Origin of the sequence: Dechloromonas sp. ARDL1 (genome assembly GCF_051122455.1) — a bacterium.
GTDB lineage: Bacteria > Pseudomonadota > Gammaproteobacteria > Burkholderiales > Rhodocyclaceae > Azonexus.
In genome coordinates this window covers 3039330-3093859 of the sequence record NZ_CP168939.1, presented here as the reverse complement: position 1 = coordinate 3093859, position 54530 = coordinate 3039330, and the positions used below count along the sequence as shown (strand labels likewise).

The window sequence follows — 54530 nt, the reverse complement described above, 5'->3', positions numbered from 1 at the left end:
CTCCCATTGCTTTTCCGACAACTCCACCTCGGTTACGCTGGTAACGCGCCGTTCCTCGTACAGGCGGCGCTCGCTCAAGCCCTTGGGCGGGCCGGCGTTGCGCATGCGTCGATCCCGGCGTTTGCGGCGCTCGGTGATGGCTGCCTTGGGTTGCGGCGCTATCTCCGGCATCTCGGCGCCGTGCGCCAGCAGCAGATTGACGACGGCGCGGTGTTCGCCGCGCAGCGCCATGCGGATCGGGCCGCCCCTGCCCTGGGCATTGGGGGCGTGGATGTCGGCACCGCGCCGGATCAGTTCGCGGACGACATCGATATGGCCTTTGAAGCAGGCGATGCGCAGCGGCAAACCGGGGTCGCCGTGGATGTCGGCTTCCTCGATGTCGGCACCATGATCGAGGGCGATCATGGTTGCTTTCAGATTTCCTTTTTCGACGGCTCGTCGAAGTGCGCTGTACATGGTTCCTGTTCCTGCAAACGATGGCTCGGCGATCAAGTTCTATTCGAATCTGGCTTTTCTTACCGAGTACGAGCCAAGGGTAGCGTTTGTCTCCAAAGGCCGCCGTTAAATGCTTCACGAAGGGGCGCACGATGGTTTTGACGCTGCCGCGCGGGGCGAGCGCGTATAATCCGCAGCGGAAAGTCGGCCAGGCAATCGCTGGATACTTCGGTATCGGGAGGAAAGTCCGGGCTCCAGTGGGCAGGATGCCAGCTAACGGCTGGGTGCTATAAGTCGCAAGACCCAAGGCAACGGAAAGTGCAACAGAGAACAGACCGCCGATGGCCTCGCAAGAGGATCAGGTAAGGGTGAAACGGCGAGGTAAGAGCTCACCGCGTCCACGGTAACGGCGGACGGCACGGTAAACCCCATCCGGAGCAAGACCAAATAGGGAAGCTGAGGCGTGGCCCGCGCTGCTTCCGGGTAGGTTGCTTGAGCCTGTCGGTGACGGCAGGCCTAGAGGAATGATTGCCGAACCTCGCAAGGGGGGAACAGAACCCGGCTTATCGGCCGGCTTTCCACTTCTTTTCAGATGCTGCGGCGCTCAGCGGCCAACGCCGGCAAGTTCCAGGCGCACAGCGTCGAGATGCCCTGTCTTGACGTAGATGACGCAGCCTTCGACACTGAATGGTGTGTGTTCCGAGAGGTGCGGGCTACGCAGCCAACTGCCGGCTAGGTATCTGCCGTGTTCGTCCTGGAAGGTGCCTTCGAGCACAAAGATTTCTTCGCCGCCCCAATGGCGGTGGCGGTTGAATCGCGTCCCGGCGGCCCAGCGGACGAGCGCCGTGTGCTCCGTTCCAAATGTATGTAACGGCAGCACTGAGAGTCCGGGAACGAGGCCGGGCAACCACGTTGCCTGGCGCGTGTCGAGGCGGGTTGTGCCCAGATCGTCGGGGGCAAATTGATGCAGTTTGACCAGCATGACGCAGCCTTCATCGCTGTACGGGGCGTGACGGCTACCCGGCGGATTGCGCAGGTAGCTGCCGGCAGGGTGGTCGCCGCTGGCGTCGGAAAAGGTCCCCGACAATACCAGCGCCTCTTCGCCGCCCGGGTGCGCATGTTCAGGAAAGGCTGCGCCCGGCGCATAGCGCACAAGTGAGGTGGCGCGGCCGTGTTCGGCGGCGACGCGGTCGAGCATCCTCCGCTCGACACCACCGCTCGGCGAAGCGACCCAGGGCATGTCTACCGTGTTGAGAACGACCCTCTGGGTGAAATCGCTATTAATCTGCATGAGGCTCTCTGGAGGCGTGTTGAAAAGTGTACGTTTGGCAACAGGCCGAACATAGTGCTTGGCCCGTTGCCAGATGCCCGAATTGCTTAGTTGCGGCCCGCCATGACGCCACCATCGACATCCCAGACGGCGCCGGTTACCCAGCCTGCTTCGGCAGAAAGCAGGAAGGCGACGGCGTTGGCGACATCTTCCGGCGTGCCGATGCGTCCGATCGGATGGAAAGCGTTGAAGCCTTGCAGCGCCTCATGAACCTGCTCCTTCGGAATGAAGCCTTCGTAGATTGGCGTTTCGACGACAGCCGGAGCGACGGCATTCACGCGGATGCCATGATCGGCGAGTTCCATGGCCAGATGCTGGGTCAGCGCATGCAAACCGGCCTTGGCCATCGAGTAGGCCGAGGACGGGGTGGCCTTGATGGCCTGCTTGGCCCACATCGAGCCGACATTGACGATGGCGCCGGGACGCTTGCCGGCGACCAGCTTGCGGGCGAAGGCCTGGGTGAGGAAGAAGAAGGCGCGGTTCAGCGTCATGTACTGCTCGTAGTCGGCTGCTTCATGGTCAAGAAACGATTTGGGCAGGAAGAGGCCGGCTGCGTTGACCAGCAGGTTGGCGTTGAGGTCATCGCCGATGCGGCTGACCAAGCTGTCGACATCGGCCGGCTTGGCGATGTCGGCGACAATGCTGCGCACCTCACCGAGCGTCGACAGTTCGGCGACGGCGGCATCGAGGCGGCTAGCCTGGCGGCCGACGATGATGGCTTTGCCGCCACCTTGCAGCACTTTGCGAGCGGAAGCCTTGCCCATGCCGGTGCTGCCGCCGATGACGAGAACGGTTGAGTCTTTGAAGCAGTGGTTCATGGTGTATTCCTTCTAGTAGGTAGATTTGCGGCTGAAAAAAAACGGAAACAAAAACAAGCTGCTCGTTTCCCGGAGGGGTGATCGAGCGCGCCGAGGGGGTCAGGCAAACAAGTGCGTGCCGTGGGTTATCGCTGCTCCGGCCCGGAGTGCGGCGGCGATGTGCACGGTTTCAGCCAGTTCGGCGTCGCTGGCGCCGGCTTCACGGGCGGCCTTGCCGTGAATTTCGATGCAGTAGCTGCATTGCGTGGTCAGCGCAACGGCAACGGCCATCAATTCCTTGTATTTTTTCGGGATGCTGCCTTCGGCAAAGACCGCCTTGTCGTAGGACCAAAAAGCGTCGGTAGCCGGCTGGGCGGCCTTGCCGATGCGTGGCAGGCGCTTGAGGTTATCCATGTGATGCATGCTGATGACTCCTTGGTTAAGTTGCTGATCGGGATCAGGCCTTGGGGTAAAAACAATCCTTCCAGTAGGTAGGTTTGTTGGCTAAAAAAATCAGGGCAATTCGAATGTCTGCAAGATGTTGGCGACTGCCTGGTCGAAACTATCCGGCGACTGCATTGAGCGGGCTACCAGAAGAGCGCCCTGGCAAATCGATAGGAAGCTTGCGGCACGGTCAGCGGGATTGCCGCCGCCGGCCAATTCGCCGCGTGCCAGACCGGCTGAAATCAGTTTGCTCAGCCAGTCCAAGTTCATCGTCATGAAGCGACGTACGCCAACGGCGACGCTGGGTGGCACGACTTCGACTTCCGAAGCGAGCATGCCGCACAGGCAGCCCCAGCCTTTTTCGACGCTGTTGCGATACAGTTGAGCATAGGCTCGTAGTGCTTCGCCGGCCGTGATTTTCTGGCGTCCGATGTCAGCCAGTGCCTGCTCGAATAAGCTGATGTATTGGTCGACCAGTGCCAGGCCGAGATCTTCCTTTGCCGGAAAGTGATGGTGAATGCTGGCTTTGCGGATGCCGACCCGTTCGGCTAGGTCTGCATAGCTGAAGCCGCTGTAGCCGCGGGTCCGGATCAGTTCGGCAGCATGGTCGAGGAGGGCTTGGCGAGTGTCCATGGATGTAATCTGCCTACTGATAGGTATTCTGTCAATGCTGTTGCTGTCTTCCTAAGAAAAATTGTGGCGAACGTGGGTGAGTCACCGACCTTCCGTTGCGCAATGTGGAGAACTCCTATTGAAGTTGTGCCGCGATTCGCACTGCTTACGGGCGGCTTATTTGGGCTTGGCGGTTATGCAAGACCTGGTGGAGCGATCGCCGCAACTAGTATAGTAGGGGAGGCCGGTCTGCGGCTCAGCGGGTCTGCTGCTCGCGAACAATCTTCCACTCGTCGCCTTCGCGGGCGACATGCAGGGTTTTGCCGCGACCGACCTCGCGATAGCTGCCCGAGGCATAGTCCTGCTCGAAGCTGACCTTGAAGCGATCCTGTTCCAAGCGTTCGATGACGACGTTGTGCAACTGCACCTCGATGGCGGCGGTGCCGGCGAGTTTCTTGCTGCGGGCGGCAACCCAAGCATCGCGGCTGCCGCCATCGGCCGGGGTGAAGCCAGAACCGTAGGCGGCCAGATAGGCGGGCAGATCATGGCCTTGCCAGGCCTGGCGCCAGGTTTCGAGCAGATCACCAATCTGCTTCTCGTCCGGGATGCTGTTGGCTGCAGACGGTACGGATTCCGGCTGTGCTTGTTCGACGGGCGAAACAATGGCGGTGGCTGCGACGGGAAGTGTGATCGGCTGTCGTTGGGTAGCCGAGGTTGCGGTCTGGTCTTGCATGGCCAGCCACATGGCGCTGGCACCCAGCGCTGCGGAAAGCAGGCAGGCGATCAGCGTGCGGCTTATGCCGTGGCCGCGTTTTGCTGACGGGGCCTTGCCGGCGGGGAGCGCAATGACCGTTGCCGGTGTGTTGTCGGTGTGTTCCCCCAGCGCGGTCTCCAGTTGTTGCAGACGCTGGGCCATGGCTTTTTCCTGGGCGGCGGCGAAGCGGTTCGCTGGACGTGGCATTGCTTGGTGCGGAGCCAAAAAGGCGGCATCGATCAGGCTGCCGGTCAACAGGGTGTTATGAGTGGCCACAATATTTCCTCACAGGGAGCATGGGGATGACCCGATGGAGGGAATTCTGGATGCAGTGACTCCCGGAAGGAATCGACTATTTCACGATTTTGTCCACTTTGTGAAAACGATGCACAGGGCCGATTACTTCGACAGGCTGCGCATGGCCCGCTCCAATCCATCGAGCGTCAGCGGGAACATTCGGTCCTTGCCCATGATCTGGCGGATCATGCCGATTGATGAGGTGTGATCCCAGTATTTCTCGGTCACGGGGTTGAGCCAGGCGGCGTGCGACCAGATGTCGACCATCCGTTGCAGCCAGACGGCGCCGGCTTCCTCGTTCCAGTGCTCGACGCTGCCGCCGGGACGGCCGACCTCGTAGGGGCTCATGCTGGCGTCGCCGACGAAGATCAGCTTGTAGTCCGGGCCGTAGGTGTGGATGACGTCCCAGGTGGACATTTTCTCGCCATGCCGCCGGCGGTTGTCCTTCCACACGCCTTCGTAGACGCAGTTGTGGAAGTAGAAATGCTCAAGGTGCTTGAATTCGGCGCGGGCGGCGGAGAAAAGCTCCTCGCAGGCCTGGATGTGGTCGTCCATCGAGCCGCCGACGTCGAGAAAGAGCAGCACCTTGATGGCATTGTGCCTTTCCGGGCGTAGGTGCAGGTCCAGCCAGCCGCCGTTGCGAGCGGTGCCGGCGATGGTGCCGTCGAGGTCGAGTTCGGTTGCTGCTCCCTTGCGGGCAAAGCGACGCAGCCGGCGCAGCGCGACCTTGATGTTGCGCACGCCGAGCTCGACCGTGTCGTCGAGGTTGCGGAATTCGCGCTGATCCCACACCTTGATCGCCGTCCGGTTGCCCACCGATTCGCCGCCGATGCGCACGCCTTCCGGGTTGTAGCCGCCATGGCCGAACGGCGAGGTGCCGGCGGTGCCGATCCACTTGCTGCCGCCGGCGTGGCGTTCCTTCTGCTCGGCCAGCCGTTCCTTCAGCTGCTCCAGCACCTTCTCGTAGCCGAGCTTCTGCAGGCGGGCGCGGTCGGCTTCCGACAGATGGCGGCGGGCGGCCAGTTCCAGCCATTCCTCGGGCACCATGGCATCGAAGCCGGGCAGCGCCTCGATGCCCTTGAAGTATTCACCGAAGGCGCGGTCGAAGCGGTCATAGAGGGCTTCGTCCTTGACCAGCAGGGTGCGCGACAGCAGGTAGAAATCGTCCAGGCTGCCGCTGACCAGCCGCGCTTCCAGTGCTTCGAGCAGGGCCAGCAATTCCTTGGTCGATACCGGCAACTGGCGCGACTTCAGGTGCAGGAAGAAATCGACGAGCATTGACTAGCTCTTGCGGCGGCTCATGAAGGCCAGGCGCTCGAACAAGTGAACGTCCTGCTCGTTCTTCAGCAAGGCGCCGTGTAGCGGCGGAATGGCGTCCTTCGCTTCCTTGGCGCGCAGGGCTTCGGGCGGGATGTCTTCGGCGAGCAGCAGTTTCAGCCAGTCGATCAGCTCGCTGGTCGACGGCTTCTTCTTCAGGCCGGGTACTTCGCGCAGGTCGAAGAAAACTTCCAGCGCTTCCTTCAGCAGTTCATGCTTGAGCACCGGGAAGTGCACCTCGACGATGCGCTGCATGGTCTCCTTGTCCGGGAACTTGATGTAGTGGAAGAAGCAGCGGCGCAGGAAGGCGTCGGGCAGCTCCTTCTCGTTGTTCGAGGTGATGATGATCAGTGGCCGGTGCTTGGCCTTGATGGTCCGATGCAACTCGTAGCAATGGAATTCCATGCGGTCGAGTTCGCGCAGCAGGTCGTTGGGGAACTCGATATCGGCCTTGTCGATTTCGTCGATCAGCACCACCGACGGCTGGTCGCACTAGAAGGCCTGCCACAGCACGCCATGCACGATGTAGTGCGAGATGTCCTCGACGCGCGGGTCGCCGAGCTGCGAGTCGCGCAGGCGGGAAACCGCATCGTATTCGTAGAGGCCTTGCTGCGCCTTGGTCGTCGATTTGACGTGCCACTGGAACAGCGGCATGTTCAGCGCACGGGCCACCTCCTCGGCGAGCAGCGTCTTGCCGGTGCCCGGTTCGCCCTTGATGAGCAGCGGGCGTTGCAGGGCGACGGCGGCATTGACCGCCAGGGTCAGGTCGCGCGTGGCGACGTAGCTATCGGTACCTTCGAATTTCATGGTTTTGTCTGTGGTGCTAGGGATGCGAGGATTGTATGACTAAAGACCCCGCCGGAAGTGCCCTACAATGCGGCATGGAATCGATTCAACTCCCTGAAATCCACTGGCAGGAAGGCGGCCACGAACACCTCGCACGCTGGCGTTCGGAGGCCGGCATCGCGCCGCATGCCGAGATCGGCATCGCTGATGACCGCACATCGGCTGACGACGCCTACCGCCTGCTCGAATCCGGCACCGCGCTGCTCTGGCGTGGCGACTGGGTCAATGCCCGGCATCTGATGCAGGCCCTCACCAAGCGGGCCGACCGCCGTTTCGGCGCGCAACGCGGCAAGGCGCCCAAGACGCCAGCCGAGGCCTTCGCCCGACACCGCGAAACGCAAGGCAAACGGGCCGCCTTGCTCAATCGCCTGATGGTGCCGCTGAATGGCGACTACAGCGTGCCGCTACGCCGGGCGCAGGACGTCGCCGAGGCCTGCCGGGCGGCCTACGGGGAAGCGTCGGGGGAACCCAGCCTTGTCGCCCTGCGCGAACTGCTTGCCGTTATCAGCGCCCATGAGTGGCGCAAGAAGGGCGTCCCGGTGCCCGCCGTTCAGGGGCGCATCTATCCGCATTACGGCGTGTTTTCACCGGTACGCGGCGAGTACGTCGATTTGCTCGCCACGGCGCCGATCCCTGTAGGCTGCGAGTTGGCTTTCGACATCGGCACCGGCTCCGGGATCATCGCCGCCGTGCTGGCGCGGCGCGGCGTGCCGCAGATTGTTGCTACCGACCAGGAGGAGCGGGCGCTGGCCTGCTCCTCCGAGAACATCGAGCGTCTGGGGCTGGCGAGTCAGGTGAAAATTATCAAGGCGGACCTTTTTCCGGAGGGCAAGGCATCGCTCGTCGTCTGCAATCCCCCGTGGTTGCCGGCGCAGCCGACATCGCCAGTCGAATATGCCGTGTATGACCCGGAGTCGCGCATGCTGCGCGGCTTCCTCAACGGGCTGGCGGCGCATTTGGCGGACGGCGGCGAGGGCTGGCTGATCATCTCCGATATTGCCGAATTGCTCGGCCTGCGTTCGCGCGAACAATTGCTGGCCTGGATCGCCGAAGCCGGTTTGCAGGTAATCGACCGCCTCGATACCCGGCCGAAGCATCCCAAGGCAAACGATGCAGGCGATCCTCTGCATGCCGCGCGCTCGGCCGAAGTCACCTCTTTGTGGCGCCTCGGGAAACCTTAGGGAATAAAACGATGGTCCACTCCGTTTACTCAGGTGTAGCACCCCAAAACCAACGGAGACGATCATGAAAAAAACAAACCTGATGTGTGCGCTGCTGGCGTCGGTGACGCTGGCGGCCTGTGCCGGCGGCGGCATGAAGTCCGCCCCGGCCATGATGGCAGATGGCGTGCTGACCGGCGCCAACGGCATGACCCTATACACTTTCGACAAGGACATGGCCGGCAGCGGCAAGAGCATGTGCAACGGCCCGTGCGCCACCAACTGGCCGCCCCTGTTCGCGATGGATGGCGACATGGCGAGCGGCGAGTACAGCATCGTCAATCGCGATGATGGCAAGAAACAGTGGGCCTTCAAGGGCAAGCCGCTGTACTACTGGGTCAAGGACCAGAAGCCGGGCGACAAGACGGGCGAGGGTTTCAACAACGTCTGGCACACCGCCAAGCCGTAACCCGGAAACGTGGATAGCCGCGCCATCCTCGCCGAATTGCCCCGTCTGCGCCGTTATGCGCGGGCGATGCTCGGCGACCGCGCGGCAGCGGACGACCTCGTGCAAGACACCCTGGAGCGCGCCTGGAGCCGGATTGCCCAATGGCGGCCGGGCAGCGACCTGCGCGCCTGGCTGTTCGGCATCATGCACAACCTGCGGATCGACCAGCTGCGACGCAATGGCTTGCCGATGGCGTCGCTCGACGAGGAGGAAGTGGCCGAGGTGTCTGTACGCCCGACACAAAGCGATCTGCTGGAAGTGATGGATCTTGAATCCGCCCTGCGCCAGTTGCCTGACGAGCAGCGCGAAGTCCTGTTGCTGGTCGCCCTGGAGGAAATGCGCTACGCCGATATTGCCGCCTTGCTCGGCATTCCCGTCGGCACCGTGATGTCCCGCCTGTCGCGCGGGAGGGAGCGGCTGCGTGTGGTCATGGATGGCCGCCAGCCGTCGGCCAATCTGAGAGTCGTACGATGAATACGCACCCGATAAGCGAGTTCGATCTGCACGCCTACGTCGATAACGCCTTGACGCCGGAACTGCAGGCGGAGGTCGAGGATCACCTGGCCAGGCATCCCGCCGATGCCGAGCGCGTCGCTGCCTATCGTGCCCAGAAGCAGGCGCTCAAGGCCCTGTTCCGGCCGGTGCTCGACGAACCGATTCCCGAATCCTTGCAGGCCCTGAGCGTGCAGCCGATCAAGGCACCGGCTGCGCGCGGCGGCTGGTCTGGCGGAGGCCTGTGGCAGCGTCTGGCAGCCGGGGTCGTGATCGCCGCGCTGGGCGGCGTCGGTGGCTGGCTGGCGCACGGACAACTGCAGCCGGCCGATCATATGGTGCGTGCCCTCCCCCTGTCGCACCAGGCCGCCGTGGCGCATGTCGTCTATAGCCCGGATGTGCGCCGCCCGGTGGAGATCGCCGCCGATCAGGAAGAGGCGCTGGTCAAATGGCTGAGCAAGCGCCTCGGCACCCCGATCAAGCCGCCCAAACTGGGTGCGCTGGGGTATGAACTGGTCGGTGGTCGCCTGCTGCCCGGCAACAGCGCTCCGGTGGCCCAGTTCATGTATCACGACGGGAGCGGGCAGCGCATGACGCTGTATGTGACCACCGAAGGCACCGAGAAGCGCGATACCGGTTTCCGCTTTGCCCGCGAAGGCCCGGTCAATGTGTTCTATTGGGTCGACGGCAAGTTCGGTTACGCCCTGTCGGCCGGCATCGACAAGGGTGAGCTGGCCAAGGTGGCCACTGCCGTGTACGACCAGTTCGACCAAAAATAAACGCAGCACCCCAACTCCGAGGAGATTTCCATGCAGAAGAGACGTTTTGCGCTGTCCGCGCTGGCGCTTGTCTTACCGTTTGCCAATGCAGTGCAGGCGGCCGATGCCGGGCCGGATGCCGGCCAGGTTGTCGCTGCCATCGAAGGCGTGTTCGGCGTGGTGCCGGGTGAGCGGCGCAATCACATCAAGGGTACCTGTGCGGCCGGCGACTTCGTCGGCACCAAGGAAGCCGCCAAGCTCAGCATGTCGCCCCTCTTTTCCGGAAAACCGGTGCCGGTGGTTGCCCGCTTCTCCTTGTCGGGCGGCAATCCGAAGGCGCCGGATGTGGCCAAGAGCGGACGTGGCATGGCTCTCGAATTCCAGTTGCCGAAGGGGCAATTGCATCACATCACCATGCTAAACACGCCGATGTTCGGCGCCGCCAATCCGCAGACCTTCCTCGACCTGATGCAGGCCTTGCAGCCGGACCCGGCGACCGGCAAGCCCGACCCCGAGAAGATGAAGGCCTTCAAGGCCAGCCACCCGGACAACAAGGCGCAGGCCGATTACCTGGCGAGCAACAATCCACCGGCCAGCTACGCCAGCAGCAGCTACTGGGGCATCCACACCTTCAAGTTCGTCGACAAGAGGGGCAAGGCCACGCTGGTGCGCTGGCAGTTCGTGCCGCAGGATGGCGAGAGGCGCCTGAGCGATGACGAGTTGAAGACGGTCGGCGCCAATTTCCTTGAGGCGGCCCTGATCGAAAGGGCAGGGCAGGGGCCGGTGCGCTGGGACATGATGGTCAGCATCGGCCAGCCGGGCGATGCGGAAACCGACCCGACCGTGCTCTGGCCGGCCGAGCGTCCGCAAATCAAGGCCGGTACGTTGACCATCCGCAGCGCAGTCGCCCAGAAGGGGGCGCCGTGCGAAGCGATCAACTACGATCCGCTGGTCATGGCGCCGGGCATCCAGCCGACGGCCGACCCGGTCCTGCAGTTTCGTTCGCCGGCCTACGCCGTCTCGTTCGGCAAGCGCTTGAGCGAGCGCTGAGCGCTCGGCTGCACCAATAAAGAGGCCTGCATCGTGATGCAGGCCTTTGCGTATTCGAGAAAAGGGAGGCGCCCCGGGAAAGTGGAGGCGCCTCCAAAGGCTCACGTCAGAAGTTCTTGTTCCACAGCAGGCCGAGGCGGGTAACGTTGTTGCTGGCGATGTTCAGCGCATCCTTCAGATAGGCGGCCTGCACGCTGAGAATGTCGGTCTTGGTAGTCGGAACGCGATAGGTCAGGGTCATGTCGATTTCCCGGGCATCCGGTACAAGGCTGCTCCAGCTCTTGTCGTATACCGCGTAGCCCAGTTCGTCGACGCTGGCGGTGACGATGGCGGCGCTGCCTGAGCTCAGGCGCAGCGGCTGCTTGATCGAGGCGGCGAAATGGTCGTTGGCTTTCCAGACATTCTGCTGCAGATAGGTGATGCCCCAGGAGCGGGACTGCAGGCTGCTGGTCGCGGCAAAGAGGCTGCCCTGGTCGCCCTGGCCGGCCTTGGTATGGGCGAACTCGCTGTTGAACAACAGGTTGCGGTCGCGATCCAGGCGATAGCCGAGCGAGAAGCCGACGACTTCGGTGTTGTTCTGGCCGAGCGACAGGATGCTGCCGCTGCTGTAGGCCGCACCGAGCAGGGAACTGCGCTCGGCCACGTTGCCGTAGGTGATGCCGCCGGTCAATTCTTCGTTGAAGCGGTAGGCTATGCCGAACTTCACCTGGCTGTTTTGCGGCGCGGCGGGCGCCATGATGCTCGTTTCCGGCGTCGCGCTATAGGAGGCAGCGACGCGCAAGGCCGGGGTGACGCTGACGCCGTAGGTCATCTGGTAGCCGCCCTGTGCCAGCGCACCGACGTTGCTGGCGTCGAAGTCGCTCATCTGGCGGGCGATCGTGTCGTCGTTGTACAGCGCCTTGGCGAAGGGATAGGACGACGAGCTGCCATAGCCGAACCCGGAGACGCTGCCGCCCTGGCTGGTGAAGAGGGTGTAGCCGACCATCCTGGGCGTGACCGACTCGGCGTTGTAACCGAATTGCCCCAGGTGTTGAATCGGGCTGCTCGTGTTTTCCAGCAAAAAGGCTAGTTCGCCGCCGGCGTATTTCATGACTTTCGGGCCGGCGTAGGTATTGGTCGGCAGCGGATTGGTTGTTGCCGGGCTGCTCGGTGTCTTGATCAGGCCGGACAGATTGACACTGAAATTACGGGCATAGCCGTCGAAGGCCGTGTAGTTGGCCAGTTTTGTCTGGATGGTGCTCAGGGAGCCGAGGGCGCCGCTGGATAGCAGGCTGCCGGTCAGCGAGCTGACGGCAATGGTCTGTCCGTTGGCCTTGGTCACGGTCAGTGCGCCGTAGGGGTTGAAAGCGGCCTGCATGTTGACCAGGCCGGTACCGTAAGTGCTGTCCGTTCCCTTGGTTCCCAGGTCGGTGGCCGTCGCCAGCAGCAGGTTGGCGGTCGTGCCGTTGGTCTTCAGGATAGGCCAGGCGTTTTGCAGCAGCATCAGCGCTCCACTGACAACGGGGGCCGCCATCGAGGTGCCGGACCACAACGAATAGGCGCTGTTGCCGGCAAGGGTATAGGGGGCGATGATGGATTCGCCCGGTGCCATGATCCAGCGTGCGGCGTAGTTGGTGGTAGCTCCTGTCGTGCTGACCAGGTTGCCGCTGCCCGGCTTGTTGGTAAAACTGGAGGCGACATTGGCACTATTGACCGAACCGGCAAAAATCAGGCGCTGGATTGCTGCGGCGCTGAGCCCGCTGGTGCTCAGGTTGCTCAACAGGTTCTGGGCGCTGTTGCCGCCGGCCCAGACGATGAACGCGCCTTTGGACGCCGCGTAGTTGATGGCGGCGACGGTGTTGGCATCGTTGCCGTAAGTGATCGAGACGTTGATCACCCAGGCGCCTGCGTCGGCAGCCTTCTTGATGCCGTTGGCGACATCGGTCGAATAGCCGGAGCCGGCTGCATTCAGAACTTTTTCCGAGAAGATGTTGGCTGCCGGTGCAACGCCGATGAAGTTGCCGGCGACCGTGGTGTAGCCGCCCGCCGTGACCGTGCTGAATTGTGATGTCCGATTGCCGGCGGCGATGCTGGCAACCGCCGTGCCGTGGCCGTTATCGTCGGCAAAGCCGTTGGAGCAGCGGAAGGAGACTGAGGCACAGGAGCTCAGCGCCTGCGACACTTGACCTGCGGCGAACTGCGGGTGAGTGGCATTGATGCCGGTGTCTACGACGCCCAGCAACTGCCCCTGTCCCCATTTTGCGGCCGATTCGATGGTGTTGGTGATGCCGATCTGGCGTAGCCAGGGAGCATAGGTTTGTGCGTGGGCCTGCTTGGCGTAAGTGAAGCAGGTCATCGCAAGCAGTACGGCGTACGAACACTGCTTGAGGGGTAGCGGGTGATGCGGGCGTTGGGCGATCATCGCGAGTCTCCGGGTGCAGATGTGCGCCAATCAGGAGACGGTCAGGTGGCAGGAATCGCTACCCGGCAACCCCGCTAGCTTGGATTTGCGTCAGTGCCGCATCCGTCAGCCCGGTGGCTTTGCGTCCCCGGCTTTCGCACGGGTTTGCCAAAATTGTTGTTTATTGTAATTTTGTAATGCTAGGAATGCAAGAAAAAAATGACCGGCGATGATGGCCGGTCATTGATTCCCTTGCTGAAATTCCGGTATCCCTTGCTGGGCAAGTGGTTTCACTCCTTGAGCAGAACCCAGCGTCCATCCTTCACCATCATCATGACGCGGGCACGTTGATCCATCCCATTGTGGTTCTGTGCATTCATGTTGAACACACCTTGCGCGCCGACCACTTCCTTGGACTGTTCCAGCGCATCGCGCAAGGCTTCACGGAACTCGAGGTTGCCCGGCTTGGCTTTTTTCAGCGCAGCCGGGATGGCCTTCTGCAGCAACAGGCCGGCATCGTAGGTGTTGGCGCCAAAGGTGGACATCGTGCCGGCGCCGTACTTGCCTTCATAGGCCTTGATATAGCCCTGGGCAACCGACTTGATCGGGTTGGTGGCAGCCAGGTCTGCCGCCACCAGCATCGGGCCGCCGGCCATCAGCGTGCCTTCGACCGCCTTGCCGCCAATGCGGATGAAGTCGTTGGTCGCCACGCCGTGGGTCTGATAGATACGGCCCTTGTAACCCTTCTCCTGCAGGCTGGTCTGCGGCAGCACGGCCGGTCCGCCGGTAGCGGCTACCAGCACGGCATCCGGCCGGGCGGTGATGATCTTGAGCGCCTGCCCGGTGACCGATTGGTCGGTCCGGTTGTAGCGTTCGCTGACCAGCAGCTTCAGGCCTGCCTTCTCGGCCATGGTGCTGAATACCTTGAACCAGTTCTCGCCGTAAGGATCGTTGAAGCCGATGAACCCGAGCGTCTTCACGCCGGAAGCCGTCATATGCTCGATCAGCGCCGAGGCGATCAGGTCGTCGTTCTGCGTCGTCTTGAACACCCAGCGTTTTTTGTCGTCGAGCGGCAGAATGATCGCCGACGAGCCAACCGTAGTCACCAGCGGCACCTTCGACTCGGCGACGAAGTCGAGAATTGCCAGCGCGGCCGGCGTCGTCGTCGGGCCGATCAATGCATCCACCTTCGATTCCGAGATGAGCTTTTTGACGCCGGTTACCGCGTTGGTCGGGTCGGAAGCATCGTCAAGTACCACGTACTCGACCTTTTGCCCGCCGATCTCGGTCGGCAGCAGGGCGACGGTGTTCTTTTGCGGAATGCCGACAGCAGCCGTCGGCCCGGTCGAGGAGGCAATGACGCCGATCTTGATATCGGCTGTGGCGAAACTGCTGGCCAGCATCAGGGCAAGAAGGGAGGAAACTCGGCGCAGATTCAAGGCAATCTCCGGAACGGTGGCAAAACGGAGATTATAGATAGGGTGGGTTGAATCCGGCTGAGGCAACGCAAAAGGCCTGCGATTTTTCGCAGGCCCCTGGGCAGCTTGGATGCCGCTTCAGATGCCGGAGCCAGCTGTCTCCCTGTGTGCTACCGGCAAATTATCAGTCGATAGTCGTAATCTACCTTTGCGACGACTGCAAATCATGTCTGGCAGGAGCACTGTGGTGGCGACTGTCGATGCCATCTCGCTACCCCGATCGCTACCAATGATCTTGCTGGTGCGTGGTGCCTTGTACACAAAATGGAAGCGCATGATCCGTCAGGAGGGTTCTCCTGGAGGCGCTGGCGAAGTGCCTTGGAATCGGGAGGTGCTTGATCCTAGCGTCCGTAATGGACGGTTAGGCTCGCTTTGCCGATCGTGTTGGCATTGATCATGAATCCGGCCAAGGCTGCCGTCGCATTGTCTGGAAGGTCTAGGCTCTCTACTTTCAAGGCGTGGACGGTAAAAATATAGCGATGCGGCTTGTCACCAGCAGGGGGGCATGCGCCGCCATAGCCAGGTTCGCCAAAATCCGTACGGACTTGCCGTGCGCCGGTTGGCAGCAGCTTTGCCTGTGGCTTGCCTGCCCCTTGAGCCAGAGCCTGTGTAGTTCCGGGGATATTGACGACAACCCAATGCCACCATCCCGAGCCGGTCGGCGCATCTGGATCGTACATGGTGACTGCGATGCTTCTGGTGCCTGCGGGAATATTCTTCCAGGCAAGGGCCGGGGACAGGTTTTGGCCTGTGCAGCCAAAGCCATTCAGAACGTGTGCGGCCGGTAGCGTGCCCTGAGGGGGCAGGCTGTTGCTGCTGAGCGTGAACTCCTCTGCGAATGCCGCGGCAGACAAGGATAGGATGAGCGCAGGGAGAATCGTTTTGGAAATGGGCATGACAGAGAACTCCTCGACAAGATGGTGTGAGAGATTGTCGATGCTCCGGTGTTTTCGTCGTTAGCCTTGACGTATCAAATTTTGTGCGCCGGAATTCAAGCGCTATCGCAGATGGGAGGGCGTGTAGCCGTAACGTGTTTTAAAAGCCGCAGAGAACCGGCTGTGCGACGTGTAGCCACAGCGCTGCGCAATGTCGCCGATTGGAAGGTTGGTCGTTTGTAGCAGGAGCATGGCGATTTCTAGCCTGATGCTTCGTACAAGGCCGCTGACAGTTAAATCCTGCTCAGCCAGGCGACGACGCAAGGTACTGCTGCTGGTGTTGCACGCGCTGGCGAGGCTCTCGACTGTCCAGGGGGCGTGCGGCCGGTGGGTGATGAGGCGCCGCAAGCGTTCTGGCCACAGCAATTCGATGCGAGGTTGAAAAATACAACCTCGCTCAGCGAGCATCAGCAGCACCTCCATGACTTTATGGTGGCGCAGTTGCGTGGAGATGTCAGTCCTCTTCATGGCGTCTGCGGCTCGCAAAACCGCATGCTCAAATTCCTCGCTGGAATTCACGAGAAAACAGTCCTTGGTCTTGTCCTGCACGAACTCGCCACCAAACATTCTCTGGAAATCCTGAATGACCCGATTGCCGAATTGCAAGACCAACGCCTCGTAGCGGCCATTCCTTGATGGCGTGTTGATTACGTCGCATTGCAGGCCCCTGGCCATGACAACGGCCGCTCCGGCCTTCACTTCTGTCGATGCGGCATGACTCAGTACGGTTTTGGTTCCGCGCCGAACCAGAATCAAGACATCGTCGTGGATCGAAATCGTCGCGACGCGATGCCGAGTTCGCGTGGAAATAAAGGAGCTTGAGGGGGAGTCGAAGTCGTCCATTGGCTCTTCGTCTTCTGGCAATCAATGCACTGTTGTGCCATGCCTACATGTTGGCATGAAAAAAATGGCTTGCGTAAATGAATACGCAAGCCATTGTTTTTTGGTGGGCCCGCACGGACTTGAACCGTGGACCAAAGGATTATGAGTCATCTGGTCTAATGCCGTGCTGCCCTTGTTGTGTCTGGTAAGTCATTGATTTCGCTTGCGATCTTAACTTCTCTGTTTCCCATATTTTCCCATTGTTTCCTATGGGGTATCATCGATTCCGTTTCCTAGTTGTTTCCTAGACTCGATGTTTCCTGGGGCCGCGATGATAGCCGGTTGCTAGGAAACATGAAAGGCTTTCGATGGCATCCAGACTGACCGACAACTTCATAGAATCCTTGCCCTTGGCAACCACTCCCGAAGCCATAAAGCAGGGTTTCGGGACGGGTTCGTCCTACACCGTGGGCGATACCGAAGTGAAGGGTCTCGCCATCAAGGTTGGACTCAAAATGAAGGTCTGGCAAGTTGCCGTTCGCCCCGTGGGCGGCTCCGTCATCAAGGAGAAACTCGGCAACTATGGCGAAACATTCTTGGGTCTGGACCAGAAGACGATGACTGAAAAGGTCTTCGTCCTCAATGTTTCCAGTGCACGGGCGAACGCCCGCATCAGGCTTGCAGCCTTGCGTGAGGGTCGGCGTCCAGCAGCCGAAAAGAGGGCAGCCGTCAGACAAGGCGAAGTCGAGAGCAAGGAAACCTTGAAGTGGCTTGTTTCCCAGCACCGCGACAAATGGTTGGCGAAAGGTCCTGACGGGCTGCCCAAGAAGAACACCCTCAAGAGTCTGGGCAACCTCGAACTGCACCTGTCTGACTGGCTCGACAAGCCGTTCAGAGACATCACGCGGGAGACGGTGCTCGAACGCTTCAACAAGATTTCAATGGAGCGGAACAAGCAGGGCAAACCCAAGAAGACGACGGCTAACAACGTCATGCGCGACTTGCGGACCATCTTCAACAACTGGCTCGCTCTGCATCCTGATGCACCGTTCAGGAATCCCACGGACGTTCTCGCCAAGAAGCGGCACAAGAGCACGCCGCGTCGGAACTGGATCAACACCCGTGGCGAGGGGACGCAGTTCGCCAAATGGTGGAAGGCAGTGAACGAACTGCGAAACAAGACTGCCCGCGATTACATCATGGTGACCGCCCTGCAAGGCGCTCGTGAGAGCGAGACGGCAAAGCTGGAGTGGCATCATCTCGATTTCGACAAGAAGCTGATTGCCTACCTCGAAACCAAGAACGGCGAAGACTACTACTTCCCCATGACCGAACGGGTTTATGAAATTCTCGTCGCCCGCAGGGATGCCGAAGACCGTCACCCGCGTTGGGTCTTCCCCGCCAAGCGACCCCGCAGGAACGGGATGGAGTTGATGCACATATCCGTTCCCCCTGCCGATGCCGTCAAAATGGTTGTCGAGGCGTCGGGCGTGGTCTGGGCGATGCACGACTTGCGCCGCACCTACACGAACACGCTGATGATGCTGGGCGTCGAGGAACGCGAACGTGACTACATGCTGAAACACAAAATCAATGACGTTTCCGTCCACTACGAGGATTTGTCTCTGATGCTGGAGGAGAACCTGCAAATGTACGAGAATCGCGTACTTTCGCTGGTCAAAACAGAAGCGGTTGAGGAATAGAGATGGCAGGTAGAGGACCGAACAAGCAGTCTCCCCACGATTTGAGCGTGGAGGAATTCCTCGACCGTCTGGACTCGTTGTCCAACGACAGGCTGTTCTCCGAACACCATGCCGCCGCAATGGTTGGCAAGTCGGTCAAGACCTTGCAGGAAGAACGTCGCATCTTCAACCGCACCCGTGAACGCAATCCCGCCGATGCCGAAGCCCTCAAACAACGCTTCGTGCCTTGGACGCTGGTAGGGGCGGGCAGCATCCGCTACCGTCTCGGCGATTTGAGGGCTTGGGTCAAACGTCAGCAGTTCGGCGGCGATATTGCCGTGAGCGAGTTCGAGACGCCGATTATTGAGGACGGTGTCGGAATCATGCTCTCCCGTCTGGCTGACGGCAGGATTCCGTTTGCAGTTCAGAACGGCAAGCTGGTCGACTTCATCGACACGTCGGACGAAGAAATCGACGCTGTAGAAACGATGCTCGTGGAAGAAGCGGGCTTCATCGCAGACGCGGACATGAGACTCGCTCCAGCCGATTAAGGCTTCCGTTTCTCCAACTCCCGACCAAACGAACCTACAGCATTCAGAGCCATGTCCGAGGTTCTCGATGCCGATTCCGCCATACCCGCTGCTCGGCTTGCCTTGATTTCCAATCCGTCGAGTGTCGGACGCATGGACTTGATTACGCCGTCGGAGGATTCCTGACGCTCCGCTTGTCTCGTCAGGCTGGATTCAAACCTGTCCATCCGCTTCGAGTTCGTGAACAAAACGACGGACAGACCGATGGTGGCGGTGATTGAAAGCGTCAGCATCGTCAGCAGGTTTTGGAATTGATAGTCTTGTTTCATGGTCTTCTCGGCGAGTTGTCTTACTTCCAAACTCTCTCCAGCAGACCTGTATATCAACGCCGTTTGTCGGACATTCGGCTCAGATTAGGTTCGTGCAGTAAGTGGCAACATCATTCACAGACTGCTCTCTGTCATAATCTCGAATCCCGCACTGCAAGACCAAATCCATGACTATCCCCTTCGAGGCTTCCCGCTCCTACGTCTACAACGCAGCACGATACGAACTGCTGCCTCGTGTCGCGGAAATCGCCAAGGGCTTCGGCGACGAGCCGTTCCTGCTGCGTGAAATCTCGAAGAAACTGCTTGCCGAGACCTACTCGCCCGAACAGTTGGAAATCAAGGTCAAGAAGGCGAAGAGTGATGCGACGGAGAAGATGAGCACCATCTTCATGTTCTACATCCCGTTCCTTGCCGAGAACCTGAAAGTCTTCGAGAACTTGGGCGGTGGTATGTTCAAGAACATATCGCTCGAAGAGGAAATGGCGGAAGCTGATGCTGCCGCTATCGATATTGAATCGGACGATGCGGGAATCATCTACGCCTATTCGTTCCCCACCATCGTCAGGAAAGACGGCAACCGCTTTCCTATCAAAGTCGGCTTGACCACGACAGGCGATGCTGATGCCCGTGTGATGCAGCAATGCAAGACGACCTGCTGTTTTGAATACCCCGTCATCCTCGGTGTTTGGGAAGTCCAGCGGGTTGCGGCGATGGAAGATGCCATCCACTCCACTTTGGAAGCCCGTGGCTCGAAGCGTCAATCACCAGGCACGGAATGGTTCGACACGACGCTTCAAGAGGTTGAAAGCGTCATCAAGTTCGTGCAGCCATCAGCACAGACAATTCCACGCACTCAGTAGGCAAAAACCCAGCGTGTCAGGTTGGGTTTTTGTCAGACCGCGTAGGTCACTTCCTTTCGGAACCTTGATTCTCCTGTGGTGGAGGCTCTTCCTGCATCACTGGCTCTGCCATCGTTGAGCCATGCGATTCGTTCGAACTTGCAGGCATGGATGACCCGCTCGCCGAACTTGAATCACGCTGCACGGAAGCGTTTTCGCTTGGGGCTTGCTGGCTTGACTGCTCGAATCCGCCGCCATTGCTGTTGGAAGTCGCTTCCCTTGATGTCGACTGCGATTGAGAACCTGTGCTGTCGCCACCAGATGACGATTCGGAAGCTTTGCCGCCCGAACCTTCACCAGAACTTCCGCCATGGGCATGGGTGTAGCTCTTCTCGACCGACCCGAGTAATGGCGCTTTGTCAGGCATTGCGCTGTCGCCACCCGTGCGGGGCACGATATCGACTACGCCATTACCCTTGGGTTTGTCGTCGTCTTTGCCTCCTGGCTTTTTGCCATCACCTTCACCGCCACCACCGCCGCTGCCACCACGCCCCATCTGAGACGCGGCTCCCGCAAGAGCACCCGCAGCGGCAGCAGCACCGCTATGACCGACTCGATGCATGGTCTCGCTGGTCGAGGAACCGAAACCGTCATGTCCGCCGTCAATCCATTTCGTGATGGCTTCGGGAATGTGCGTAATCATCTTCAAAACCTGATAGATGATTCCGATCATCGTCACGGTGTAGACGATGAACTCGGCACACAGGATAAAGAACGGTTTCAGTGAGGTAGCCGACAAATCGAAGTTTGCGGCAACTGCCGATGCAAAGACCTGATTCCAGCCTGACACCAGGAACTCCATCGACCCCATGGCGATACAGTAGGCAATCGTAATGAGCGATGGACGCAGGAACATGTTGAGGATGATTTTGTAACCGCTCGAAGCGCTTCCAACCATGCCCTCGCCGTCAAACCGAATGTGCATCAAAGCCCAGATCGGAGCGGCAATCAGACATTCGACAAAAAGCACATACCAGCCGATGACCGCCGAGTAGTAATACAGGGCAGGCATTATGGGCAGGAAGAAATAGTTGATGGCACCGAACGAGAACAATATTCCAGCAAGTCCGAGAAGTGCGAGTCCGCCTGTCGTCGTGAAGACCCCGAGGGCGATGGCGGCAACGGAGAGCAGGGCAGCAACTTCGATTGCTGCACCGCCTAGAACCTGGACGTTGCCGATGGGGTCGCCCGTTCCGTTCATGATGCCCTTCAAAGCCCCAACCAGCGGCATGAACGGCTCTTTGGCATAGTTCACAATCATGTTGGGGTCGGTGACCATATCCATTGCTTCACTGACGCTTGCGACAGCTTTCTTTCCAGAGTTCCACATCGACGAAACCTTGTCGCTCATGGAGTCAATCCAGCTTGAGTTTTCCTTCGACGGTGAAGCAATCGCACCTGAAAGTTGCGGTGGGGCAGCCGTAGCAGCCGCTTTCGGGATGTTCGAAGACATTTCGGTTGCCGTCGCCGTCGCCTTACCCTTCGAGGCGGAATAGGCACCCGCCATGATCCAGCCCTGGATCGACGCCTGTTTGGCTTCAATCTTGGTCTGCATCTGCGATGTCGTTATATATGACTGAGCGGCATAGCTGACGATTGCCGTGTACTCCTTGATCGCCTTGTTGATTTCGTCGGCGTTTTCCTTGGGGTCGTTTTTGGCTTCTGGGTCAGTTGCCGTCGTGTAAATCTTCGTCGCCAGATCGAGCATCCGTTTGTTCAATTTCAAGAACGCGGTTTGCTGGGCTGCTCCAATGCCTGTCGCGTCCTGTGCGTAGTCGGGGACGATGTAAGACCCGCATTTTTCCTTGTCTTCTGTCGTACCGAAGGCAAATTGCCCTTCGCCGAAATCGATTACCTTGACGTTTTTTTCCATGTTCAGGGCGTTGTCGGTATCGGACGCCGCCATCGTCTGGTAATTCAGCGTGCAGAAATGCGATTTCAACAGGCTCAACGCCAGTTGCCTGACGCCTGAAATTTCTGTCAGGGCAGCGGTCTTCGCCAATTCGGATTGGTCAGCTTCCACATACTGCCCCCAGATGCCAGACGCGGCAGCCACGCCGCTTTGAGCGACGTAAATGATGACCTGCTGCGCAACGCAATATCCCGAACCAACAGGGACTATTGCGGCAATACCCAATGAAACTCTGATGGGTACCCAGAGCGAAGAAAATCTACGCCCCAGCATCTCGCCGTCGTGTGCCGTCTGGGCGATACCCGTCAACAATCCGTAAGCGGTCAGAATGCCGCCCAAAAACAGGACGGCAGCGTTGAAATTACCGAACAGCCCTGCAATTTTCCCTAACCCTGACAACGGGTCGATGAGTTGAGCGGAGCTTGTGTCCCCTGATGCTGGCTGAAATACGCCCGCAGCTATCGCGGGGTCTGCGATGAACAACGAGAGCAGCATCAGCAGAGCGCATGACGCCATCCTTGCGAAGCATCACCCCAACGCCTTGCCAGCGCCAAGGTGAACCGCACGTCGGAATCAGGGTCGGAACGTCCAAGATGAACCATTTTGATTCGTTTCCAACCTTGCGGATTCCGCACGGTTTGAGAAGCTGAAGAGGTCATAACACACAAGGGAGGATGACATGTTTGAAGGAGACAAAGAGACATTCGCGCAGGCGGTTCGCAACGAGTGCATGAGCACGAATGACGGTGATTTGAGCAATTGGGACAGGAATTGGAACGAGATGTGGCTGTCGATTTCCCAGCAGGAAACCTGTCCTGACAAGGAAAGCGTCGAGGCTTTGCTGGAGGTCATGCTCGATACTCAACTTGAATGTGGCGAAGAGCAGGACGAGGAGCGAAGCGAATATCTGTCAGGACTTGTCGACCGCTGGCGGTCGGACAAGGAAGCAAAGCAGGAAGCTGTCGATACCATCTCTGCCGAGGTCTTCGACGATGTTGCACGAGATATGGGTTTGGAAAATGTGAAAGACGGGCAGTGTCCCGTCGAGGAAATCCTTGATTGCCCTAGCGAACACGAAGTGGCGCGTATCGAGATTGCCTTGTCGCATGGAATGGACATCCACGCGAAGGACGAGGAGGGTAAAACCATGCTCCATTACTGCACTACGAAAAAGGCGGTAGAACTTCTCATGGAAAACGGACTTGACCCCCGAATCAAGGATAACGACGGGAAAACGGCGAGCGAGTATGCAAGGGATGATAGAAGATTCAAAAGCGCGGACCTGATGGACTCCAAGGCTCAGTCCCTTCAAGCCAAAGAACAGGAACAGTCTTTACGCGACCGTGCAGGCATCGGACGCGGTCGGCAACGCGAGCACGAAATGTCCCTCTGAGCCTGGAAATTCATAAGGGAGCCGTGAGGCTCCATTTTTTTTGATCTTGCTCATCGGAAATCGTGAATCAAATGCATAAGCGTTATTGACTAACGCTTATGCTAGAGCGATAAATGCGTTATCAGATAACGCTTTCGGGAGACAAAAATGACTAGAAGACAAAAACCAATCCTCAACATTGAACAGGACGGTGACTGGTATACGGTTGTCGGCGCGCGTTTAAATTTGACCACCTGTGCGCGTTGAATTTTGACCAGGTGTGATAGCCACCTGACATAGGTGGGCTTGTGGATAAGTGTAGCTCAGAACAACTGATTTCCGAGCCACGACGAATGCGTTGGGAAAGCCGTGGAGGACGGAGTCCGGAACGGATTTCCCAACGCGGCCTCGATCAGAACGGATCTGCTTCGGGTGGATTTCCCCGCTTGCTCTGCTCCCGCGCCTTGATCCTCGACTTGGCCGTTGCCGTGCTGTGCCGGAAGCGAAACGACTCATTCCCGGTCTCGACGATATGGCAGTGATGCGTCAGCCGGTCGAGCAAGGCAGTGGTCATCTTGGCATCGCCAAAGACGCTCGGCCATTCGGCGAAGGTCAGATTGGTCGTGATCATCACACTGGTGTGCTCGTAGAGTTTCGACAGCAAGTGGAACAGCAAGGCGCCACCGGCCTGACTGAACGGCAAATAGCCCAACTCATCGAGGATGACCAGATCCATGCGCAGCAGCCCCAAGGCAATCCGCCCGGCTTTGCCAGCAGCCTTCTCCTGTTCCAGCGCATTGACCAGATCAACCGTCGAGAAGAAACGCACCCGCTTGCTGTGATGGGTAATGCCCGAGACACCCAGCGCCGTCGCGAGGTGGGTCTTGCCAGTGCCCGTGCCACCAATGAACACGACGTTCTGGGCTTCCTCGGCAAAGGAGAGGTCGGCCAGTTGCCGGATCAGCTTCTGATCCACCTTCGATTGTTCGAAGTCGAATCCGGCCAGATCACGATGTACCGGGAAGCGGGCCGCATGCATCTGATAGCCAATCGAACGCATCACTCGATCAGTATGCTCGGCTTGCAGTAGATGTTCGATCAGCCAACGTGAGGCTTCGACACGGCTGCTACCGTTGGCTGTCAGCTCCTCCCAGGCACCGGCCATGCCGTGCAAACGCAGTTCCTTGAACTCGCTCATCAGCTCACGCATGATCAGTCACCTCGGTACGCAAGCGGTCATAGCGGCCGGTATCGGCAATCGGTACTTCGCTGAGGGTGAGTGGCGTTTCCACCGGTGGCGGCATGGGACCCGACTTCAGGCGGTTGAGCATGTTCTCGATGTGCTCGGCACTGGGTAGGCCGGACTCCAGCACCAGATCGACGGCAACCAGCACCGCTTCCAGATCAAACTGCGAAATTGCCGATAGCACTTTGGCCATCACCCGATCACCACCTTCCCGGCGCAGGAGCAAGCTGCGTAATCGTTGCAATGGCTCCGGCATGTCGGCAAACGGCGCGCCATTTCTCAAGGCCCCTGGCTTGCGTTCGATCAGCGGGATGTAGTGCTGCCAGTCGTAGAGGGTTTGCTGCCGACTGAAGTTGCGGGGATGACTGGCCACCCGAGTATCGTGCGCCACAATGTCGATCCGTTCCGGATAAAGACGCAGGCTGACGGCTTGGCCCACCAGTTCGCACGGTACCGAGTAGCGGTTGCGATCCAGCGTCACCAGGCAGGTGCTCGATACCTTGCCCAAGGTTTCGACGTAGCCATCGAAGGATGCGACCATCGGCATCAGGCTCGGTTGTTCGTGTTCGAGCATCTCGGCCACTGTCAGGTCAGCGTACTCGGGATGACGCAATTCCTGCCACAGCCCCCGGCAGCGCTCGAGCAGCCAGACGTTCAGTTCGGTGAATGAACTGAATCGCTCCTTGCCGGCATCCTGCCAGAGACGGAGCCGACTATCCTGGACGTTCTTCTCGACGACGCCTTTCTCCCAGCCGCTGGCGACATTGCAGAAATCCGGATCAAACAGGTAGTGGGAGGCCATCGCCGAGAAGCGCGAATTGACGATGCGGGATTTGCCTTTCTGCACCTTATCCACGGCCGTCTTCATATTGTCGTAGATGCCGCGCCGGGGAATGCCACCCAGCGCCGCAAACGAGCGGGTATGGGCATCGAACAGCATCTCGTGACCTTGCGTCGGATAGGCTTGAACGACAAAGGCCCGACTGGCGCAGAGTTTCAGATGTGAGGCGAGAATCTTGCGCCAGACCCCGCCAATGACCAGATGCTCTTCGCTCCAGTCGAACTGGAAGGCTTCGCCCAACTCGAAGTGGAGCGGAACGAAGGCTTTACTGACGGCTGCACCGCCATCGGCCCGCCAGCGCCGGATGAATTCGGTGACCCGGCAGTAGGTACCGGTGAATCCGGCGGCCTGCAATTCGCCAAACAGTTTCAGTGCTGTGCGCCGATCCCGTTTCGGACGGCGGGCATCCGCCTCCAGTGCCTTGATCAGGCGCGCCGCATACGGGGCAATCTTGATGTTCGGGTTCTGCCGTTCGTACTTCGGCTCCGCCCCTTCCGGTGTCCGTAACCAACGTTTGACGGTGTTCCGGCTATACCCCGTCTTCCGCGAAATCTCGGACAGCGATAGGCCATCCCGATAAAACAACCGCCGAATCCTTCCCAGATCCTTCATGGTGATCATCTCCTAAAATCCTGCTCAAAAAATGAGCGGACGAGTTAATCACCCTGGTCAATTTTCAGCGCGCACACCCCCACTTTTCTGGTCAGTTTTCAACGAGCGTCAACAGCAATGATGAAGCTGGGGGCAAAGGCTGCTCAGAAATACTATCTGGCTCCCAATATTTCGGACCTGAACGACAATCCATTCACGAAGGACATGCTGTTCTTGCGGCTGGATTTCAATACGGTATTCCTTGAAAAGCATGAGCTCTACAAGGACATCAACAAGGATGCCCAGAAGAAGAACGATGCGCTGTTGCAGATTCTTGGAAAGCAAGAGACCAAGTCGTTGATATACGCCGGCACTTATTCCAATGTCGATAGTGTGGCTACCCTGCTCATCGAAAACACAGAAAAAGAACACAGTGAGTTGCTATCGGCTTTCTCTGCGTGGCTCGCAACGAACTACCATCCGAACTGGAAATTGACCGCTCTGGTGAAACGAGGCGTTGGCTTTCACACTGGTCAGCTTCACCGTTCCCTAAGTCAGATACAGGTTCGACTTTTCGAGGAGGAGAAAGGTGGGTTGCAAACCCTCGTGTCCACATCCTCCATCATCGAAGGGGTAAATACATCTGCGGAAAACGTCATCGTCTGGAGCAATAAGAACGGGAAGCTAAAACTGAACGATTTCACGTACCGAAACATCATCGGTCGTGGAGGTCGGATGTTCAGACATTTCGTTGGCAACATATACATTCTTGAAGAGCCGCCATCTCCTGCCGATACTCAGTTGGAATTGACCTTCCCTGATGAATTGCTTGCGGATGTGGACGATGAGCAATACAAGAAGGAACTCACCAAAGAGCAGTTGGCGAAACTCCTGCAGTACAAGGAGGACATGGCGCAGTTATTGGGGCAGGAGTCGTTTGATCGCCTGCGAGGCGAAGGAGTGTTGATTTCAGGCGACACAGAGTTGATAGCAGCGATCGCTTTGGCAATCAACAGCGACAAAAAGACGTGGAGAGGGCTTGCCACTCTCAACGCATCCTCGAACGAGTATTGGGCTTGGATACTCCGCAAAGTCATCAAATTGGTCCCCGCCGGCTGGGATGCCACCTACACAAAATTTGCTGAGTTCGTCAGAGTCATGTCGTCGAATTGGGCTCTTTCGATTCCCGAACTCTTGGACCAACTTTCCGAACAGGATGTAACCATCGAAGAGTTCTTCAAGATGGAACGCAATGCAACTTACAAACTGACTGCGTTGTTGAACGACGTTAACGTCATTCAGATGGAAATCGTTCCCGAGCACAAGATAGACATCTCCCCGTTCATCGCGAGGCTCTCCAAGGCTTTTCTGCCGTCTTGCGTAATGGAGCTTGAAGAGTATGGATTGCCACGCATGTTGGCAAAGAAAATTCACGCCTCTGGTCTCGTTGATTTTGAGGACGAAAAACTAGACCTTCATTCGGCAATAGAGTTGCTGCGGGCGATGCAGCCCGAGATACTTGGAAAAGTGGAAGGACTTGATTCGTTCGACAGGTATGTCCTGGACTACTTCTTCGATGGGATTGCTCTGCAACAGCCGAGAACTGTTGAAGCTATCGCGCAATGATGATTCATCAGTGCTGAAAATGATGTCGTCTCGTCCGTAGGACGGCTTGCTCAGGCATTTGTTTCAGGGCTTCTCTTTTGAGCGGTCCAATCATTGTGTTTTGAATACCAAGTTTGGGCGAGGCGACTAGACGAAAGCGGTGGCTTATGGGGGCATGTTTTCCCAAAATTTCCCATCGTTTCCCAATAAACGTGTTTCCTATTTGTTTCCTGGCACGGTTCTGTTTCCCATGAATTGGGTGTGTTTACTGAGTAAAGAGGAATGCTAATTCAATAGTTTGGGAGGGGCAAAAAAAGAGCGGAACCTTTCGGAGTCCGCTCTGTTACTGCTTCTTGGTGGGACGGGTCGGACTTGAACCGACGCTCAACGGATTATGAGTCCGCTGCTTTGACCAACTAAGCTACCGTCCCAAAAACTGTCATACAAAACGCTTATGAGTCCTCTGCTCTAACCAACTGAGCTACAGGCCCGGAAAGCTTAGTTGTTGTTGGTGTCGATGAAGCTGCGCAGTTTGTCGGAGCGGGTCGGGTGACGCAGCTTGCGTAGGGCCTTGGCTTCGATCTGGCGGATACGCTCGCGGGTGACGTCGAATTGCTTGCCGACTTCTTCCAGCGTGTGGTCGGTGTTCATTTCGATGCCGAAGCGCATGCGCAGGACCTTGGCTTCCCTTGTCGTCAGGGTGTCCAGGATTTCCTTGGTTACGCCGCGCAAGCTGGAGTACATCGCCGCATCGGCTGGGGCCAGCGTTGCGGAGTCTTCGATGAAGTCGCCCAGGTGGGAGTCGTCATCATCGCCGATCGGGGTTTCCATGGAGATCGGCTCCTTGGAAATCTTCATGATCTTGCGGATCTTGTCTTCCGGCATGTCCATCTTCTTGGCCAGCGTCGCGGGATCCGGCTCGACGCCGGTTTCCTGCAGGATCTGGCGGGAGATGCGGTTCATCTTGTTGATCGTCTCGATCATGTGAACCGGGATGCGGATGGTGCGTGCCTGGTCGGCGATGGAGCGGGTGATGGCCTGGCGAATCCACCACGTGGCGTAGGTGGAGAACTTGTAGCCGCGGCGGTATTCGAACTTGTCCACCGCCTTCATCAGGCCGATGTTGCCCTCCTGGATCAGGTCGAGGAACTGCAGGCCGCGGTTGGTGTACTTCTTGGCGATCGAGATGACCAGACGCAGGTTGGCCTCGGTCATTTCGCGCTTGGCTCGGCGGGCCTTGGCTTCACCGGTGGACATCTGCTTGTTGATGTCCTTCAGTTCCTTCAGCGAGATGCCGATACGATCCTGCAGGGCGAGTAGCTTCTTTTGCTCTTCCTTGATGTCCGGGGCGTTGCGGGTGAGGACGGCGACGTAGGTCTTGGGGGCGGCGGCCACTTCGGCGTCGGCCCAGTCGAGGTTGATTTCGTTGCCCGGGAAGGACTGGATGAAGTGCGGGCGCGGCATCTTGACGCGGTCCACGCAGATTTGCTGAATCTTGCGCTCGCAGCCGCGCACCTGCTCGACCATGCCGCGCACGCTGTCGCACAGGCGCTCGATGGAGCGGGAGGTGAAGCGGATGTTCATCAGCTCGTCGGAGAGTTGCTGCAGCAGCTTGAGATAGGCCTTGTCCTGCGAACCCTTGCTGGAGAGCGCCTTCTGCATCTTGGCATGGATGCCCTTGATGGTCTTGAAGCGCTCCAGAGCGTCGGCCTTCAGCTGCAGCAGGGAGGCTGATGCAGCACCGCCGCCGCCTTCGCCGTCCTCGTCGCCTTCATCGTCCTCGTCCTCGTCGGCTTCCGGCATTTCGGCGGCCGGGGCTTCCTCGACGGCGTTCGGGTCGATCAGGCCATCGACCAGTTCGTCGATGCGCATTTCGTCGGATTCGACCTTGGCGGCCATGTCGAGGATGTCGACGATAGTGGTCGGGCAGGCGGAAATCGCCTGGATCATGTGCTTGAGGCCTTCCTCGATGCGCTTGGCGATCTCGATTTCGCCTTCGCGGGTGAGGAGTTCGACCGAGCCCATTTCACGCATGTACATGCGGACCGGGTCGGTGGTGCGGCCGAATTCGGAATCGACGGTGGACAGCGCCTGCTCGGCCTGCGCTTCGACTTCTTCGTCGTCGGCGGCGGCAACGGCATTGTCGGACATCAACAACTCTTCGGCGGCCGGGGCTTCGTCGAAGACCTGGATGCTCATTTCGCTGAAGGTCGAGATGATCGCTTCGATGGATTCGGCATCGACAACGTCGTCCGGCAGGTGGTCGTTGATTTCGGCGTAGGTCAGGTAACCGCGCTCCTTGCCCAGCTTGATGAGGGCCTTGAGGCGCATTTTGCGCGCTTCGGCATCGAGCGGTTCCGGAGTTTCAGCCATCTGGCCCTGCAGCAGCGCCTTTTCGGCGGCCTTTTCCTTGGCCTTGCTGGCGCGAGCCTTCGGGGCTTCCTTAGCGGTGTCTTTTGCCTTAGCCATGAACACGATCCATAGAATTCGAGAAAACCGTAGATTTTACCACAACTTAGCTACGATTCGCCTTGGTGGTGAGGAACTGAATGTAGGCCTGTTTTTCCGCCGCACTCAGGCCAGCGACGCCGAATTGCTGGGCTTTGCGTTGCAACTCGTCGAAGGCGCGTTTTTCGCCGCCTTCCTGAAGTTTGTCCAGCGTGTCCCGGAATTCGGTGTCCGCGCCTTCTTCGTCAAACGGCAGGCCAAGAAGTTCCGACGCTGCGTGCTCGATGACGCTTTCTTCCGGCAGGCCGCGCAGTTGTTCGCGCAGGACGGCGTAACTGGCGACCTCCTGGCTGGCCGAAACCAGCTGGTGCAGGCGGGTCAGGGCGGCGCGTTCCGGTGTGTCGGGCAGCAGGTCGACGGGAAGTTGGCGGGCCAGTTGCGGCTTGTGCAGCACGATACGCAACAGGTTGCGGGTCAGTGACGGTGCGGTGCGCTTGGCTCTGGCCGGAGGTGCTGGCGTGTAGGACTTGAGTTCGCACAGGCGTTCGACTTCGGGCTGGGCGAAGCCGCTCGCTTCGGCCAGGCGCTTGACCAGTTGCAGGCGGAGCAGCGGGGTTGGCAGCTTGAGCAGCAGCGGCTTGGCTTCGTAGATCAGCCGGGCCTTGCCTTCGGAGCTGGTCAGGTCGCAGCGCTGCGCCAGTTCGCGCAGCAGGAAGTCGGACAGCGGCATGGCCTGGGCGACCAGGCGGTCGAACTCGGGCTTGCCGAATTCGCGGATAAAACTGTCCGGATCGTGCTCGGCGGGCAGGAAGACGAAGCCGATCTGCTTGTTGTCGGCCAGTGCTTCGAGGGCGTTTTCCAGCGCGCGCCAGGCGGCCTTGCGGCCGGCGTTGTCACCGTCGAAGGAGAAAACGATGCGGTCGACCTGGCGCAACAGCTTCTGCACATGGGTCGGTGTGGTCGCCGTGCCCAGCGTGGCGACGGCGTTGCCGACCCCGTTTTGGGCCAGGGCGATAACGTCCATGTAGCCCTCGGTGACGATGGCCGTATTGGTTTCGCGCAGCGCTTGGCGGGCCTGCGGCAGGCCGAACAGCTCGCGGCCCTTTTCGAAGAGCGGCGTTTCAGGCGAGTTCAGGTATTTCGGCTCGCCCTGGTCAATGATGCGGCCGCCGAAGGCGATGATTTCGCCTTTCGGGTTGATGATGGGAATCATCAGTCGGTCACGGAAACGGTCGTAGCGGCGGCCGGCTTCGTTCTCGATGACCAGGCCGGCGAGCTTCAGTTCATCGGCGTTGTAATCGGGGAATACGGCTTCCAGTTTCTGCCAGCCATCCGGCGCGTAGCCGATGCCGAAGCGAGCGGCCACTTCGCCGGAAAGTCCCCGTTTCTTGCAATACTCGATGGCGCGCGGAGAAGCCTTGAGCTGCGCCTTGTAGTAGGCTGCTGCGCGCGCCATGACCTCGATCAGCGTGCGGGTTTGGCCGGGCTTCTCGTCGTTGAAGCTGCGCCCCTCGCTTTCGGGAACCGTCATGCCGGCGCGGCCGGCCAGTTCCTTGACGGCATCGACGAAGCCCATGCCCTGGTATTCCATGACGAAGCCGATGGCCGTGCCGTGGGCGCCGCAGCCGAAGCAGTGGTAGAACTGCTTGGTCGGGCTTACCGTGAAGGACGGCGACTTCTCGTTGTGGAAAGGGCAGCAGGCAGCGTAGTTGGCGCCGGCTTTCTTGAGCGGCACGTAGCTATCTACCAGGTCGACGATGTCGACCCGGGCCAGCAAATCCTGGATGAACGACTCCGGGATCATGGTGTGGTTTTAGCCGGCGAGCGCGGCCTTGACCAGCTTGGAGACCTCGGCCATGTCGGCCTTGCCGGCCAGTTGAGGCTTGAGCACGCCCATCAGCTTGCCCATGTCGGCCGGGCCTTTGGCGCCGGTTTGTGCTACGGCGGCGGCGACGGCGGCGGCGACTTCCTCGCTGCTCATCTTTTCCGGCAAGTAGGCGGAGAGGATAACGATCTCGGCCTTTTCAACGTCGGCCAGGTCCTGGCGATTGGCGGCTTCATACTGGGTGACGCTGTCCTTGCGCTGCTTGACCAGTTTTTCGATGACGGCGGCGACGGCGGTGTCGTCGAGTTCGACGCGCTCGTCGACTTCCTTCTGCTTGATGGCGGCGGTGAGCAGGCGGATGGCTGACAGCTTGGCCGCTTCCTTGGCCTTCATGGCGGCCTTCATGTCTTCGGTAATGCGTGCTTTGAGGCTCATGGGTGTTTTCGCGAATTCAGGCGGGGCAATAAAACGAAAAAAGCCGCCGGCTTTTGGGGGCTGGCGGCTCTTCGGTGCGACGAAACGTACTCGATTAGTACAGCTTCGGCGGCAGGGTCAGGCTACGGAGGCGCTTGTGCTGGCGTTTGACGGCAGCGGCAGCCTTACGCTTGCGTTCGGTCGTGGGCTTTTCGTAAAACTCACGGGCGCGCAGCTCGGTCAGGAGACCAGTCTTTTCAACCGTGCGCTTGAAGCGGCGGATAGCAACTTCGAACGGCTCATTTTCCTTGACGCGAATGTTCGGCATATATTTCACCCCCTTCCGTTAGGCGCCTGTCAGGTCAAGTAAACGACAGTGCGCGCAAAATTTGTGTCTGCATGTTTGCAGAGAGCCCAGCAGTATATGCGAAAAAACCTTTTCGATCCAAGTGTTAAAATGCGCGCCATGCTGATCCTCGGTGTCGAATCCTCCTGCGACGAAACCGGCATTGCGCTGTACGACAGCGAAGCCGGCCTTCTTTCCCATGCCTTGCATTCCCAGGTGGCGATGCATGCGGAGTACGGCGGCGTCGTGCCCGAATTGGCTTCGCGTGACCACATCCGGCGCGTCGTGCCGCTGCTGCGCGAGGCCTTGGGGCAGGCTGGCAAATCGCTGGCCGATATCGATGCCGTGGCCTATACGCGCGGGCCGGGGCTGGCCGGAGCCTTGCTGGTCGGCTGCGCCTTCGCCGAAGCGCTGGCGCTAGCCATCGACAAGCCGACCATCCCGGTGCATCACCTCGAAGGCCATCTGCTATCGCCCCTGCTGTCCAGCGATCCGCCGACCTTTCCTTTCGTCGCCCTGCTCGTTTCCGGTGGCCATACGCAATTGATGAAGGTGACCGGCGTCGGCGAATACGAACTGCTTGGCGAGACCTTGGACGATGCTGCTGGCGAGGCCTTCGACAAGAGCGCCAAATTGCTCGGCCTGCCTTATCCCGGTGGTGCATTGCTGTCGAAGCTGGCCGAAAAGGGAACGCCGGGCGTACACGAATTGCCGCGTCCAATGCTGCATTCCGGCGATCTCAGCTTCAGCTTTTCCGGCCTGAAGACGGCTGTGCTGACGCTGGTCCGGGAACAGGGCGAGGATTTGAGCGACAGTTTCAAGGCCGATGCGGCACGCGCTTTCCAGGAAGCCATCGTCGAGGTTCTGGTCAAGAAGTCGCTGAAGGCGATGAAGCAGACCGGCCTCAAGCAACTGGTCGTGGCCGGCGGCGTCGGCGCCAACAAGCAGTTGCGGGCTACGCTCAACGACGAGGCGCAGCGCAAGCGCTTTCGCGTCTATTACCCGGAGCTGGAATTCTGCACCGACAACGGCGCCATGATCGCCCTGGCCGGCTGCCTGCGTCTGCAGTCCGGAGCCCCGGCCAAGCCGGCCGGCGATTTTTCGGTCCAGCCGCGCTGGCCGCTGATGGAGATGTCGGCCAAGGCACCGTGACAATTGGCCGCGCTTCGCGATGCCATGCGTCGGCCGGTCATACAGGGTGGCTTTTCGGTGTTTCTGCCGGCAGGGACTGGGCTTCGAATTCGCCGCTGTAGCGAAACAGTTCGCCGAATAGCGGGTGCTTCAGGCGGAAATCCATGGCGAAGCGTGTCTCGTCCAGCGCTTGTTCGACAATGGTCGTATGGCCGAGGGCCAGCCATTCGGGAATCGGCAGGCGCCAGCGGCCCAGTCGTGCGACGAAGCGTACGCCGCGATAGTGCAGACGGTCGGCCACGACGTAGGGTTGCATCTGCAGGCCGAGTACCGGATTGACGTATTCGATCAGCGTATTGTTTTCGGCTGTTTCCCAGATGCTGTCGAAGTGCAGCGTTTCGCCGTCTGGGAAACGGATTTGCCGTTGCCAGTATTGCCGCGTGCCGGAAACGCGCTTGTCCACCACGGTGGCTACTCCCTGGCCGGCGCGCGGCACGAGGGCGCCGCAGCGGTGCAGCAGGCGCAGCCAGGGGCGCATCCAGCCGGGAAAGGCGATGTCCAGATGGCCGGTGTCGCGTGTCGTGCCATGCCGATAGTGGGTGCGCAGGGCGGGCGGCAGCTTGTTCCAGTCGTTGCCGAGGGCGATTTGCATCGGGCTGTTCATCAGAATTCTCCGGGCAGGTGTTTGAAAACCATCAGGGCGACGACCAGTACCATGGCGCAGAAGGCGGGGATGCCCAGCCAGAACCAGGCGCGTGCCATGCGCCAATAGCGGGGCGGCAATTCGTGGCCGCCAGCCAGGGCCTGGCCGGCGAGGTCGCGCATGCGGATTTGTAGCCAGACTACGGGCAGCCAGCAGGCGCCAGCCAAGACGTAAAGGCCGAGGCTGACGGCGACCCAGGGTGTGCTCAGCGGCAGGCCCAGCTGCCCGACCAGCCACAGCCCGCTGAGTGGTTGGAAGATGACGGTGGGCGTCGTGAACCACCAGTCGGCGAGCACGACATGGCGGTTGGTGACGGCGATATGGGCAAGCTGGCCGTTGCGGTCTGCCATCCATTTGTAGAAAGCGCTGCCCAGGCCGGTGCCGAACAGCAGCACCATGCTGAGAATGTGCAGGGTCTTGATCAGGGTGTAGCTCATGACAGGGCCTCCGAGGCGTTGGCAAAGAAGAGGTCGGGGGAGAAGGCCAGCGGCGAGCGGCCGAGAAAGGCAGAAATGGGCGCCGGGTCCGCGTGGTAGCCGGTGAGCAGCATGCGCAGGTTGTCCGGTTGGAACAGCGGGTGGATCTGCCCGAACAGGCGGAAGAAAGCGCCCGCCACCGAGGGCGGGATTTGCAGCAGCCGGGCGGGTCCCTGTCCTTGCGCGGCGCGCATCCGGGCCAGCCAGTCGGCGAAGCTGACGGTTTCGTTGCCGACGATATCGAGTGTCTGGCCTGTGACGGGGTTCTCCAGGCAGCGCAGCACGCTGGCGGCAACGTCGGCAATGTGGATCGGCTGCAACATCTGCTTGCCGTCGCCGATAACCGGGATGAGCGGTAGGGTGGCAAGGCGGAGGAACAAGGTGCTGCTCGTCCCGCCCCGGCCGTAGACCAGCGAGGGGCGGAGCACGAAACCATTGAGGTCGAGTTCCCGCAGGACATCGTCGGCCGCCCGCTTGCTCAGGTGGTAGGCGGAGAATGCGCTGCGATCGGCGCCCAGTGCCGAAATCTGGATCACCAGCCGGATGCCGGTTTCGGCACAGGCACGGAACAGCGCGGTCGGGGCGTCGCGGTGCAGCGTGGCGAAACGCTGGTGCCTCGTCTCTCCGATGATGCCGACACTGTTGATCACGGCGTCGATACCGCGCAGGTAGGGGAGCCAGTCGGCGGGGGCGGTCATGCGCTGGAAATCGCAGCCGGTACGGCGCGAGGCGGGAACGATGCGATGGCCGGCCTGCGTCAGCACGGCGGCGAGATTGCGCCCGATGAAGCCGCTGGCACCGGTGAGCAGGATGTTCATCGCTTTGCGTTCCGGGGGGCGGCTTCGATGAAACGCCTGAGCAGGCATTCGATCGGCAGGGGAACGTGGTCGGGCACGGCGGTCTCCGTGGTTGGGGATAACCGCAGTGTCAGCCGGCAAAGGCGGCAAAGGCCTCCGTTTTGATCGAAACGGAGCGAAATTTTGTTACGGAATGATCGTTTCGGAACCGCTTGTATGGGGCGCTAAACAAAAAACGCGGGTGCTGACTCAGACTGCTTTTCGGGATTGCCAGTGTTTTGCTGCCTGATCAAGTATTAGCTTGCGGGAGCATCCAAAACCACGTCACGCTTGCAGCATCCATTCCGTAGGCGACCGACCGACGCGCTTTGTGAATACCCGCGTCAATGCTGTTTGACTTTGATAACCCACGGCCGATGCGATGTTCTTGATCGGCACCCCTTGCCTGATGAGGCCCTGAGCGACAGACATTCGCCAGTCGGTAAGGTAATCAAGCGGCGTCATGCCGACCGCCTCACGGAAATTGACCGCAAAGCGTGCGCGGGACATGCCCGCCTGCTCTGCCAATTCGTCAAGCGTCCACGGATGGGCTGGCCGTTGATGCATCGCGGTGACCGCACGAGCCAGGCGTTGATCGGCAAGCGCGGAGAATATTCCGCCCTTGAGCAGGCCTGCTGCCATGACGTGACGAAGCATCTGGATCAGAAAATACTCGGCCAACCTGTCGAGGGCTGCCTGGCGCCCGCAGGCATCGCCAAATGCTTCCTGAAAAAGCAGATCGAGCGTAGCGGCCATCGGCTCGCCATCATTGATAGGCAAGACGAGAAACTCTGGCAGCGCCATGGCAAGCGGGCTCTGAACCTTGACTCCGAGATCGATCGATGCGCAAAGCAGCTCGAAGCCAAGTTCGTTTTGCGGAATCAGCGTGTGATTGCAGGGGCGCGGAAAGAACAACACGCTTGGGCGGTCGACACATGCGACATCCGCCCCCCCGATCCGAAGTGTCAGCTGACCGGCTTTGACGACATGCAGGTGACCGGCCACTTCCGAGTCATCGAACGAAGCTACCTGGCAGAGCTCTCCGGCATAGAAAACACGGGCGGCGAGCGAAATATGGTTAAGCAATGGTGCGAGCCGATCCATTTCGATACTTTCGGTATAAAAATCGAGACTTAATATTACTGCAAGTATCGCATGATGACTCCAGCGCCAAAAACGCTTTTTCATTCCCTCAAATACCAAGGAGAACACCATGCCACGTATTCAACCGATTCGCCGCGAAAACACAGCAGGTCAACTGGCGGTCACGCTCGATGCCGTCAAGGCCAAGGTCGGGATGCTCCCCAATCTGCTGGCCACCCTGGCAAATTCCGAGAGCGGGCTCAATGCCTATCTGAGCCTTTCGGAGGCCCTGGCCGGAGGTCGTTTGACGGCCGCCCAGCGCGAAGTGATCGCGCTCGCGATTGGCCAGGCCAACAAATGCCAATACTGCCTATCCGCCCATACCTTGATCAGCAAGGGGGCTGGCCTGAGCGAGCCTGCCATTCAGGCGGCACGCGCCGGGCGCGGTGAGAGTGCGCTCGATTCCGCCCTGGCAGGGCTGGCTGTCAAATTGGTCAACCAGCGCGGTCAGCTTTCGGATGCAGATGTTGCTGGCGCCCGCAGTGCCGGCGTCGATGATGGGCTGATCGTCGAAGTGATCGCACATGTCGCGCTGAACACGCTGACCAACTACACCAACCACGTTGCTGCGACCGATATCGACTTCCCTGTCGTACCGCTTTGATTTGTTGCTTCAACAGACTGAAAGGAAGATTCAAATGAAATCCGTATTCAACACGAGCCGCCGCGGCTTCGTCGCCCTTGCCTTGGGCAGCGCCTTTGCCGGACTCCTGCCAACTGCGGCCTTTGCCTATGACGAAAGCTCCACGAGCAGTATCAACTTGAATCAGCAGAACGTCGCGATTGCTGGTTATGACCCGGTGGCCTACTTCGTCGCCAACCAGGCAAGCAAAGGCGACAAAAAATACAGCGTGACCCATCGGGGCGCGGTCTACCATTTCGCCTCGGCTGAAAACCGCGATGCCTTCAAGGCCAATCCGGCGAAATACGAGCCGCAGTTTGGCGGTTTCTGCGCCATGGGTGTGGCCTTGGGCAAGAAGCTGGACGCCGACCCCACGGTTTGGAAAGTCGTCGATGACAAGCTCTACCTCAACATCAATCGCGATATCCAGAAACGGTGGAATGAAGACATTCCCGGCAATCTGGATAAGGCCCAGGTTAACTGGCCTGTTCTCAAGGACAAGGCACCGAAATCCTTGTAATTCCCCATCCGGTGCCGTCTTCGGTAACGACGGCGGCACCTGTTTCACCGCTAGATAGATTGAGAGAAAAAATGGATCGCCGAAAATTCAATGAAACCTTGGTTGCATCGGTAGCTGGCGCACTTAGCCTATTTGTCACCGGCGCCGTTGCCGCTACCGAAGTGCCGAGCAATGCAGGTAAGGAAAAATGCTACGGCGTCTCGCTGGCCGGTCAGAACGATTGCGCCGCCGGCGCAGGTACGTCGTGTGCGGGTAGCTCGAAGAAGGACTATCAGGGAAATGCCTGGAAGCTCGTTCCCAAAGGCACATGTACCAGTATTGATACGCCCCACGGCAAGGGTTCGCTGATGCCGATCAAGCGACCCGCCTGAGGGATATTTGGATTCAGTACGAGAAATCCAGCCTTTGTCCAAAACGGGCAGCCGTCGATTTTTGGCTGCCTGGTATGAAACGGCACTTGAGGATGGCCATCCTGCTGCGCATCCGACCGGCAAGATGGCAAACCACGGGGCCCGAAACCGTCGGACGAAACCGCGTTGATTGCCAAGCTTGTACTGGAATCCGCCCACGCCTTGCTCATCTGGAACGACAAGCATGCGAACGATTCGATTGATTCTGGTGATCGCCAGCGAACGCTCAATCGCAATGGCTGCAATCAAGGTGGCCTTGGTTGTCGGCACAATTCTCAACTTAATCAACCAAGGAGGGCGGCTTATGGACGGACTTCCCATCTCCTGGTTGCATCTCGGGCTTAACTACCTGGTTCCGTACTGCGTTTCCAGTTACAGCGCTGCGCGCAACCAGATACACAATCGTCAACATCTAACCAAGGCAGAGCACTGACCGAAGCGGGCGGATATTTCTTCCTGTGGAATTGCAATGCCAACTTGTAGGCCTCGCACTGGGTTAGGCGCTTTCAATCCCGGTTTTTGGCCAAATTCACCTTGCGGTATTGGCCGGGCGTCATGCCCTCGATTTCGCGGAAAGCCTCGTAGAAATTCGATTGCGACGTGAAGCCAACGCTCAGGCCGACCGACAGCACCGACGCCGAGGGCTCGCCGAGCAGCATCTCGCGTGCCGCACCGATGCGCCATTCGCGCAGATAACGGGCTAACCCCTTGCCGAGCCGGGTGTTGAGCAATTCGGAAAGCTGGTGCGAGCTGAGTTCGAGCCGTTTGGCCAGCGCGGCGAGGCTCAGCTCGGGGTCGGTATACAGGCGTTCGTCCTGCATCAGCGTCTGCAGCCGCAGCTCGACGCCCGGGCAATCGACCTGTCCCAGTGTCGAGACGGCATAGGCCGCGCGGGCCGCCTCGCCGATTTCGCCGTGCAGGCCGGGGCGCCGGCCGAGGGCGAGCTGGACGAGCAGGAAGGCAAAGCCGATGGCAGTGGCGTACAGGCTGTAAAACAGCTTGCCCGGCAATTCCGCCTGCAGCAGGCCGAGGCCGGCGACCCCGACGGCGATGGCGAAGACGCCGCCGAGCAAGCCCATTTCGCGGCGAAAGCCGGCCCGTGTGGCGCGCAGGGCGTAGAGGCTGCGTCCCAGCCAGACCAGATAACCGGCGCCGACGACGAATGCGGCGGGGAGGGCGACGGGCGGGGGTAGCCAGGGGGCGATCACGAGCGGTAGCAGGTGCGGCAACTGCCCTGCATTCGGGGCGGTCGGTCGTTCCGGGTGCAGCAGCGGGCGGGCGAACAGGAAAAAGGCCGGGGCGACGGCGAACAAGGTGCTGCGGTAGAGGGGGCTGTCGATCCAGGGCTGGTCGAGATCGAGCCAGGCGAAGTGCGCCAGTTGCAAGCCGGCCAGCGCAAGGAGCAGTAACAGCCCCATGCGACGGGCGCCGGCCAGCTCCCGGTAGCTGTCGTCGCGGAAATGCGTCAAGGCCAGCGTCAGCGCGCTGAACAGGGAAAAGCCGGCGAACAGGATGGCGAGAGCGGTCACGATGGAGGGGCTGGAAGGCAGGTGATGGCCCGGTCGAAATCCGGTTAGGCCATCGTCATTCGCCTGGAAAGATAGCATGCCCCCGAGGGCGGCAGCTCAGCTGAGCGGGCAGATCGTGAAAATTGGCCAGGCTGACAGCGCCGACGAGGGCAGCGCATCGCATTTGCCGTGCTTCTTTTTCTTCTTCAGTTTCGGACAGCGCTTGCAGGGCGGGTCCGATTTGCAGCATTTCTTGGCCATGCGCGGCTCTCCTAAGTCTTGCACGCGACCCAATACGTTGCGCCGCGCGGGCCGTAGCGTTCGGCATGCGCTTCGTCGCGGGCCAGCGCGAATTCGTCGCCGATCGTCAGGTAGCGGGTTTCCGGGCCGAGTGTCAGCCACATATCGCCGTGTACCACCCGCGCCCGGACGGCGAACCGGTGAGTGTGCGGCGCGACGACGGCGTCGGCCGGCCAGCTGCGCGCCAGCACCTCGTCAAATCCTTCGGCCAGTATTTGGCATTCGAATTGGGCAAAGGTGCCGGTCGCCACGATGGTGCTCAGAGTGCGGCCAAGGCGGCGGCGTAGTCCGGTTCGTTCTTGATTTCGGAAACCAGTTCGCTGTGGATGACCCGGTCGTTTTCGTCGAGGACGACGACGGCGCGGGCGCTGACGCCGGCCAGCGGGCCGCTGGCGATGGCGACGCCGTAGGCTTCGAGGAAGTCGCGGCCGCGCATGGTGGACAGCGTGACCACGTTGCTCAGGCCTTCGGCGCCGCAGAAACGGGCCTGGGCGAAGGGCAGGTCGGCGGAGATACAGAGCACGACGGTGTTCGGCTTGTCGTTGGCCTTGGCGTTGAACTGGCGGACCGAGGTGGCGCAGGTCGGCGTGTCGATGCTGGGAAAGATGTTGAGGATCTTGCGCTTGCCGGCCAGGCTGCTCAGCGCGACATCGGACAGATCCTTGGCGACGAGCGAGAAGGCGGGGGCAGAGTCGCCCTTTTGGGGGAAGTTGCCGCTGACGGTGATCGGATTGCCGCCGAGGGTTACGGTTTGGGACATCGGGTGCTCCACGGGTTGAGGTGCGGGTTGGACGGGGTAGCCCCGGCTTGGTTCAATCGGGGAACGACCATGTGGCCGTTCCCCGATGATTCCGCTACATCAGCCGCCCAGTCCGAGCGCCTTGGCCACGCCGGCGCCGTAGGCCGGGTCGGCCTGGGTGCAGTTGGCGATATGGCGGCGCTTGATTTCCTCCGGGGCATCGCCCATGGCGCGGGCGGTGTTGTCGAACAGGCGCTGCTGTTCGTCGGCCTTCATCAGGCGGAACAGATTGCCGGCCTGCGAGAAGTAGTCGCCGTCCTCACGATGGTTCCAGTGGTCGGCCGCGCCCTCGACGGACAGCGGCGGCTCGCGGTAGTCCGGCTGCTCCTCCCACTGGCTGTAGCTGTTGGGCTGGTAGCCGAGGGTGGCGCCGTGGTTGCCGTCGATGCGCATGGCGCCGTCGCGGTGGTAGCTGTGGAACGGGCATTTCGGGGCATTGACCGGAATCTGGTGATGATTGACGCCGAGCCGGTAGCGTTGCGCATCGCCGTAAGAGAACAGCCGGGCCTGCAGCATCTTGTCCGGCGAGAAGGAAATGCCGGGGACGACGGCGGCCGGGTTGAAGGCCGACTGCTCGACTTCGGCGAAGAAGTTCTCCGGATTGCGGTTGAGCTCCATGACGCCGACCTCGATCAGTGGGTAGTCCTTGTGCGGCCACACCTTGGTCAGGTCGAAGGGGTTGTACGGCACCTTGGATGCATCCTTCTCCGGCATGACCTGCACGTACAAGGTCCATTTCGGATAGTCGCCCTGGTCGATGGCGTCGAGCAGGTCACGCTGGTGCGATTCGCGGTCGCGGCCGATGATCTCGGTGGCCTCGGCGTCGCTGAGGTTCTTGATGCCCTGCTGGGTGCGGAAATGGAACTTGACCCAGTAGCGTTCGTTGGCGGCGTTGATGAAGCTGAAAGTGTGCGAGCCGAAGCCGTGCATGTGCCGATACGAGGCGGGAATGCCGCGATCCGACATGACGATGGTTACCTGGTGCAAGGCTTCCGGCAGCGAGGTCCAGAAATCCCAGTTGTTGCGGGCCGAACGCATGTTGGTGCGCGGGTCGCGCTTGACGGCGTGGTTGAGGTCCGGGAATTTGAGCGGGTCGCGCAGGAAGAAGACCGGCGTGTTGTTGCCGACCAGATCCCAGTTACCTTCCTCGGTGTAGAACTTGACGGCGAAGCCACGGATGTCGCGCTCGGCGTCGGCCGCGCCCCGCTCGCCGGCAACGGTGGTGAAGCGGGCGAAGAGTTCGGTCTTCTTGCCGATCTGGCTGAAGATCTTGGTGCGGGTATAGCGCGTGATGTCGTGGGTCACCGTGAAGGTGCCGTATGCTCCGGAGCCCTTGGCGTGCATGCGGCGCTCGGGAATGACCTCGCGGTCGAAGTGGGCGAGCTTTTCGAGCAGCCAGACATCCTGCAACAGGACGGGGCCGCGCGGGCCGGCCGTCATCGTGTTCTGGTTATCGACAACCGGCGCGCCGGCAGCGGTCGTGAGTTTCTTGCCTTGCATGGTTCTCTCCTTGAGTGGCGGATGGATCAGAAGTTGTCCGGCAGGGTGGCCAGCACGTCGACACAGATATCCCAGCTGACGAAGGTGTCGAACCAGCGATCGATGTAACGGGAAATCATGTTGTCCTCCTGGGTTGAACAAGGTCGGGCTGACCTGATGGACTCAGTGTAGGGAGAGATGTTCTATTGATCCAATTGATTGAATGAATTTCCTTGATTGTGATTATCAATTGATTAGGCCGACCCCCAATAAAAATGGCGCATCGGATGGATGCGCCATGCTTGGCCGTACGGGGTGGCGAGGCGGCTCCTCGCGGGAGCGTGCTTACTCCGGGGTGTTCTGGCGTGCGCCGGGGCGGGCCTTTACGGGCGACATCAGCATGATGTGCAGCAGGCGGTTGCAACGGTCCAGCGTCCAGGCGATGGCCTTGCTGCCACCAGAGAGGATCAGCTTGCGGGTGGCCTTGCGGAAATGGAAGAGGGTCTGGACGAGAATCATGGTAACGACCATGACGATAACCAAGTGGGTAACGTAGAGGTGGAGATCGCTGTTCATCGTGTGTTCCTTTTCTTGTTGGGGTGGAGCGGTCGCCACTTTAAGAAAGTTGATGCGCTGCAACAAACGATGATTTGTCAGTCGATGCGTGAGAAAATCTCAGCCATATGCCTTATCGACTTCCCCCCTTGAATGCCTTGCGTGCTTTCGAAGCCGCAGCCCGTCACCTGAGTTTCAAGCTGGCGGGAGAGGAGCTCTCGGTCACACCGACGGCGATCAGCCACCAGATACGCAGCCTGGAGGAGTCGCTCGGCTTTCCCTTGTTTCATCGGCTGACGCGCGCCATCGAACTGACCGCCAAGGGACGCGCCATGCTGCCCAAGGTGCGCGAGGGTCTGGATGCCTTCGCGGCCGCCATCGAGAGCACGCGTTGCAACGAAGAGGGCGGGCGCCTGCACGTATCGTCGCCGCCCACCTTCCTGGCACGCTGGTTGATCCGGCATCTGCCGGGGTTTGCCGCCCTGCACCCCGAGATCCAGCTGCACATGGCGGCCTCGCTGGGCATGATCGATCTGCCGGACGGTTCGGCGGGCGCAGCGATGGAAGTGCCACCCGAACATCACGCCCGGGAAGACGACGCCGAAATCTTTATCCGCTTCGGTCGCGGCAGTTATCCCGGCTGCCGGGTCGAGCGGCTGTTCTCCCCGGTTTATGCCGCGGTATGCAGCCCGCGCTTGCTGTTCGGCACGCAGCCCTTGAAGAAGCCGGCGGACCTGGCCCGGCAGGTCTTGCTGCACGACGATACGATTCCCGAATTGATGGTCCGCCCGACCTGGGCGGAATGGCTGGCACAGGCGGGTGTGAGCGGCATCGACAGCGAGGCGGGGATGCATTTCAGCGATTCGGGACTGGTCTTGTCGGCGGCCATCGATGGTGTCGGTGTCGCGCTCGCCTCGACGCCGCTGATTGAGGCCGAGGTGGCGGCCGGCCGGCTGGTGGTGTTGTTCGATACCGTGATCCGGCGGCCGCAATCCTATTTCCTGGTCGTTCCGGAGGTGCTGGCCGAACGCCCGGTGGTCCAGGCCTTTCGCGCATGGCTGCTGGAAGAGGCGCGGCGCATGGCGGCGGCGCAGGACGACTGAAGCGCCGTCTCAGTTGTAGCCGAGGATGGCCACCGGACTGTCGTCGGTCTGAGCGGGATTGCGCCCGCCGCTTGCCGGCCCTGCGCTGCGCTCTGGTTCATCGCGGGCCGGTGCGACGGGCTGGCTGGATGGTGCGGGGATGCTCGGGGTCACGGTTTGTCTCCTATTGTGGGTGTAGGTCGTTTCTCGCGCCAGGCCAGGTAATGGCGGCACAGTAGCGGTGCGCAGGCGGTGAGCAGCACCACGCGCAGCACATGGGTGGCCGTGACCAGCGGCACGCTGAGGTGCATTTCGCGGGCCGTGATGCTCATTTCCGCCATGCCGCCGGGCGATGAGGCGAGGAGCAGCGAAGCGAAGGGAATCGGGATCAGCCAGCCGAGTACGCCAACGAAGAGGGCGCAGAGCACCAGCGTCAGCGTGGTGCTCGTGGCGCTGATGCCGAGGAAGCGCGGCGCGGCGCGGAAGAAGCTGGGCGAGAAGCGGGTGCCGAGCGCGCTGCCGAGCAGCAGTTGGCCGCCATTGACCAGCCAGCCGGGCAGGCTGGTCAATGGCAGGTTGGCGGCCGTCAGGGTGCCGACACAGAGCAGTGGGCCGAGCACCCAGGCATTGGCGATACGCAGTTTGGCAAACAGGGCGACGCCGGTCAGCGAGGCGGCAAGCAGCAGCGGGAAGTGCATCCAGTCGACGCTGCCGGCCAGGGCGCGGAAAGTTTCGTGGCCTTCGCGGGCGCCGTGGTGCAGCGCGAAGGGAATGATGCTGACGACCAGCATCACGCGCAGGGCGTGAGCGGCGGCGATGCGGTCGATCTGCCCGCCGTAACGCTCGGCGAGGACGACCATTTCCGAGGCGCCGCCGGGCAGGCCGGCGAAGAAGGCGGTGGCGGGAGTGACCTGACCCCAGCGTTCGAGCAGGCGGGCGGCGATGAGGCCGAAGACGACGGCGCTGCCCGCCATGAGCAGGATGGCCGGGGTGTGGCGGCCGAGTTCGTGGAGCACGGCCGGCGTGAAATAGAGGCCGAGCGCGGTGCCGATGGCCCATTGCCCGGCCTGGCGCCCTCCGGGCAGCGCCAGCAGAGGCAGGCCGGCGACGCGCAGGATGGCGATGGAGAACAGCGGCCCGAGCATCCACGGCAGCGGCAAGTGGGCGGCTGCGGCGGCCCAGCCGGCGAGCGCGGCGATGGCGAGCGCGGCGGCCGTCCAGGCGGCTTGTCGCGGGCGGGAGCTAAGCATGGTGAACGTCAGCCAGGAATGTGAGCCGAAATCAAAAAAGCGCGCCCCGCCCTGAGGGAACGACGGGGCGCCAAGTGCAGCGACATTGCGTTACTGCAGGGAGATCGTCAGAAGATCCACACCGCATCGCCCGGCAGTTCCAGCCAGCGCTTGCCCGGTGCTTCGTGGCGCTTGCCCCAGGCGCGCAGCAGGTCCTTGCCGGCGTGGAAGACGTATTCGTAGCGGTCACCGAGGAACATCGAGGTGACGAGGTCGACTTCTGCCCGGTTGTGGCCGGCGGCGTCGGCCAGATGGGCCTGTTCGACGCGGACCACCGCCTTGGCCTCGTGGCCGATGGCGGCGTTGGTGCGGCGCAGGCCCCATATCGACAGGCCGTTGTCGAGGTCGATGCGCGCCTCGCCGCCTTTGATGTCGCCGATGCGTCCGGTCATGATGTTGTTGCTGCCCATGAAGTCGGCGACGAAGAAGGTCTGCGGCTGGCCGTACATCTCGGTCGGCGTGCCCTGCTGTTCGATGACCCCGCCGTTGAGCAGCAGGATGCGGTCGGACATGGCCATCGCTTCCGACTGGTCGTGGGTGACGACCAGCGCCGACAATTGCAGCTCGACGATCAGGTTGCGCAGCCAGGCGCGGGCTTCCTCGCGCATCTTGGCGTCGAGGTTGGAGAGCGGCTCGTCGAGCAGAATGACCGGCGGGTTGTAGACCAGCGCCCGGGCGATCGACACGCGCTGCTGCTGGCCACCTGACAATTGGTGCGGGTAGCGCTCGGCGAGGTGATCGAGGCCGAGGTTCTTCAAGGCCGCATGCACGCGCTGGACGATCTCGTTCTTGGCTACCTTGCGCAGCACCAGCGGGTAGGCGACGTTGTCGAACACCGTCTTGTGCGGCCACAGCGCGTAGGACTGGAAGACCAGGCCGAGATCGCGCTTTTCGGCGGGGATGTCGATGTTGGCGGCGGCGTCGTAGATCGCCCGGCCGGCAATGCTGACGCTGCCGTGGTGCGGCTGTTCGAGGCCGGCGACGGCGCGCAGCAGCGTGGTCTTGCCGGAACCGGAGGGGCCGAGCAGCGAGACGACCTCGCCACGGCACAGTTGCATCGACACGCCCTTGAGGATGGGATTGCTGCCGTAGGACAACGCGAGGTTGTCGACGGTGAGGATGGTCTTGTCAGTCATGAAGTTTCACTCCGAAGCGCAGCGCGACAGCCAGGCCGATGCCGACCAGCGCCATGTTGATCAGGGAAAGGGCGGCGACCACATCGACGGCGCCGGAAGCCCACAGGGAGACGATTTGCGCACCGATCACCTCGGTGCCGGGGGAGAGGAGGTAAACGCCGGTCGAGTACTCGCGCTCGAAGATCATGAAGACGAGCAGCCAGGCACCGAGCAGGCCGTTGCGGATGAGCGGCACGGTGATGTCGCGCGAGACGCGGGCATTCGAGGCGCCGACCAGGCGGCCGGCCTCTTCCAGTTCCGGGCCGACCTGCATCAGCGCGCTCTGGATCAGGCGCATGCCGTAGGCCAGCCAGACTACGGCATAGGCGAACCACACCGAGAACAGCGTCGACCGGGCCGGCGACAGGAAGGGCACGAACAGGAAGACCCAGAAAACGGCGAGGCCGGCCATCAACCCCGGCACGGCGCGCGGGGTGAGCACGATGTAATCGACGAAGCGGGCGATGCTGTCGTTCTTGCGATGCGTCGCCAGGCCGACTGCCAGGTAGCAGCCGACGGCCAGCGCGCCGCCCAGCGTGCCGATAAGAATGGAATTGACGATGGCGCGGATCATCGTCGCTTCCTCGAACACGGCGTGGAAATGCGCCAGCGTCAGCACGTCGAGCAGATTGACACCCTGGCCCCAACTGCTGACCACCGAGCGCAGCGCGATGCCGGCGACCGGGACGACGACGGTGACGAACAGCCAGGCAAGGATCAGCGCCAGTGCCAGCCACTTCCACGGGCCGAGGGCGAGCGGGCGCTGGCGGGCCGACTTGCCTTTCATCGCCACGAAACGCTGTGCCGACTTGAGCAGGAAGCGCTGCAGCAGCACCAGCGGGAAGGTCACCGCGATGATGCAGGTCGCCACCGCCGCCATCAGGTGATAGGACGGGGTGCCGAGCTTGTTGGTCAGCTTGTAGAGGTAGGTGGTGAGCACCAGATGGCCTTCCGGGTCGCCGAGGATGAGCGGCAGGCCGAAGATCTCGAAACCGAGGAAGAAGACCAGCACGCCGACGTAGAGCAGGGCCGGCGAAACCATCGGGATGGACACGTCGCGGGCGACCCGGAAGGGGCTGGCCCCGGACAGGCGGGCGGCTTCCTCGACATCGGAGCCGAGGTTGCGCAGTGCCGATGACGAGTACAGGTAGACGTGCGGCACGTGCGTCAGGCCGGCGATGACGATGATCGAGGCCAGTGAGTAGATGTTCCACGGCACGCTGCCGAACAGCGACTCGAACCAGACCGAGAAGAAGCCGACCGGGCCGAGCGATACGACGTAGCCGAAGCCGAGGACGACGGGCGACACGAAGATCGGAATCATGATCGGCGTCTCCAGCCATTGGCGGCCGGGCAAGTCGGTACGGACCATGATGAAGGCGAGGATGGCGCCGAGCGGGATGGCGATGGCGCCCATGCCGAAAGCCACGGCCAGTGTGTTCTTGCCGGCCAGCCAGAAGTCCGGGTCGTCGAAGATGAAGGCGTAGGACTCCAGGCTCAGCGCGGCCGGCATGAAGAAGGGGCCGGACAGCACGCTCTGATAGATCACCAGGCCGATGGGGAAGAAGACGGACAGGGCGAGCAGGGCCACCACGGCCCGTCGGGGCAGTGTTTGCAACATGGGATTTCCTCGGGAAAAGAGAGGGGTTGGCGGCCGGCCGGGGCGATGGGATGCCGTGGCCGGTCGCCGGGCGCCAGGAGGCGGCGCCCGGGATCGGGGGCTTACTTGCCCTTGACCGCGCTATTCCACTGTTTCAGGAATTCGAGGCGCTTGGCCTGGTCGAGGTAGGTCAGCAGGCCGGTGTTGATCGCCACCGGACGCAGCGCGTCGCCGAGCTGCTTCTTCAGGCCGCTGGCCGTGGTGTCGCCTTCGACATCGGGGCGGATGGCGTAGAGGTCGGCCTTGCTGGCGATGATCTCCTGGCCCTTCTTCGACAGCACGAAATCGAGCCACAGCTTGGCGGCGTTCGGGTTCTTGGCCTTCTTGGCGATGAACATGACGCGGCTGATGACCAGCGTGTAGTCCTTGGGCAGCACGATGCCGATCGACGGGTCCTTCTGGGCGCGGGTCAGTGCGTAGGCGGCGTTGAGGTTGTAGCCGATCAGGTTCTCGCCGGAGGCGATGCGTTCCATCATTGTGCCGGTCGATGCCTGCACCTTGGCCTGCACCGCGCCGAGCGCCTTCTGCAGCTCGGCGAAGCCGGCGGCGTTGACCTGCTTGTCCTGGGTCACCAGCATGAAACCGACGCCGGACTTTTCCGGGTCGTAGGTGTTGACCTTGCCCTTGAACTTCTCGGTCTGCGCATTGAGCAGCTTGACGAAATCCGCGTGCGTCTGCGGTACGTCGCCGGCCGGGATCAGGCGCTTGTTGTAGACAATGCCGATCGGTTCGTAGGTGGTGCCGAAGGCCTCGTTCTTCCAGTTGGCCCATTCAGGCAGCTTGGCCGTTTCGGCCGACTTGTGCGGCTGGGCGTAGCCGTCGTTGACCAGCTTGATCTGCAGGTCCATCGACGACGACCAGGTCACGTCGGCCGAACTGCCGGCGGCGGTTTCCGAGATGAAGCGGTTGTACAGCTCGGTGGTGCTAATGTTGCTGTACTCGACGTTGATCGCCGGGTACATGGTGCGGAATTCGCGGATCAGGTGATTGGCCTGCTCGTTGTCGGTCACGCCGTAGATGACCAGCTTGCCTTCCTTTTGGGCGGCCGCGGCGAGGTCGGCGGCGGACTGGGCGTGGGCCGTGCCAAAGCCGAAGGCGGCGTTGAGGGCGGCCACGGTCAGTCCGGCAAGCAGGCCGCGCTGGAAGCGGCGACGGGTTGTATTCATGTTTGTCTCCTTGGTTCGATTCTGGCATCCGGTCCGGGCTTTGTCAGGCACCGGCCGGATGGCTCAGGGTCCAATGTAGGTCTTGCGGCTTTCGATTCGCTTTCGTTTTCGCGGGGAAAGCGATTATTTGTTCGGCTTGCGCTTTCCCCGTGCTGGCCGCTTAGAACCTGTTCACGATCTTCTGAGCAAAAGCGCGAGGAAGGCGAGATGAATGAACTGTAGGCTGGTGTTCAGCTTGCGTTCGCAGTTCCTCCAAAGACGGCGGCACTTTTCAATCCAGGCAAATGATCGCTCGACAACCCAGCGTTGAGGTATGACGGCAAAGGTATGCAATTCGCTGCGCTTGGCGATTTGAACCTCGGCGCCCAGCAGTTCATCTACTGCTTGGGCAAAAGGCTGGCCGACATAGCCACCGTCGGCCAGGATGCTCTGAACGGCTTGTAAATCCGCTGCACAGCGGCTCAAAGCCTGCAATGCCCCCTTGCGGTCGGCTACATCAGCGGTCGTGACGGCGATAGCGTGCGGCAGACCTTGGGTATCGACGGCAATATGGCGCTTGATGCCGGAAACTTTCTTGCCCGCATCGTAGCCTTTCTCGCGAGCGCTATCGCTGTTCTTGACGCTCTGCGCGTCGACGATCAAGAAGCTCGTCGAGGATTTGCGCCCCTGTTTTGTACGGACCGCGCCAACCACATTTTTTTAAAGCCCGTTCCAGAACGCTGAAACCGTCTGGACCAGGCTCACTCCACTTGGCAAAATAGGCATGCACCGTGCGCCATTTCGGATATTCGCTCGGGAGCATCCGCCATTGGCAACCGCTCTTCAGCAAATACAGCACGCCACAGAACACTTCATATAAATCCACCGTTCGGGGCTTGGTCTGCTTGCGCACACTTTCCAGCAAGGGCCTGATCTCTTCAAAGGCTTCCGGGCTGATGTCACTGGGGTATCTCTTTCTCATGCCCCAGTCTACGACATCCAATTGATCGTGAACAGCCTCTTAGAAACGGTAGCGACCGCCCATCATCAGCGAGGTCGGCGAGAAGTTCGGCGGCAGGCCGGAGTCCTTGTCGTAGCCCTGGCAGGTGCCGCCGGCGCACAGCGAGTTCTGGCCGCCGTTCTTGTTGGTGACCTTGGCGTAGTAGAGGTAGACATCGGTCTGCTTGTCGAGCGCGAACTCGTAGCCGGCACCGTAGTGGTTGGAATCGCGGTTGGTCGCCAGACGGTCGTCGAGGTGGCCATAGACGGCGCGCAGCGTATGGCGGTCCATGAACGGCACGGCGGCGCCCAGCCACCAGACGTCGCGGTCCAGCGTCTTGTAGGTGGCGGCACCGGCCTGGGTATCCTCGCCGTGCAGGAATTGGGCATACAGTTTGGCGAACTTCAGGTCATAGGTGGCGGCCAGGTTCCACGACTTGCGGTGGGCGTTCTCGGTGGCCGGGGCGGTGACGGTGCCCATCTTGGCGTAGTCGAGATAACCGGCACCGACGAAGAGCGGGCCGTTGGCATAGGTCAGGCTGGCGCTGACGCCCTTGCCTTCGCCCTCGGGTCCGGTGCTGCTGTTGCCGGGGGCGCCGCCGGTGACGCCGACATCGGCCTTGCTGTTGTTTTCCATGCCTGCCGAGTAGGCGATCTTGCCCTGGAAGCCGGCCAGCGTCGGGGTGGCGTAGAACACCGCGTTGTCGAAACGGCTGGCCGCCGCCGATGACCACAGGCGGAAGGCGGTGGCGCCGCCGATGGTGAACGGGTCGGAGGTGCTGGCGAGCGAGTAGATCGGCGCATAGTCGCGGCCGAAGCGGATGTCGCCGAATTTCTTGCTGGTCAGGCCGAGGAAGGTGTTAGGTGTTGCGCGAGAAGATGGCGACGCCGGTCGTGTTGGGGGCGGCCGATGAGGCGCTGCCGGCGCCGGGGTTGCTGACGTTGGAGGAGTGGCCGGTGTTCTGGCCGTTGTCGACGGAAATGCCGGCTTCGAGCTGGAAGTAGGCGGAGAGGTCGTCGCCGAAATCGCGTTGGCCCTTGAAGCCGAGGCGGCTGGCCGAGCCGAGGCCGCTCTGGATGCGTGCCCGGGAACCTTGGCCGTAATTGCCGTATTCGACGCCGGCGTCGATGATGCCGTAGATGCTCAGGCCGGCCGGCATGGACAGGCCCTTGCTCTTGGCCGGTTCGGCTGCCGCCTTGGCGGCGCTTTGAGCGGACTTGCTCGCCTCGTCGGCTTTCTTGGTCGCTTCCTCGGCTTTCTTGGTTGCCGCGCTGGTGGTGGCGGCGGTGGCGGTCAGCAGTTCTTCCAGCTTTTCCAGGCGAGCCTTCGTGGCCGCGAGTTCGCTGCGCAGATCGTCAATGGGGGCGGCGTGGACGGTGCCGGCGACGGCCAGCGGTGCAAAACAGGCCAGGATGGCGCGATACAGGGATTGTTGACGCATTGTCTCCTCCGGGAGGTTGTTGTCGATGTGCAATCGAGCCGGCGGGTGCCGGCTGGGAACGCATTAAAGGCGGCGAAGCTTTCGATTTGCTTTCGGCGGGTCGGCGCGGAACAATGCCGTCAAAGAGTCCGGCCCGAGCCGGCAAAATGGAGACAAGACATGAAGATCCTGCTGGTCGAAGACCATCCGGAGCTGTGCGAGTGGGTGGCCAAATCCCTGCGCCAGTCCGGCTATGCGGTGGATATCGCCGACTGCGGCGAACACGCCGAACACTACCTGTTGACCGGCGAATACGACGGTGTGCTGCTCGACCTGTCGCTGCCCGGCAAGGATGGGCTGGACGTGCTGAAGAGCCTGCGCGGTCGCGGCTCGCAGGTGCCGGTGCTGATCTTCACGGCGCGCGGTTCGGTCGACGATCGTATCCGTGGCCTCAATCTCGGCGCCGACGATTACCTGCCCAAGCCGTTCGAACTCGGCGAGCTGGAAGCACGTCTCAAGGCCCTGCTCCGGCGTTCTTCCGGGCAGACGCCGGTGGTGCGCCTGGGGGCGCTGGCCTACGACACGGTAAGCCGCCTGCCGACGGTCAATGGCGCGCCGCTGTCGCTGACCCCGCGCGAACTGGCGGTGCTTGAGGCGCTGCTTGGCCGCATCGGCCGCCCGGTGGCGCGCGATGCGCTGTTCGAAAAACTGTTCAGCATGGAGCAGGATGCGCGTCCCGAAGCCATCGAAATCTACGTTTCCCGCCTGCGCAAGAAGCTGGAGGGGAGCGGCGTGGCGGTGACCACGGTGCGCGGCCTCGGCTACCTGATCGCGGTAACGGGCGAGGCCGCCGCTTGATTTCCCGCGTGCGCAGCCGCCTGCCGGCCAAGAGCCTCAAACGCGGCCTGGCGGTCTGGCTGGTCGGTGTCTTGTCGACCCTGTTGCTGGTCGATGCCTGGTACAGCTACCGTGATGCGCTGGCCGCCGCCAACCAGGCCTACGATCGTTCGCTGTCGGCCTCGCTGAAAGGCATCGCCGAGCGCATCTACGCCACCGACAGCGAGGTGGTGGTCGACATCCCCTACTCGGCGCTCGAACTGTTCGAGGCCGGGAGTTCGGATCGCGTGTTCTACAGCGTCGGCCACCCGGGCGACGAGGCGATCACCGGCTACGAGGGCTTGCCTGCACCCGCCTCCTTGAAGCCCAACGTCGCGGTGTTTTACGACGGCACCTACAAAGGCCACACCCTGCGCCTGGGGGCGATGTTGAAACCCCTGTATCGCACCGAGTTTCCCCGGCCGGTGCTGGTCATTCTGGGCGAAACCACCAACTCCCGGCAGGAGGTGGTGCAAACGCTGTTCTTCGGCGAAGTCGGTCGCAAGGCGCTGCTCATCGTTGTCGCCCTGAGCGTCGCGTTGCTCGCCACGCGGCAGGCGGTCAAGCCGGTGGAGCGCCTGGGGCAGGGCATCCGCAATCGCCCGGACGACGACCTGACGCCGATCCAGTCCGACGACCTGCCGCGCGAGGTGGTGCCGCTGGTCGATGCCATCAATCTGCACATGGACCGTATCGAACGCATGGTCGAGGCGCGTCGCCGCTTCATTGCCGATGCCGCCCACCAGTTGCGTACGCCGCTCGCGGTACTCAACACGCAGGCCGAATATGCCTTGCGGCAGAGCGAGGTCGACGAAATGCGGCCGGCGGTCGAGGCCTTTCACAACAGCCTGGGCAGCGCCATCCGCCTGACCAACCAGCTGCTGTCGCTGTCGCGGGCCGAGCCGGTCAACGGCCTGGTGGCGCCGCCGCAAACGGTCGATCTGGCCGTCGTGGCGCGCGACACGGTGGTTGAGCTATTGCCCTTGGCGGTACGCAAGCAGATCGATCTCGGTTACGAAGGCGGCGGCGATTCGATGGCAACGGTGAGCGGCCAGATGGTCCTGTTGCGCGAAATGATCGCCAACCTGATCGACAACGCGCTGCGCTATACCCCGGAGGGCGGACTGGTCACGGTGGCGGTGTCCCGCCGGGAGGATGGCGTGGTCCTGATCGTGCGCGACAACGGGCCGGGCATTCCCGAGGCGCAGCGGCAAAACGTCTTCCTGCGTTTCTTCCGGTTGGAGACTGCCGATACGCTGGGCAGTGGGCTGGGGCTGTCCATCGTGCGCGAAATCGTGCTCGCCCATGGCGGCGAGATCGCGCTGGACGATGCGGCGGGCGGCGGCCTGTTGGTGACGATTCGTCTGCCGGCCGCCTGAGTCGGCCAGGTCGTCAGTCACGCAGATTCTGCTATGTTCGGCACGCCCCGCATCCCCGCTCGCTTTGTCGCTCCCCCTTGCCATGGCGAGGGCCATGGCGGCGGTTCGTTTCGCGCGACGGGGGCACGGATGCGCGCCGCGGCATCCGCGCAAACCGGCGTGACCGGCTACTTCTTCTTGCTGCCGATCTTCGATTCCTGGCCGGCCATCAGCCGCTGGATGTTCTGCCAGTGCTTGCCGATCAGCGCCATGCCGAGGATGCCGACGACGATGGTCTGGTTGGTGGCGCCGTGCATCAATACCGCGATGACCGGTGCGGCGGCGGCGGCGATCAGCGCGGCGAGCGAGGAGTAGCGCGAGACGTAGGCGACGAGCAGCCAGGTGCCGGCGACGGCGAGGCCGAGAACCGGGTCGAGGGCGAGCAATACGCCGGCGGCGGTGGCGACGCCCTTGCCGCCCTTGAACTTGAGGAAAATCGGGTAAAGGTGGCCGAGAAAGACGGCCAGCGCCACCAGGGCGATCACCGTGTCGCTCAAGCCCATCTGCTGGGCGACGATGACGGCGACG

56 protein-coding genes, 1 tRNA gene, 1 other RNA gene, 1 pseudogene and 1 riboswitch (2 of these 60 cut by a window edge) are annotated in these 54530 nt (G+C 61.1%); of the genes and pseudogenes, 19 read left to right on the top strand and 40 right to left on the bottom strand.

Features of this window, described 5'->3' with window-relative positions; genetic code table 11:
- Positions 1 to 405, bottom strand: partial view of an ankyrin repeat domain-containing protein gene (locus tag AB6Q56_RS15345; RefSeq protein WP_434513945.1) — the 5' portion only. 96 nt of this gene lie to the left of the window's left edge; 405 of the gene's 501 nt are visible here — the first part of the coding sequence; its start codon is at positions 403 to 405; its stop codon lies off the left edge, out of view.
- Between the two features lie 230 nt (positions 406 to 635).
- On the opposite strand from AB6Q56_RS15345, the gene rnpB reads away from it, so the two are divergent.
- An RNA gene (rnpB, locus tag AB6Q56_RS15340) (RNase P RNA component class A) lies at positions 636 to 1017 on the top strand.
- A 22-nt stretch (positions 1018 to 1039) separates the two neighbouring features.
- Here the strand turns inward: rnpB and AB6Q56_RS15335 are convergent.
- From AB6Q56_RS15335 to AB6Q56_RS15305, 7 genes and pseudogenes are all read right to left on the bottom strand, one after another.
- Complete coding sequence (locus tag AB6Q56_RS15335) at positions 1040 to 1726, bottom strand: cupin domain-containing protein (RefSeq protein ID WP_434513944.1); 687 nt, start codon at positions 1724 to 1726, stop codon at positions 1040 to 1042.
- Positions 1727 to 1812: 86 nt separating this feature from the next.
- Positions 1813 to 2583, bottom strand: a complete 771-nt coding sequence (locus tag AB6Q56_RS15330; protein WP_434513943.1) for an SDR family NAD(P)-dependent oxidoreductase — start codon at positions 2581 to 2583, stop codon at positions 1813 to 1815.
- 99 nt (positions 2584 to 2682) lie between these two features.
- Entirely contained in the window at positions 2683 to 2985 is a 303-nt protein-coding gene (locus tag AB6Q56_RS15325; protein ID WP_434513942.1) for a carboxymuconolactone decarboxylase family protein, read from the bottom strand.
- A 90-nt stretch (positions 2986 to 3075) separates the two neighbouring features.
- Positions 3076 to 3639 carry a TetR/AcrR family transcriptional regulator gene (locus AB6Q56_RS15320; RefSeq protein ID WP_434513941.1) on the bottom strand — a complete coding sequence of 188 codons (564 nt, stop codon included), beginning with the start codon at positions 3637 to 3639 and terminating at the stop codon, positions 3076 to 3078.
- Positions 3640 to 3874: 235 nt separating this feature from the next.
- Complete coding sequence (locus AB6Q56_RS15315; RefSeq protein ID WP_434513940.1) at positions 3875 to 4648, bottom strand: L,D-transpeptidase Cds6 family protein; 774 nt, start codon at positions 4646 to 4648, stop codon at positions 3875 to 3877.
- A 123-nt stretch (positions 4649 to 4771) separates the two neighbouring features.
- Complete coding sequence (locus tag AB6Q56_RS15310; RefSeq protein WP_434513939.1) at positions 4772 to 5947, bottom strand: vWA domain-containing protein; 1176 nt, start codon at positions 5945 to 5947, stop codon at positions 4772 to 4774.
- 3 nt (positions 5948 to 5950) lie between these two features.
- Positions 5951 to 6793, bottom strand: a pseudogene (locus AB6Q56_RS15305) (AAA family ATPase).
- Between the two features lie 74 nt (positions 6794 to 6867).
- Here AB6Q56_RS15305 and AB6Q56_RS15300 point away from each other — a divergent pair.
- The 5 genes from AB6Q56_RS15300 (at position 6868) to AB6Q56_RS15280 (ending at position 10800) form a co-directional block, all read left to right on the top strand.
- Positions 6868 to 8013: a methyltransferase gene (locus AB6Q56_RS15300; protein WP_434513938.1), complete on the top strand. Its 1146-nt coding sequence runs from the start codon at positions 6868 to 6870 to the stop codon at positions 8011 to 8013.
- A gap of 64 nt (positions 8014 to 8077) precedes the next feature.
- Positions 8078 to 8461, top strand: coding sequence for a COG4315 family predicted lipoprotein (locus AB6Q56_RS15295; RefSeq protein ID WP_434513937.1), 384 nt, complete (start codon positions 8078 to 8080; stop codon positions 8459 to 8461).
- A gap of 9 nt (positions 8462 to 8470) precedes the next feature.
- Positions 8471 to 8974 (top strand): RNA polymerase sigma factor, encoded by a 504-nt coding sequence (locus tag AB6Q56_RS15290; RefSeq protein WP_434513936.1) that lies wholly within the window; start codon positions 8471 to 8473, stop codon positions 8972 to 8974.
- The gene (locus AB6Q56_RS15285; protein ID WP_434513935.1) at positions 8971 to 9771 is read left to right on the top strand and encodes an anti-sigma factor family protein; all 801 of its coding nucleotides are present in this window, start codon (positions 8971 to 8973) and stop codon (positions 9769 to 9771) included. Before AB6Q56_RS15290 ends, AB6Q56_RS15285 begins: the two co-directional genes overlap by 4 nt.
- A 30-nt stretch (positions 9772 to 9801) precedes the next feature.
- Positions 9802 to 10800, top strand: a complete 999-nt coding sequence (locus tag AB6Q56_RS15280) for a catalase family peroxidase (RefSeq protein ID WP_434513934.1) — start codon at positions 9802 to 9804, stop codon at positions 10798 to 10800.
- Between the two features lie 106 nt (positions 10801 to 10906).
- On the opposite strand, the gene AB6Q56_RS15275 is transcribed toward AB6Q56_RS15280, so the two are convergent.
- The 4 genes from AB6Q56_RS15275 to AB6Q56_RS15260 all read right to left on the bottom strand — a co-directional run bounded on the left by AB6Q56_RS15275 (position 10907) and on the right by AB6Q56_RS15260 (position 16436).
- Complete coding sequence (locus tag AB6Q56_RS15275) at positions 10907 to 13201, bottom strand: S8 family peptidase (RefSeq protein ID WP_434513933.1); 2295 nt, start codon at positions 13199 to 13201, stop codon at positions 10907 to 10909.
- Positions 13202 to 13262: 61 nt separating this feature from the next.
- A riboswitch (cyclic di-GMP riboswitch) is annotated at positions 13263 to 13360 on the bottom strand.
- Positions 13361 to 13470: 110 nt separating this feature from the next.
- Positions 13471 to 14619: an ABC transporter substrate-binding protein gene (locus AB6Q56_RS15270; RefSeq protein ID WP_434513932.1), complete on the bottom strand. Its 1149-nt coding sequence runs from the start codon at positions 14617 to 14619 to the stop codon at positions 13471 to 13473.
- 380 nt (positions 14620 to 14999) lie between these two features.
- A complete protein-coding gene (locus tag AB6Q56_RS15265) occupies positions 15000 to 15554 on the bottom strand; it encodes a YbhB/YbcL family Raf kinase inhibitor-like protein (protein ID WP_434513931.1) in 555 nt (184 codons plus the stop codon).
- A 102-nt stretch (positions 15555 to 15656) separates the two neighbouring features.
- A complete protein-coding gene (locus tag AB6Q56_RS15260) occupies positions 15657 to 16436 on the bottom strand; it encodes a helix-turn-helix transcriptional regulator (RefSeq protein ID WP_434513930.1) in 780 nt (259 codons plus the stop codon).
- Between the two features lie 347 nt (positions 16437 to 16783).
- Between AB6Q56_RS15260 and AB6Q56_RS15255 the strand changes: the two genes are divergently transcribed.
- Together AB6Q56_RS15255 and AB6Q56_RS15250 are read left to right on the top strand one after the other, a co-directional pair.
- On the top strand, positions 16784 to 18118 hold the full coding sequence (locus AB6Q56_RS15255; protein WP_434513929.1) for a tyrosine-type recombinase/integrase: 1335 nt from the start codon (positions 16784 to 16786) through the stop codon (positions 18116 to 18118).
- 47 nt (positions 18119 to 18165) lie between these two features.
- The gene (locus AB6Q56_RS15250) at positions 18166 to 18648 is read left to right on the top strand and encodes a hypothetical protein (protein WP_434513928.1); all 483 of its coding nucleotides are present in this window, start codon (positions 18166 to 18168) and stop codon (positions 18646 to 18648) included.
- On the opposite strand, the gene AB6Q56_RS15245 is transcribed toward AB6Q56_RS15250, so the two are convergent.
- Positions 18645 to 18956, bottom strand: a complete 312-nt coding sequence (locus AB6Q56_RS15245; RefSeq protein WP_434513927.1) for a hypothetical protein — start codon at positions 18954 to 18956, stop codon at positions 18645 to 18647. The two genes, AB6Q56_RS15250 and AB6Q56_RS15245, sit on opposite strands and share 4 nt — an antisense overlap.
- A 167-nt stretch (positions 18957 to 19123) precedes the next feature.
- Here AB6Q56_RS15245 and AB6Q56_RS15240 point away from each other — a divergent pair, with 167 nt between their 5' ends.
- Positions 19124 to 19816, top strand: a complete 693-nt coding sequence (locus tag AB6Q56_RS15240; RefSeq protein ID WP_434513926.1) for a GIY-YIG nuclease family protein — start codon at positions 19124 to 19126, stop codon at positions 19814 to 19816.
- Between the two features lie 46 nt (positions 19817 to 19862).
- Here AB6Q56_RS15240 and AB6Q56_RS15235 read toward each other — a convergent pair whose 3' ends face one another.
- On the bottom strand, positions 19863 to 22262 hold the full coding sequence (locus tag AB6Q56_RS15235; protein WP_434513925.1) for a DotA/TraY family protein: 2400 nt from the start codon (positions 22260 to 22262) through the stop codon (positions 19863 to 19865).
- A gap of 184 nt (positions 22263 to 22446) precedes the next feature.
- Between AB6Q56_RS15235 and AB6Q56_RS15230 the strand changes: the two genes are divergently transcribed.
- Positions 22447 to 23160: a hypothetical protein gene (locus tag AB6Q56_RS15230; protein WP_434513924.1), complete on the top strand. Its 714-nt coding sequence runs from the start codon at positions 22447 to 22449 to the stop codon at positions 23158 to 23160.
- A 391-nt stretch (positions 23161 to 23551) separates the two neighbouring features.
- Here AB6Q56_RS15230 and istB read toward each other — a convergent pair whose 3' ends face one another.
- Positions 23552 to 24352 carry an IS21-like element helper ATPase IstB gene (istB, locus tag AB6Q56_RS15225; RefSeq protein WP_434517117.1) on the bottom strand — a complete coding sequence of 267 codons (801 nt, stop codon included), beginning with the start codon at positions 24350 to 24352 and terminating at the stop codon, positions 23552 to 23554.
- On the bottom strand, positions 24342 to 25838 hold the full coding sequence (gene istA, locus AB6Q56_RS15220; protein WP_434517118.1) for an IS21 family transposase: 1497 nt from the start codon (positions 25836 to 25838) through the stop codon (positions 24342 to 24344). Before istA ends, istB begins: the two co-directional genes overlap by 11 nt.
- A gap of 117 nt (positions 25839 to 25955) precedes the next feature.
- Between istA and AB6Q56_RS15215 the strand changes: the two genes are divergently transcribed.
- Positions 25956 to 27443, top strand: coding sequence for a hypothetical protein (locus AB6Q56_RS15215; RefSeq protein ID WP_434513923.1), 1488 nt, complete (start codon positions 25956 to 25958; stop codon positions 27441 to 27443).
- 333 nt (positions 27444 to 27776) lie between these two features.
- On the opposite strand, the gene AB6Q56_RS15210 is transcribed toward AB6Q56_RS15215, so the two are convergent.
- The 5 genes from AB6Q56_RS15210 to rpsU form a co-directional block, all read right to left on the bottom strand.
- Positions 27777 to 27853, bottom strand: a tRNA-Ile gene (locus AB6Q56_RS15210).
- A gap of 67 nt (positions 27854 to 27920) precedes the next feature.
- On the bottom strand, positions 27921 to 29891 hold the full coding sequence (gene rpoD / locus AB6Q56_RS15205; RefSeq protein WP_434513922.1) for an RNA polymerase sigma factor RpoD: 1971 nt from the start codon (positions 29889 to 29891) through the stop codon (positions 27921 to 27923).
- A 46-nt stretch (positions 29892 to 29937) separates the two neighbouring features.
- Positions 29938 to 31674 carry a DNA primase gene (dnaG, locus tag AB6Q56_RS15200; protein WP_434513921.1) on the bottom strand — a complete coding sequence of 579 codons (1737 nt, stop codon included), beginning with the start codon at positions 31672 to 31674 and terminating at the stop codon, positions 29938 to 29940.
- 9 nt (positions 31675 to 31683) lie between these two features.
- A complete protein-coding gene (locus AB6Q56_RS15195) occupies positions 31684 to 32130 on the bottom strand; it encodes a GatB/YqeY domain-containing protein (protein ID WP_434513920.1) in 447 nt (148 codons plus the stop codon).
- Between the two features lie 94 nt (positions 32131 to 32224).
- Complete coding sequence (gene rpsU, locus AB6Q56_RS15190) at positions 32225 to 32437, bottom strand: 30S ribosomal protein S21 (protein WP_011286295.1); 213 nt, start codon at positions 32435 to 32437, stop codon at positions 32225 to 32227.
- 138 nt (positions 32438 to 32575) lie between these two features.
- On the opposite strand from rpsU, the gene tsaD reads away from it, so the two are divergent.
- A complete protein-coding gene (gene tsaD / locus AB6Q56_RS15185; protein WP_434517167.1) occupies positions 32576 to 33607 on the top strand; it encodes a tRNA (adenosine(37)-N6)-threonylcarbamoyltransferase complex transferase subunit TsaD in 1032 nt (343 codons plus the stop codon).
- Positions 33608 to 33644: 37 nt separating this feature from the next.
- On the opposite strand, the gene AB6Q56_RS15180 is transcribed toward tsaD, so the two are convergent.
- The 4 genes from AB6Q56_RS15180 to AB6Q56_RS15165 all read right to left on the bottom strand — a co-directional run bounded on the left by AB6Q56_RS15180 (position 33645) and on the right by AB6Q56_RS15165 (position 36816).
- Positions 33645 to 34250, bottom strand: coding sequence for a DUF4166 domain-containing protein (locus AB6Q56_RS15180; protein ID WP_434513919.1), 606 nt, complete (start codon positions 34248 to 34250; stop codon positions 33645 to 33647).
- The gene (locus AB6Q56_RS15175) at positions 34250 to 34726 is read right to left on the bottom strand and encodes a DUF2269 family protein (protein ID WP_434513918.1); all 477 of its coding nucleotides are present in this window, start codon (positions 34724 to 34726) and stop codon (positions 34250 to 34252) included. Before AB6Q56_RS15175 ends, AB6Q56_RS15180 begins: the two co-directional genes overlap by 1 nt.
- Positions 34723 to 35631 (bottom strand): NAD-dependent epimerase/dehydratase family protein, encoded by a 909-nt coding sequence (locus AB6Q56_RS15170; RefSeq protein WP_434513917.1) that lies wholly within the window; start codon positions 35629 to 35631, stop codon positions 34723 to 34725. Before AB6Q56_RS15170 ends, AB6Q56_RS15175 begins: the two co-directional genes overlap by 4 nt.
- 255 nt (positions 35632 to 35886) lie before the next feature.
- Positions 35887 to 36816: a cupin domain-containing protein gene (locus tag AB6Q56_RS15165; RefSeq protein WP_434513916.1), complete on the bottom strand. Its 930-nt coding sequence runs from the start codon at positions 36814 to 36816 to the stop codon at positions 35887 to 35889.
- Between AB6Q56_RS15165 and AB6Q56_RS15160 the strand changes: the two genes are divergently transcribed.
- The 4 genes from AB6Q56_RS15160 to nrtS all read left to right on the top strand — a co-directional run bounded on the left by AB6Q56_RS15160 (position 36815) and on the right by nrtS (position 38729).
- Positions 36815 to 37348 carry a carboxymuconolactone decarboxylase family protein gene (locus AB6Q56_RS15160; protein ID WP_434513915.1) on the top strand — a complete coding sequence of 178 codons (534 nt, stop codon included), beginning with the start codon at positions 36815 to 36817 and terminating at the stop codon, positions 37346 to 37348. The two genes, AB6Q56_RS15165 and AB6Q56_RS15160, sit on opposite strands and share 2 nt — an antisense overlap.
- A 34-nt stretch (positions 37349 to 37382) precedes the next feature.
- On the top strand, positions 37383 to 37886 hold the full coding sequence (locus AB6Q56_RS15155; RefSeq protein WP_434513914.1) for a YHS domain-containing (seleno)protein: 504 nt from the start codon (positions 37383 to 37385) through the stop codon (positions 37884 to 37886).
- Between the two features lie 71 nt (positions 37887 to 37957).
- A complete protein-coding gene (locus tag AB6Q56_RS15150; protein WP_434513913.1) occupies positions 37958 to 38257 on the top strand; it encodes a BufA1 family periplasmic bufferin-type metallophore in 300 nt (99 codons plus the stop codon).
- A 223-nt stretch (positions 38258 to 38480) separates the two neighbouring features.
- Positions 38481 to 38729 (top strand): nitrate/nitrite transporter NrtS, encoded by a 249-nt coding sequence (gene nrtS / locus AB6Q56_RS15145; protein WP_434513912.1) that lies wholly within the window; start codon positions 38481 to 38483, stop codon positions 38727 to 38729.
- A 73-nt stretch (positions 38730 to 38802) separates the two neighbouring features.
- Here nrtS and AB6Q56_RS15140 read toward each other — a convergent pair whose 3' ends face one another.
- The 6 genes from AB6Q56_RS15140 to AB6Q56_RS15115 all read right to left on the bottom strand — a co-directional run bounded on the left by AB6Q56_RS15140 (position 38803) and on the right by AB6Q56_RS15115 (position 42958).
- Entirely contained in the window at positions 38803 to 39903 is a 1101-nt protein-coding gene (locus AB6Q56_RS15140; RefSeq protein WP_434513911.1) for a helix-turn-helix domain-containing protein, read from the bottom strand.
- 18 nt (positions 39904 to 39921) lie between these two features.
- Positions 39922 to 40065 carry a hypothetical protein gene (locus tag AB6Q56_RS15135; protein ID WP_434513910.1) on the bottom strand — a complete coding sequence of 48 codons (144 nt, stop codon included), beginning with the start codon at positions 40063 to 40065 and terminating at the stop codon, positions 39922 to 39924.
- Between the two features lie 11 nt (positions 40066 to 40076).
- The gene (locus AB6Q56_RS15130; protein WP_434513909.1) at positions 40077 to 40355 is read right to left on the bottom strand and encodes an AraC family transcriptional regulator; all 279 of its coding nucleotides are present in this window, start codon (positions 40353 to 40355) and stop codon (positions 40077 to 40079) included.
- 8 nt (positions 40356 to 40363) lie between these two features.
- A complete protein-coding gene (gene tpx / locus AB6Q56_RS15125; protein WP_434513908.1) occupies positions 40364 to 40864 on the bottom strand; it encodes a thiol peroxidase in 501 nt (166 codons plus the stop codon).
- A 99-nt stretch (positions 40865 to 40963) separates the two neighbouring features.
- Entirely contained in the window at positions 40964 to 42403 is a 1440-nt protein-coding gene (locus tag AB6Q56_RS15120; protein WP_434513907.1) for a catalase, read from the bottom strand.
- Positions 42404 to 42727: 324 nt separating this feature from the next.
- Positions 42728 to 42958 carry a hypothetical protein gene (locus AB6Q56_RS15115; RefSeq protein WP_434513906.1) on the bottom strand — a complete coding sequence of 77 codons (231 nt, stop codon included), beginning with the start codon at positions 42956 to 42958 and terminating at the stop codon, positions 42728 to 42730.
- A gap of 107 nt (positions 42959 to 43065) precedes the next feature.
- On the opposite strand from AB6Q56_RS15115, the gene gcvA reads away from it, so the two are divergent.
- Positions 43066 to 44040, top strand: coding sequence for a transcriptional regulator GcvA (gene gcvA / locus AB6Q56_RS15110; RefSeq protein WP_434513905.1), 975 nt, complete (start codon positions 43066 to 43068; stop codon positions 44038 to 44040).
- A gap of 9 nt (positions 44041 to 44049) precedes the next feature.
- Here the strand turns inward: gcvA and AB6Q56_RS15105 are convergent, their stop codons facing one another.
- From AB6Q56_RS15105 to AB6Q56_RS15070, 8 genes are all read right to left on the bottom strand, one after another.
- A complete protein-coding gene (locus tag AB6Q56_RS15105; RefSeq protein WP_434513904.1) occupies positions 44050 to 44193 on the bottom strand; it encodes a hypothetical protein in 144 nt (47 codons plus the stop codon).
- Entirely contained in the window at positions 44190 to 45269 is a 1080-nt protein-coding gene (locus AB6Q56_RS15100) for an AbrB family transcriptional regulator (RefSeq protein ID WP_434513903.1), read from the bottom strand. The genes AB6Q56_RS15105 and AB6Q56_RS15100 overlap by 4 nt, the downstream gene beginning before the upstream one ends.
- Positions 45270 to 45376: 107 nt before the next feature.
- Positions 45377 to 46444, bottom strand: coding sequence for an ABC transporter ATP-binding protein (locus AB6Q56_RS15095; protein WP_434513902.1), 1068 nt, complete (start codon positions 46442 to 46444; stop codon positions 45377 to 45379).
- Positions 46437 to 48104: an ABC transporter permease gene (locus AB6Q56_RS15090; RefSeq protein ID WP_434513901.1), complete on the bottom strand. Its 1668-nt coding sequence runs from the start codon at positions 48102 to 48104 to the stop codon at positions 46437 to 46439. The genes AB6Q56_RS15095 and AB6Q56_RS15090 overlap by 8 nt, the downstream gene beginning before the upstream one ends.
- Positions 48105 to 48205: 101 nt before the next feature.
- Entirely contained in the window at positions 48206 to 49309 is a 1104-nt protein-coding gene (locus AB6Q56_RS15085; RefSeq protein WP_434513900.1) for an ABC transporter substrate-binding protein, read from the bottom strand.
- Between the two features lie 171 nt (positions 49310 to 49480).
- Positions 49481 to 50270, bottom strand: a protein-coding gene (locus AB6Q56_RS15080) for an IS5 family transposase (RefSeq protein WP_434513899.1) whose coding sequence is annotated in 2 segments (ribosomal slippage) — positions 49481 to 50009 and positions 50008 to 50270 — 792 coding nt in all. Because the reading frame shifts where the segments join, the coding sequence is not laid out codon by codon here.
- A 39-nt stretch (positions 50271 to 50309) separates the two neighbouring features.
- On the bottom strand, positions 50310 to 51110 hold the full coding sequence (locus tag AB6Q56_RS15075; RefSeq protein WP_434517166.1) for a porin: 801 nt from the start codon (positions 51108 to 51110) through the stop codon (positions 50310 to 50312).
- 37 nt (positions 51111 to 51147) lie between these two features.
- On the bottom strand, positions 51148 to 51729 hold the full coding sequence (locus AB6Q56_RS15070) for a porin (protein WP_434513898.1): 582 nt from the start codon (positions 51727 to 51729) through the stop codon (positions 51148 to 51150).
- A 159-nt stretch (positions 51730 to 51888) separates the two neighbouring features.
- Here AB6Q56_RS15070 and AB6Q56_RS15065 point away from each other — a divergent pair, with 159 nt between their 5' ends.
- Both AB6Q56_RS15065 and AB6Q56_RS15060 read left to right on the top strand, forming a co-directional pair.
- On the top strand, positions 51889 to 52566 hold the full coding sequence (locus tag AB6Q56_RS15065; RefSeq protein ID WP_434513897.1) for a response regulator: 678 nt from the start codon (positions 51889 to 51891) through the stop codon (positions 52564 to 52566).
- Positions 52567 to 52574: 8 nt separating this feature from the next.
- Positions 52575 to 53963 carry a sensor histidine kinase gene (locus tag AB6Q56_RS15060; protein WP_434513896.1) on the top strand — a complete coding sequence of 463 codons (1389 nt, stop codon included), beginning with the start codon at positions 52575 to 52577 and terminating at the stop codon, positions 53961 to 53963.
- A 167-nt stretch (positions 53964 to 54130) separates the two neighbouring features.
- Here the strand turns inward: AB6Q56_RS15060 and plsY are convergent, their stop codons facing one another.
- Positions 54131 to 54530 carry the 3' portion of a glycerol-3-phosphate 1-O-acyltransferase PlsY gene (plsY, locus tag AB6Q56_RS15055; RefSeq protein WP_434513895.1) on the bottom strand. 194 nt of this gene lie beyond the right edge of the window, so only the last 400 of its 594 coding nucleotides appear in the window; its start codon lies beyond the right edge, outside the window — the gene reads right to left on this strand; the stop codon is at positions 54131 to 54133.

What these genes read in the sequence shown, in the direction of transcription:
- AB6Q56_RS15195 (WP_434513920.1), bottom strand. Translation starts at nt 32,130, where the DNA reads ATGAGCCTCAAAGCACGCATTACCGAAGACATGAAGGCCGCCATGAAG.
- AB6Q56_RS15310 (WP_434513939.1), bottom strand. Translation starts at nt 5,947, where the DNA reads ATGCTCGTCGATTTCTTCCTGCACCTGAAGTCGCGCCAGTTGCCGGTA.
- AB6Q56_RS15090 (WP_434513901.1), bottom strand. Translation starts at nt 48,104, where the DNA reads ATGTTGCAAACACTGCCCCGACGGGCCGTGGTGGCCCTGCTCGCCCTG.
- tsaD (WP_434517167.1), top strand. Translation starts at nt 32,576, where the DNA reads ATGCTGATCCTCGGTGTCGAATCCTCCTGCGACGAAACCGGCATTGCG.
- AB6Q56_RS15070 (WP_434513898.1), bottom strand. Translation starts at nt 51,729, where the DNA reads ATGCGTCAACAATCCCTGTATCGCGCCATCCTGGCCTGTTTTGCACCG.
- AB6Q56_RS15230 (WP_434513924.1), top strand. Translation starts at nt 22,447, where the DNA reads ATGTTTGAAGGAGACAAAGAGACATTCGCGCAGGCGGTTCGCAACGAG.
- istA (WP_434517118.1), bottom strand. Translation starts at nt 25,838, where the DNA reads ATGAAGGATCTGGGAAGGATTCGGCGGTTGTTTTATCGGGATGGCCTA.
- AB6Q56_RS15255 (WP_434513929.1), top strand. Translation starts at nt 16,784, where the DNA reads ATGGCATCCAGACTGACCGACAACTTCATAGAATCCTTGCCCTTGGCA.
- AB6Q56_RS15295 (WP_434513937.1), top strand. Translation starts at nt 8,078, where the DNA reads ATGAAAAAAACAAACCTGATGTGTGCGCTGCTGGCGTCGGTGACGCTG.
- AB6Q56_RS15235 (WP_434513925.1), bottom strand. Translation starts at nt 22,262, where the DNA reads ATGCTGCTCTCGTTGTTCATCGCAGACCCCGCGATAGCTGCGGGCGTA.
- AB6Q56_RS15140 (WP_434513911.1), bottom strand. Translation starts at nt 39,903, where the DNA reads ATGCTATCTTTCCAGGCGAATGACGATGGCCTAACCGGATTTCGACCG.
- AB6Q56_RS15240 (WP_434513926.1), top strand. Translation starts at nt 19,124, where the DNA reads ATGACTATCCCCTTCGAGGCTTCCCGCTCCTACGTCTACAACGCAGCA.
- AB6Q56_RS15160 (WP_434513915.1), top strand. Translation starts at nt 36,815, where the DNA reads ATGCCACGTATTCAACCGATTCGCCGCGAAAACACAGCAGGTCAACTG.
- AB6Q56_RS15065 (WP_434513897.1), top strand. Translation starts at nt 51,889, where the DNA reads ATGAAGATCCTGCTGGTCGAAGACCATCCGGAGCTGTGCGAGTGGGTG.
- gcvA (WP_434513905.1), top strand. Translation starts at nt 43,066, where the DNA reads ATGCCTTATCGACTTCCCCCCTTGAATGCCTTGCGTGCTTTCGAAGCC.
- AB6Q56_RS15100 (WP_434513903.1), bottom strand. Translation starts at nt 45,269, where the DNA reads ATGCTTAGCTCCCGCCCGCGACAAGCCGCCTGGACGGCCGCCGCGCTC.
- AB6Q56_RS15325 (WP_434513942.1), bottom strand. Translation starts at nt 2,985, where the DNA reads ATGCATCACATGGATAACCTCAAGCGCCTGCCACGCATCGGCAAGGCC.
- AB6Q56_RS15335 (WP_434513944.1), bottom strand. Translation starts at nt 1,726, where the DNA reads ATGCAGATTAATAGCGATTTCACCCAGAGGGTCGTTCTCAACACGGTA.
- AB6Q56_RS15170 (WP_434513917.1), bottom strand. Translation starts at nt 35,631, where the DNA reads ATGCCTGCTCAGGCGTTTCATCGAAGCCGCCCCCCGGAACGCAAAGCG.
- nrtS (WP_434513912.1), top strand. Translation starts at nt 38,481, where the DNA reads ATGCGAACGATTCGATTGATTCTGGTGATCGCCAGCGAACGCTCAATC.
- AB6Q56_RS15135 (WP_434513910.1), bottom strand. Translation starts at nt 40,065, where the DNA reads ATGGCCAAGAAATGCTGCAAATCGGACCCGCCCTGCAAGCGCTGTCCG.
- AB6Q56_RS15150 (WP_434513913.1), top strand. Translation starts at nt 37,958, where the DNA reads ATGGATCGCCGAAAATTCAATGAAACCTTGGTTGCATCGGTAGCTGGC.
- rpsU (WP_011286295.1), bottom strand. Translation starts at nt 32,437, where the DNA reads ATGCCGAACATTCGCGTCAAGGAAAATGAGCCGTTCGAAGTTGCTATC.
- AB6Q56_RS15180 (WP_434513919.1), bottom strand. Translation starts at nt 34,250, where the DNA reads ATGAACAGCCCGATGCAAATCGCCCTCGGCAACGACTGGAACAAGCTG.
- AB6Q56_RS15245 (WP_434513927.1), bottom strand. Translation starts at nt 18,956, where the DNA reads ATGAAACAAGACTATCAATTCCAAAACCTGCTGACGATGCTGACGCTT.
- AB6Q56_RS15120 (WP_434513907.1), bottom strand. Translation starts at nt 42,403, where the DNA reads ATGCAAGGCAAGAAACTCACGACCGCTGCCGGCGCGCCGGTTGTCGAT.
- dnaG (WP_434513921.1), bottom strand. Translation starts at nt 31,674, where the DNA reads ATGATCCCGGAGTCGTTCATCCAGGATTTGCTGGCCCGGGTCGACATC.
- AB6Q56_RS15155 (WP_434513914.1), top strand. Translation starts at nt 37,383, where the DNA reads ATGAAATCCGTATTCAACACGAGCCGCCGCGGCTTCGTCGCCCTTGCC.
- AB6Q56_RS15115 (WP_434513906.1), bottom strand. Translation starts at nt 42,958, where the DNA reads ATGAACAGCGATCTCCACCTCTACGTTACCCACTTGGTTATCGTCATG.
- AB6Q56_RS15330 (WP_434513943.1), bottom strand. Translation starts at nt 2,583, where the DNA reads ATGAACCACTGCTTCAAAGACTCAACCGTTCTCGTCATCGGCGGCAGC.
- rpoD (WP_434513922.1), bottom strand. Translation starts at nt 29,891, where the DNA reads ATGGCTAAGGCAAAAGACACCGCTAAGGAAGCCCCGAAGGCTCGCGCC.
- AB6Q56_RS15175 (WP_434513918.1), bottom strand. Translation starts at nt 34,726, where the DNA reads ATGAGCTACACCCTGATCAAGACCCTGCACATTCTCAGCATGGTGCTG.
- AB6Q56_RS15275 (WP_434513933.1), bottom strand. Translation starts at nt 13,201, where the DNA reads ATGATCGCCCAACGCCCGCATCACCCGCTACCCCTCAAGCAGTGTTCG.
- AB6Q56_RS15280 (WP_434513934.1), top strand. Translation starts at nt 9,802, where the DNA reads ATGCAGAAGAGACGTTTTGCGCTGTCCGCGCTGGCGCTTGTCTTACCG.
- AB6Q56_RS15285 (WP_434513935.1), top strand. Translation starts at nt 8,971, where the DNA reads ATGAATACGCACCCGATAAGCGAGTTCGATCTGCACGCCTACGTCGAT.
- AB6Q56_RS15260 (WP_434513930.1), bottom strand. Translation starts at nt 16,436, where the DNA reads ATGGACGACTTCGACTCCCCCTCAAGCTCCTTTATTTCCACGCGAACT.
- AB6Q56_RS15265 (WP_434513931.1), bottom strand. Translation starts at nt 15,554, where the DNA reads ATGCCCATTTCCAAAACGATTCTCCCTGCGCTCATCCTATCCTTGTCT.
- AB6Q56_RS15300 (WP_434513938.1), top strand. Translation starts at nt 6,868, where the DNA reads ATGGAATCGATTCAACTCCCTGAAATCCACTGGCAGGAAGGCGGCCAC.
- AB6Q56_RS15085 (WP_434513900.1), bottom strand. Translation starts at nt 49,309, where the DNA reads ATGAATACAACCCGTCGCCGCTTCCAGCGCGGCCTGCTTGCCGGACTG.
- AB6Q56_RS15320 (WP_434513941.1), bottom strand. Translation starts at nt 3,639, where the DNA reads ATGGACACTCGCCAAGCCCTCCTCGACCATGCTGCCGAACTGATCCGG.
- tpx (WP_434513908.1), bottom strand. Translation starts at nt 40,864, where the DNA reads ATGTCCCAAACCGTAACCCTCGGCGGCAATCCGATCACCGTCAGCGGC.
- AB6Q56_RS15215 (WP_434513923.1), top strand. Translation starts at nt 25,956, where the DNA reads ATGATGAAGCTGGGGGCAAAGGCTGCTCAGAAATACTATCTGGCTCCC.
- AB6Q56_RS15165 (WP_434513916.1), bottom strand. Translation starts at nt 36,816, where the DNA reads ATGGTGTTCTCCTTGGTATTTGAGGGAATGAAAAAGCGTTTTTGGCGC.
- AB6Q56_RS15095 (WP_434513902.1), bottom strand. Translation starts at nt 46,444, where the DNA reads ATGACTGACAAGACCATCCTCACCGTCGACAACCTCGCGTTGTCCTAC.